Source organism: Nocardia sp. CDC159, assembly GCF_023740735.1.
GTDB classification, from domain to species: Bacteria; Actinomycetota; Actinomycetes; order Mycobacteriales; family Mycobacteriaceae; genus Nocardia; species Nocardia pulmonis.
In genome coordinates, this window is the sequence record NZ_JAMRXH010000006.1 from 229609 (window position 1) to 287279 (window position 57671).

General features: G+C 70.8%; 40 protein-coding genes and 1 pseudogene (2 of these 41 only partly in view). 19 read left to right on the plus strand and 22 right to left on the minus strand.

Features of this window, described 5'->3' with window-relative positions:
* From NDR87_RS15935 to NDR87_RS15945, 3 genes are all read left to right on the plus strand, one after another.
* Nucleotides 1-11209 carry the 3' portion of a non-ribosomal peptide synthetase gene (locus NDR87_RS15935; RefSeq protein WP_251913671.1) on the plus strand. The gene continues 2420 nt to the left of window position 1, outside the view, so 11209 of the gene's 13629 nt are visible here — the last part of the coding sequence; its start codon lies off the left edge, out of view; it ends in the stop codon at nt 11207-11209.
* Nucleotides 11210-11285: 76 nt separating this feature from the next.
* Nucleotides 11286-12275 (plus strand): ATP-binding cassette domain-containing protein, encoded by a 990-nt coding sequence (locus tag NDR87_RS15940; protein ID WP_251913670.1) that lies wholly within the window; start codon nt 11286-11288, stop codon nt 12273-12275.
* Between the two features lie 80 nt (nt 12276-12355).
* Nucleotides 12356-13144 (plus strand): ABC transporter permease, encoded by a 789-nt coding sequence (locus NDR87_RS15945; protein ID WP_251913880.1) that lies wholly within the window; start codon nt 12356-12358, stop codon nt 13142-13144.
* An 82-nt stretch (nt 13145-13226) separates the two neighbouring features.
* On the opposite strand, the gene NDR87_RS15950 is transcribed toward NDR87_RS15945, so the two are convergent.
* Nucleotides 13227-13565, minus strand: a complete 339-nt coding sequence (locus tag NDR87_RS15950) for an RNA polymerase-binding protein RbpA (RefSeq protein WP_251913669.1) — start codon at nt 13563-13565, stop codon at nt 13227-13229.
* Between the two features lie 175 nt (nt 13566-13740).
* On the opposite strand from NDR87_RS15950, the gene NDR87_RS15955 reads away from it, so the two are divergent.
* Nucleotides 13741-14067 (plus strand): hypothetical protein, encoded by a 327-nt coding sequence (locus tag NDR87_RS15955; protein ID WP_062512128.1) that lies wholly within the window; start codon nt 13741-13743, stop codon nt 14065-14067.
* Nucleotides 14068-14268: 201 nt separating this feature from the next.
* On the plus strand, nt 14269-15354 hold the full coding sequence (locus NDR87_RS15960; RefSeq protein WP_251913668.1) for a VCBS repeat-containing protein: 1086 nt from the start codon (nt 14269-14271) through the stop codon (nt 15352-15354).
* Between the two features lie 90 nt (nt 15355-15444).
* On the opposite strand, the gene NDR87_RS15965 is transcribed toward NDR87_RS15960, so the two are convergent.
* The gene (locus NDR87_RS15965) at nt 15445-16113 is read right to left on the minus strand and encodes a M23 family metallopeptidase (protein ID WP_251913667.1); all 669 of its coding nucleotides are present in this window, start codon (nt 16111-16113) and stop codon (nt 15445-15447) included.
* A 183-nt stretch (nt 16114-16296) separates the two neighbouring features.
* Between NDR87_RS15965 and NDR87_RS15970 the strand changes: the two genes are divergently transcribed.
* Nucleotides 16297-16620: a metalloregulator ArsR/SmtB family transcription factor gene (locus NDR87_RS15970; protein ID WP_251913666.1), complete on the plus strand. Its 324-nt coding sequence runs from the start codon at nt 16297-16299 to the stop codon at nt 16618-16620.
* 33 nt (nt 16621-16653) lie between these two features.
* On the opposite strand, the gene NDR87_RS15975 is transcribed toward NDR87_RS15970, so the two are convergent.
* Nucleotides 16654-17640 carry a glycosyltransferase family 9 protein gene (locus tag NDR87_RS15975; protein WP_251913665.1) on the minus strand — a complete coding sequence of 329 codons (987 nt, stop codon included), beginning with the start codon at nt 17638-17640 and terminating at the stop codon, nt 16654-16656.
* 264 nt (nt 17641-17904) lie between these two features.
* On the opposite strand from NDR87_RS15975, the gene NDR87_RS15980 reads away from it, so the two are divergent.
* On the plus strand, nt 17905-18198 hold the full coding sequence (locus tag NDR87_RS15980) for a hypothetical protein (RefSeq protein ID WP_251913664.1): 294 nt from the start codon (nt 17905-17907) through the stop codon (nt 18196-18198).
* A gap of 114 nt (nt 18199-18312) precedes the next feature.
* Nucleotides 18313-19122: a hypothetical protein gene (locus tag NDR87_RS15985; protein WP_251913659.1), complete on the plus strand. Its 810-nt coding sequence runs from the start codon at nt 18313-18315 to the stop codon at nt 19120-19122.
* On the opposite strand, the gene NDR87_RS15990 is transcribed toward NDR87_RS15985, so the two are convergent.
* Nucleotides 19123-19569, minus strand: coding sequence for a hypothetical protein (locus NDR87_RS15990; protein WP_251913658.1), 447 nt, complete (start codon nt 19567-19569; stop codon nt 19123-19125).
* 68 nt (nt 19570-19637) lie between these two features.
* Nucleotides 19638-20087 carry a YdeI/OmpD-associated family protein gene (locus NDR87_RS15995; protein WP_251913656.1) on the minus strand — a complete coding sequence of 150 codons (450 nt, stop codon included), beginning with the start codon at nt 20085-20087 and terminating at the stop codon, nt 19638-19640.
* 91 nt (nt 20088-20178) lie between these two features.
* Here NDR87_RS15995 and NDR87_RS16000 point away from each other — a divergent pair, with 91 nt between their 5' ends.
* On the plus strand, nt 20179-21042 hold the full coding sequence (locus tag NDR87_RS16000) for an LLM class flavin-dependent oxidoreductase (protein ID WP_251913655.1): 864 nt from the start codon (nt 20179-20181) through the stop codon (nt 21040-21042).
* Nucleotides 21043-21122: 80 nt separating this feature from the next.
* Entirely contained in the window at nt 21123-22433 is a 1311-nt protein-coding gene (locus NDR87_RS16005) for an acyltransferase family protein (protein ID WP_251913653.1), read from the plus strand.
* On the opposite strand, the gene NDR87_RS16010 is transcribed toward NDR87_RS16005, so the two are convergent.
* On the minus strand, nt 22375-22704 hold the full coding sequence (locus tag NDR87_RS16010) for a plasmid stabilization protein (protein ID WP_251913651.1): 330 nt from the start codon (nt 22702-22704) through the stop codon (nt 22375-22377). The two genes, NDR87_RS16005 and NDR87_RS16010, sit on opposite strands and share 59 nt — an antisense overlap.
* A gap of 75 nt (nt 22705-22779) precedes the next feature.
* On the minus strand, nt 22780-23067 hold the full coding sequence (locus NDR87_RS16015; protein WP_251913649.1) for a hypothetical protein: 288 nt from the start codon (nt 23065-23067) through the stop codon (nt 22780-22782).
* A 203-nt stretch (nt 23068-23270) separates the two neighbouring features.
* On the opposite strand from NDR87_RS16015, the gene NDR87_RS16020 reads away from it, so the two are divergent.
* Nucleotides 23271-28736 (plus strand): carboxyl transferase domain-containing protein, encoded by a 5466-nt coding sequence (locus NDR87_RS16020; RefSeq protein ID WP_251913647.1) that lies wholly within the window; start codon nt 23271-23273, stop codon nt 28734-28736.
* A gap of 35 nt (nt 28737-28771) precedes the next feature.
* Here the strand turns inward: NDR87_RS16020 and NDR87_RS16025 are convergent, their stop codons facing one another.
* Complete coding sequence (locus tag NDR87_RS16025) at nt 28772-29608, minus strand: SAM-dependent methyltransferase (protein ID WP_251941158.1); 837 nt, start codon at nt 29606-29608, stop codon at nt 28772-28774.
* Nucleotides 29609-29735: 127 nt separating this feature from the next.
* Nucleotides 29736-30626 carry a cutinase family protein gene (locus tag NDR87_RS16030; RefSeq protein WP_251913645.1) on the minus strand — a complete coding sequence of 297 codons (891 nt, stop codon included), beginning with the start codon at nt 30624-30626 and terminating at the stop codon, nt 29736-29738.
* 1214 nt (nt 30627-31840) lie between these two features.
* Here NDR87_RS16030 and NDR87_RS37885 point away from each other — a divergent pair.
* Nucleotides 31841-32059 (plus strand): annotated as a pseudogene (locus NDR87_RS37885) (barstar family protein); the annotation flags it as partial.
* Nucleotides 32060-32120: 61 nt separating this feature from the next.
* Here NDR87_RS37885 and NDR87_RS16040 read toward each other — a convergent pair.
* The 4 genes from NDR87_RS16040 to NDR87_RS16055 form a co-directional block, all read right to left on the minus strand.
* The gene (locus NDR87_RS16040) at nt 32121-33011 is read right to left on the minus strand and encodes a PHB depolymerase family esterase (protein ID WP_251913644.1); all 891 of its coding nucleotides are present in this window, start codon (nt 33009-33011) and stop codon (nt 32121-32123) included.
* A 171-nt stretch (nt 33012-33182) separates the two neighbouring features.
* A complete protein-coding gene (locus NDR87_RS16045) occupies nt 33183-33842 on the minus strand; it encodes a response regulator transcription factor (RefSeq protein ID WP_251913643.1) in 660 nt (219 codons plus the stop codon).
* Complete coding sequence (locus NDR87_RS16050) at nt 33820-35016, minus strand: sensor histidine kinase (RefSeq protein WP_251913642.1); 1197 nt, start codon at nt 35014-35016, stop codon at nt 33820-33822. The genes NDR87_RS16045 and NDR87_RS16050 overlap by 23 nt, the downstream gene beginning before the upstream one ends.
* Nucleotides 35017-35150: 134 nt before the next feature.
* A complete protein-coding gene (locus tag NDR87_RS16055) occupies nt 35151-35444 on the minus strand; it encodes an STAS domain-containing protein (protein ID WP_251913641.1) in 294 nt (97 codons plus the stop codon).
* Between the two features lie 241 nt (nt 35445-35685).
* Between NDR87_RS16055 and NDR87_RS16060 the strand changes: the two genes are divergently transcribed.
* Complete coding sequence (locus NDR87_RS16060) at nt 35686-39831, plus strand: SpoIIE family protein phosphatase (protein WP_251913640.1); 4146 nt, start codon at nt 35686-35688, stop codon at nt 39829-39831.
* Here the strand turns inward: NDR87_RS16060 and NDR87_RS16065 are convergent.
* Nucleotides 39723-40148: a hypothetical protein gene (locus NDR87_RS16065; RefSeq protein ID WP_251913639.1), complete on the minus strand. Its 426-nt coding sequence runs from the start codon at nt 40146-40148 to the stop codon at nt 39723-39725. The genes NDR87_RS16060 and NDR87_RS16065 overlap by 109 nt on opposite strands.
* 261 nt (nt 40149-40409) lie before the next feature.
* On the opposite strand from NDR87_RS16065, the gene NDR87_RS16070 reads away from it, so the two are divergent.
* Genes NDR87_RS16070 through NDR87_RS37890 form a run of 4 tightly spaced genes read left to right on the plus strand, consistent with a single transcriptional unit; the run spans nt 40410 to nt 44222 of the window.
* Entirely contained in the window at nt 40410-41522 is a 1113-nt protein-coding gene (locus tag NDR87_RS16070; RefSeq protein WP_251913637.1) for a polyprenyl synthetase family protein, read from the plus strand.
* Between the two features lie 24 nt (nt 41523-41546).
* Nucleotides 41547-43082 (plus strand): phytoene desaturase family protein, encoded by a 1536-nt coding sequence (gene crtI, locus NDR87_RS16075; protein WP_251913634.1) that lies wholly within the window; start codon nt 41547-41549, stop codon nt 43080-43082.
* Nucleotides 43069-44028 (plus strand): phytoene/squalene synthase family protein, encoded by a 960-nt coding sequence (locus NDR87_RS16080; RefSeq protein WP_251913632.1) that lies wholly within the window; start codon nt 43069-43071, stop codon nt 44026-44028. The genes crtI and NDR87_RS16080 overlap by 14 nt, the downstream gene beginning before the upstream one ends.
* On the plus strand, nt 44025-44222 hold the full coding sequence (locus NDR87_RS37890; RefSeq protein WP_372494192.1) for a hypothetical protein: 198 nt from the start codon (nt 44025-44027) through the stop codon (nt 44220-44222). The genes NDR87_RS16080 and NDR87_RS37890 overlap by 4 nt, the downstream gene beginning before the upstream one ends.
* Before the next feature lie 273 nt (nt 44223-44495).
* On the opposite strand, the gene NDR87_RS16090 is transcribed toward NDR87_RS37890, so the two are convergent.
* Nucleotides 44496-44924 carry an ATP-binding protein gene (locus NDR87_RS16090; RefSeq protein WP_251913630.1) on the minus strand — a complete coding sequence of 143 codons (429 nt, stop codon included), beginning with the start codon at nt 44922-44924 and terminating at the stop codon, nt 44496-44498.
* Between the two features lie 35 nt (nt 44925-44959).
* Complete coding sequence (locus NDR87_RS16095) at nt 44960-45322, minus strand: STAS domain-containing protein (RefSeq protein WP_251913628.1); 363 nt, start codon at nt 45320-45322, stop codon at nt 44960-44962.
* Nucleotides 45323-45552: 230 nt separating this feature from the next.
* Between NDR87_RS16095 and NDR87_RS16100 the strand changes: the two genes are divergently transcribed.
* Both NDR87_RS16100 and NDR87_RS16105 read left to right on the plus strand, forming a co-directional pair.
* On the plus strand, nt 45553-47085 hold the full coding sequence (locus tag NDR87_RS16100) for an MFS transporter (RefSeq protein WP_251913626.1): 1533 nt from the start codon (nt 45553-45555) through the stop codon (nt 47083-47085).
* Nucleotides 47086-47205: 120 nt separating this feature from the next.
* Nucleotides 47206-47439: a hypothetical protein gene (locus tag NDR87_RS16105; RefSeq protein WP_251913625.1), complete on the plus strand. Its 234-nt coding sequence runs from the start codon at nt 47206-47208 to the stop codon at nt 47437-47439.
* A gap of 21 nt (nt 47440-47460) precedes the next feature.
* Here the strand turns inward: NDR87_RS16105 and NDR87_RS16110 are convergent, their stop codons facing one another.
* The 6 genes from NDR87_RS16110 to NDR87_RS16135 all read right to left on the minus strand — a co-directional run.
* On the minus strand, nt 47461-48168 hold the full coding sequence (locus tag NDR87_RS16110) for a GNAT family N-acetyltransferase (protein WP_251913623.1): 708 nt from the start codon (nt 48166-48168) through the stop codon (nt 47461-47463).
* Between the two features lie 83 nt (nt 48169-48251).
* Complete coding sequence (locus NDR87_RS16115) at nt 48252-52088, minus strand: AAA family ATPase (protein WP_251913621.1); 3837 nt, start codon at nt 52086-52088, stop codon at nt 48252-48254.
* Nucleotides 52085-52441 (minus strand): hypothetical protein, encoded by a 357-nt coding sequence (locus NDR87_RS16120; RefSeq protein WP_251913619.1) that lies wholly within the window; start codon nt 52439-52441, stop codon nt 52085-52087. The genes NDR87_RS16115 and NDR87_RS16120 overlap by 4 nt, the downstream gene beginning before the upstream one ends.
* The gene (locus NDR87_RS16125) at nt 52431-52712 is read right to left on the minus strand and encodes a hypothetical protein (RefSeq protein WP_251913618.1); all 282 of its coding nucleotides are present in this window, start codon (nt 52710-52712) and stop codon (nt 52431-52433) included. Before NDR87_RS16125 ends, NDR87_RS16120 begins: the two co-directional genes overlap by 11 nt.
* 32 nt (nt 52713-52744) lie before the next feature.
* Nucleotides 52745-53194: a hypothetical protein gene (locus tag NDR87_RS16130; protein ID WP_251913614.1), complete on the minus strand. Its 450-nt coding sequence runs from the start codon at nt 53192-53194 to the stop codon at nt 52745-52747.
* Nucleotides 53195-53320: 126 nt separating this feature from the next.
* Nucleotides 53321-57671, minus strand: partial view of a hypothetical protein gene (locus NDR87_RS16135; RefSeq protein WP_251913611.1) — the 3' portion only. Its footprint extends 707 nt past the window's final position; only the last 4351 of its 5058 coding nucleotides appear in the window; its start codon lies beyond the right edge, outside the window — the gene reads right to left on this strand; it ends in the stop codon at nt 53321-53323.

Below are 57671 nucleotides of genomic sequence, written 5' to 3' on the forward strand. Positions count from 1 at the left end.
GCGCCCGGTGCCGCCGGGTGTGGTGGGCGAGTTGTACCTGGCGGGTGTGCAATTGGCGCGCGGCTACCTCGGCCGCCCGGGGTTGACCGCGGACCGCTTCGTCGCCAACCCCTTCGGCGTCCTGTCCGGGAGTGCGATGGGGTGCGGTGACGGTGGCACCGGCTCGCGCCTGTACCGCACCGGCGACCTGGTGCGCTGGCGAGTGGGGGTCGGCGCGGACGGGGTGCTGGAGTATCTGGGCCGCAGCGATTTCCAGGTCAAGATTCGCGGCTTGCGGATCGAACTCGGGGAGATCGAGGCGGCGCTGGTGGCCGACGCGCGGGTGGCACGGGCGGTCTGTGTCGCGCATACCGCGCCCGGCGGCGATGAATTGGTGGCCTATGTGGTGGCCGCGCCGGGGGCACGGCTGGACACCACCGAACTGACCGGAGACCTGCGGCGGCGGCTGCCCGGATACATGGTGCCCGCACATCTGCGCGTGCTCGACGAACTACCGCTCAATCCGAACGGCAAGGTGGATCGGAAGGCGCTGCCCGCACCGGAACTCGGCCCGCGGCGGGTGGCGCGGGCGGCGGCGGGACCGCGCACGGAGGTGGAGCGGCGGCTGGCGGCGGTCTTCGCCGAGGTGCTCGGCGTGGACGATATCGACGTCACCGACAGCTTCTTCGATCTCGGCGGCAATTCGCTGTCGGCGGCGCGCGCGGTCGCCCGGATCAATGCCGCGCTGAGCGCGGGGCTGACCATTCGCGACCTGTTCGAATCCGCGACCATCGCGGCGCTGGCGGCCCGCCTGGACAGCCACAATCCCGACACCTCCTCGCCGCGGCTGGTGGCCGGGCCGCGGCCGGAACAGATTCCGCTGTCGCTGGCCCAGCAGCGGCTGTGGATCCTCAACCGCTTCGCCGAACACGCCTCGGCCTACAACATGCCGCTGGCGGTGGAGCTGACCGGGCCGCTGGATCCGGAGGCGTTGCGCGCCGGGCTGATCGACGTGCTGGAGCGGCACGAGAGCCTGCGCACCACCTTCCCGGACTCCCCGGTCGGACCGGTGCAGGTGGTGCATCCGCCCGCCGAGATCCCGCTCACGCTCGACCCGATCGACGCCACCGACGCCGACGCGCTGGCGCTGGCCACCGAATACGCCGGGTACGGCTTCGATCTGCGCAGTCAGGCCCCGATCCGGGTGGCGCTGTACGCCACCGGGCCGCAGCGCTACATCTTCCTCGTCGTGCTGCATCACATCTGCGGCGACGGCTGGTCGGTCGCGCCGCTGGCGCGCGATCTGATGACCGCGGTGGCGGCGCGCGCGGGCGGGCACGCCCCGCAGTGGACTCCGCTGCCGGTGCAGTACGCCGACTTCGCGCTGTGGCAGCGCGAACTGCTCGGCGACGAAACCGATCCGGCGAGCGCGCTGTCGCGTCAGCTCGCCTACTGGCGGGCCGCACTGGCCGATCTGCCCGATCAGCTCGACCTGCCGCTGGATCGGCCGCGGCCGCTGCAGCGCACCGGCGAGGGCGCGCGGGTGCGGTTCACCATTCCCGCCAGCACCCGCCGCGCGGTGGCGGCGCTGGCCGCCGACCGGGGCGTGTCCACGTTCATGGTGCTGCACGCGGCGCTGGCGACCCTGCTTGCGCGCCTGTGCAATACGACCGATATCGCGATCGGCACCCCGATCGCGGGCCGCTCCGATCCCGCGCTCGACGATCTGGTCGGCATGTTCGTCAATACGCTGGTGCTGCGCACCCGGGTCGATCCGGCCGCCGGATTCGACCGGATGCTCGATCGGGTCCGCGAGACCGATCTGGACGCGTTCGCCAATTCCGATGTGCCGTTCGAGCGGCTCGTCGAGGTCGTCAACCCGGCCCGCGACGCCGGTCGGCATCCGCTGTTCCAGGTGATGCTGTCCTATGAGAGCGCCCCGGATCTGCGCATCGATCTGCCGGAGGTCTCGGCGCGGGTGCTGCCGATGGAGGTCGGCGTCATCAAATTCGATCTGCAGCTGACCGTGCACGACACCGCGGCCGCGGAGGCCGCCAGCGCCGAGGACGGCCCGCTCACCGCCGAATTCGGCTACGCCACCGACGTTTTCGACACCGCCTCGGTGGAGGCGATCGCGCGCCGGTTCGTGCAGCTGCTCACCGCGGCCGTGGCCGCGCCGAGCGTGCCGGTCGGCGACCTGAGCATTCTCGACGCCCGCGAGACCGGCAGGCTGGTCCCGATCACCGGCGCGCCCGGTGAACCGCAGCTGACCCTGGCCCGGCTGCTCAGCGAGACCGCCGAGCGGCTGCCCGACGCGATCGCGGTGCGGCATCTGGGCCGCGACACCAGCTATCGCGAACTCGACGAGCGCTCGAATCGGCTGGCCCGCGTGCTGATCGAACACGGCGCCGGTCCGGAGGTGGTGGTGGCGATCGCGCTGCCGCGCGGGCTGGAATCGATCCTGGCGGTATGGGCGGTGGCCAAGACCGGTGCGGCCTATGTGCCGGTCGATCCGGACTATCCGGCCGAGCGGATCGCGCACATGCTGTCGGACTCCGGTGCGATGCTCGGTCTGACCAATGCGAAATGCCATGCGGCCATGCCGGATTGGCCGGTGCGCCGTGGGCGGCACCGCAAGCAGTACGTGGACTGGCTGCTGATGGGGTCGGCGCAGCTGGCCTCGGAGCTGTCGCGGTACTCGACGAATCCGGTCACCGACACCGAACGGCACTATCCGCTGCGTATCTCCCATCCGGCGTATCTGATCTACACCTCCGGCTCGACCGGCGCCCCCAAGGCGGTGGTGGTCACCCACGCCGGGCTGGCCTCGCTGGCGCACGAGCAGATGCATCTGTTCGGTGTCACCGATTCGGCTCGCACCCTGCACTTCTCGTCACCGTCGTTCGACGCCTCGGTGCTCGAGCTGCTGCTCGGCTTCGCCGCGGGCGCGACCATCGTGGTCGCCCCCGCGGGCATGTACGGCGGCGCGGAACTGGCCGCGCTGCTGCGCGAGGAGCGGGTCACCCACGCCTTCATCACCCCGGCCGCGCTGGCCACCGTGCCGCCCGAGGGACTGGACGAGCTGGAGGCGGTCATCGTCGGCGGCGACGCCTGCCCCGAGGAACTGGTGCAGACCTGGACCGCCGGACATCGCATGCACAACATGTACGGCCCGTCCGAGGCGACGGTCGCCGCGACCGCGACCGGGCCGATGGTCGCGGGCCGCCCGGTGCCGATCGGCCTGCCGGTGCGCGGGATGCGGCTGTTCGTGCTCGACGCGCGACTGCATCCGGTGCCGCCGGGTGTGCCGGGTGAGTTGTATCTGTCCGGACCGGGTCTGGCGCGCGGGTATCTGGGGCGCAGCGGCCTGACCGCGGTGCGCTTTCCGGCCAATCCGCACGGCCGCCGCGGCGAGCGCATGTACCGCACCGGCGATCTCGTGGTCGCCGACGCCACCGGACAGCTGCGCTTCCTCGGCCGCGCCGACGATCAGGTGAAGATTCGCGGTTTCCGCATCGAACTGCGCGAGATCGACCATGTGCTGCGCGCGCATCCGGACGTGCGGTTCGCGCTGACGGTCGTGCACAACGGCGAGCACGGCAGCACCCGGCTGGCCTCCTACGTCACCACCGACGGCGACCTCGATCCGGGCGAGCTGCTGGCCACCGCGCGCAAGCAGCTGCCCGGCTATATGGTGCCCGCGGCGATCACCGTGCTGGACCAGGTGCCGGTCAGCCCGTCCGGCAAACTGGACCGGAAGGCGTTGCCGGAACCGCAGTTCGGCGTGACCGGGCCCTCGCGCGCGCCGGAGACCGAGCTGGAGCGGCAGGTGGCACGGGTCTTCGAGACCGTGCTCGGCCATCCGGTGCCCGGCGCGGAGGACAGCTTCTTCGATATCGGCGGCAATTCGCTGCTGGCCACCCGGCTGACCGCGGCGCTGCACGACGAATGCGGCGTGGACCTGCCGGTGCGGGTGATCTTCGAGGCGCCCACGGTCGCGGGGGTGGCCGCGCGGCTGGCCGACGCGCCGCGCGCGCCCCGGCTGACGCTGGGCCGGCACGAGCCGCGCCCGGCGCGGGTGCCGCTGTCGCTGCCGCAGCAGCGAATGTGGTTCCTCAACCGGTATTCGCCCGAATCCAGCGCCTACAACATCGCCTTCGTGCTCGGCATCGAGGGCGAGCTCGACGTGACCGCGCTGCGCGCGGCGCTGACCGATGTGATCGATCGGCACGAGGTGCTGCGCACGGTGTTCCCGGAGGACACCGACGGCGGTGACGCGTATCAGCACGTGCTCGACATCGAGGCGTGTGTGCCCGCGCTCGAGCCGGTGCCGGTCGACGACGCGAAGGCCGACCGGCTGCTCGCCGAATTCGCCCGCCGCGGTTTCGATCTGACCGTGGAGCCGCCGCTGCGCATGCTGTTGCTGCGCGACGAATCCGGTGGTCACCGGCTGGGTATCGTGCTGCACCACATCGCCGCCGACGGCTGGTCGCTGGGCCCGCTGACCCACGATCTGGCCGTGGCCTACGCCGCCCGGCGCGGCGGGGTGGCCCCCGCCTGGGCGCCGCTGCCGGTGCAGTACGCCGATTACGCGCTGTGGCAACGCGATTGCCTCGGCGACGCCACCGATCCGGCCAGCCCGGCCGCGACCCAGCTGGCGTTCTGGCGCGAGACGCTGGCCGAGCTGCCGCAGCGGATGTCGCTGCCCTACGACCGGCCGCGCCCGGCGGAGCCGACGCAGCGGGCGGACACGGTCACCGTCGAGGTGTCCGAGCAACTCGCGCACCGGCTGGAGGAACTGGCCCGCGCCCAGAACGTGAGCCGGTTCATGGTGTTGCGCTCGGCGCTGGCGGTGCTGCTGCGCATCGTGACCGGCGGGCGCGATGTGGTGATCGGTACCCCGATCGCCGGGCGCACCGACACCCGCCTCGACGAGCTGGTCGGCATGTTCGTCAATACGCTGGTGCTGCGCTCGCTGGTCGATCCCGACCGCAGCTTCGCCGAACAGCTGCAGGTCGATCGCGACGGCGAACTGGCAGCGATGGCGCACGCCGATCTGCCGTTCGACCGGATCACCGAGGAATTCGGCCGCGGCGGGGCGAATCCGCTGGTGCAGGTGGCGCTGACGGTGCAGGACGCGCCGACCCCGGTGCTGGAGCTGCCCGGGCTGCGGCTGCGCGCCGACGAACTCGATATCGCCGCCGCCAAGTTCGATCTCGAACTGCGCGTGCCCCAGGCCGGGGGCAGCCTCGAATTCGTCTACGCCGCCGAACTGTTCGATCACGACACCGTCCGCACCCTGGCCGACCGGCTGCACAGGGTGCTCGACACCGTGGCCGCCGATCCGCAGGTGCGGGTGCGCGACATCGATGCCCGCACCGACCACGAACGCAGCCTGCTGGCCCCCGCCTACGGGCCGGTGCCCACGCCGCAGTGCAGTCTGGCGAACTACTTCGCCGTGGCCGCGCACCTGCACGCCGAGCGCACCGCGATCCGCGCCGGTGACATCGAACTGAGCTACGGCGAGGTCGACGCCTATTCGAATCGCCTGGCGCGGGCGCTGATCCGGCGCGGGCTGGGTCCGGGCGACCGGGTGGCGATGGGCCTGACGCGCTCGGTCGAATCGGTCGTGGCGATGCTGGCCATCTCCAAGGCGGGCGCGGCGTTCGTGCCCACCGATCCCAACTATCCGACCGATCGGCTGCGGCATATGCTCACCGATTCGGGCTGCCGCACCGGCGTGACGTTGTCGGCGCATGTGGTAGCGCTGCGCGAGGCGGCGGTCGGTGGCCGCGCGACCGAGTGGCTGCTGCTCGACGATCCGGAGCTGATGGCCGAGATCGAGGACCTCGACGACAGCACCGTCACCGATGCCGACCGGGTCGCCACCATGTGGACCGCGGATCTGGCGTATGTCATCTACACCTCCGGTTCCACCGGAAAACCCAAGGGCGTGGCCGTGACCCACGGCGGCCTGTCCAATTTCGCCGACGAGATCCGCGACCGCATGCGGGTCGATCGCGAGGCGCGCACCCTGCACTTCGCCACGCCGAGCTTCGACGCGGCCATCTTCGATCTGCTGCTGGCCGTCGGCGCGGGTGCCACCATGGTCATCTGTCCGACCGATGTGTACGGCGGCGACGAACTGGCCGCGCTGATGGATCGCGAACGGGTCAGCCACACTTTCATGACTCCCGCCGCGCTGGCCACCATCGACCACGACCGCTGGCCGCTGCCGCATCTGCGCGCGCTGGCGGTCGGCGGCGAGGCGCTGGGCGCGGAGCTGGTGGCGCGGTGGGCCCCGAACCGGTTGCTGCTCAACGTCTACGGGCCGACCGAGACGACCGTGGTGATCACGCTGTCGGCTCCGCTGGTGGCCGGTGAGCCGATCACCATCGGCACCCCGGCGCGCGGCGCGCGGGCGCTGGTGCTCGACGAGCGGCTGCGGGCGGTGCCGGTCGGCGTGCCCGGCGAGCTGTATCTGGGTGGTCAGGCGCTGGCGCGCGGCTATCTGGATCGATCCGGGCTCACCGCAACGCGTTTCGTGGCCGATCCGTACGGTCCGGAGGGCACCCGGATGTACCGCACGGGCGATGTGGTGCGGTGGAATGCCCGCGGTGAGCTCGTGTATCTGGGCCGCAGCGACCATCAGGTGAAGGTGCGCGGCTTCCGAATCGAACTGGGCGAGATCAGCGAGGTGCTGTCCACCCATCCCGCGATCCGCTTCGCGCACACCGAGGTTCGCGAGATCGCCGGGGCGCGACGGCTGGTGTCGTATGTGCTGCCCGCCGATCCGCGCGCCGGTGTCGACGCCGAGCAGCTGCGCGCCCACGTCGCCCAGCAGCTGCCCGCGCATATGGTGCCCGCGAGTATCACGGCGCTGGAGTCCATTCCGCTGACCCCGGTCGGCAAGCTCGACCGCGCCGCCCTGCCGCAGCCGCGGCTGATGGCGACCGCGGCGCGTGAACCGGAGTCCGAGGCCGAGCGGCTGGTGGCGACGGTGATGGCCGAACTGGTCGGCGCGGACGGTGTCGGCGCCGACGACAGCTTCTTCGATGTCGGCGGAAACTCGCTGCTGGCGACGCAATTGGTGGCCCGGCTGGCCGCGGCCACCGGGGTGCGGCTCGAGGTGCGCACGGTCTTCGCCGCGCCGACGGTCGCCGAGCTGGCCACCCTGCTGGAGGCGGGCGGCGGCACGGACCCCACCCCGCAGCTGCGCCGCCGCCCGCGCCCGCCGCGGATTCCGCTGTCGGCGGCGCAGCGGCGGCTGTGGTTCCTGGCCCGGTTCAACGAGAGCGCGGGCGCACAGGTGGCCGGGGTCTACAACGTGCCCGTCGCGCTGCGGCTGCGCGGGGAGCTCGATGTCGAGGCGCTGCGGGCGGCACTGCACGCGGTGCAGCGGCGGCACGAGACACTGCGCACGATCTTCGGTGAGCTAGAGGGCGAACCGTTCCAGCGGGTGCTCGATCCGGCCGAGGCGGCCGTGGAACTGCCGGTGCTCGAGGTGGCGGAGTCCGAGGTCGCGGCCCGGGTGACCGCCCTGGCGGCAACGGGATTCGAGCTGGCGGCCGAGGTCCCGGTGCGGGCGCGGCTGCTGCGGCTGGCCGCCGACGAGCACGTGCTGGTACTGGTCGTGCACCACATCGCGATGGACGGCTGGTCGCTCGAGCCGCTGGCCGCCGATGTGGCCGCGGCCTACACCGCCCATCGCGCGGGCGCGGCCACCCCGTGGGGCGAACTGCCCGTGCAGTACGCCGATTACACGCTGTGGCAGCGGGAGACACTGGGCAGTGAGGACGATCCGGATTCGGTCGCCAGCCGCCAGCTCGAGTACTGGCGTGGCGCCTTGGCGGGCATTCCGGAGCTGCTGGCAGTCCCGGCCGATCGGCCGCGCCCGCCCGCGCCGAGCTATCGCGGCGGCACGGTCGACTGCACGATCGATGCGCGGACGCACCGGGAGTTGCAGGCGATCGCGCAGCAGCACGGCGTGACCATGTTCATGGTGCTGCACGCCGCGCTGGCCACGCTGCTGCACCGGCTCACCGCCGTCGACGACATCACCGTCGGCACCCCGATCGCCGGGCGCGGGCATCCCGCGCTGGATCCGATGGTCGGCATGTTCGTCAACACGCTGGTGCTGCGCACCCGCATCGAGGGCGGGGTGTCGTTCGCCGAACTGCTGGCGGCGGTGCGCGAGGTCGATCTGGAGGCGTTCGCGCATGCGGACGTGCCGTTCGAGCGGCTGGTCGAGGTGCTCAATCCGGCGCGCTCGCAGGCGCATCACCCGATGTTCCAGGTGATGCTGTCGGTGCGCAATCAGCCGGTGCGGGTGCTCGAGCTGCCGGAGTTGCGCATCGAGGCCGCCGACGCCGATCCCGGCATCGCGAAATTCGATCTGCAGTTCACCGTCACCGAATCCTGGAGTGCGCGCCGCGAACCCGACGGCATCACGGTGTCGGTGAACTTCGCCCGCGACCTGTTCGACGAGGCGACCGCCGCCGGTCTGGGCGCTCGGCTGGTGCGGTTGCTCACCGCGGCCGCCGCGAATCCGGCCCTGCCCGTGGGCGATCTGGAGCTGCTCGACGGCGCGGAGTGGTCGAGCCTGGCCCCGGTGCGCGGTGCGGAGCCCGACCGGCCGCTGACGCTGCCGGAGGTGTTCGAGGCGGCGGCGCGGGTCAATCCGCAGGCGGTGGCGCTGCGCTGCGCTGGAACCCAGATCACCTACGATGCGCTCGACCGGTGGACCAACCGGCTGGCGCGCGTGCTGATCGCACTCGGTGTCGGCCCGGAAACCCTGGTGGCGCTGGGGATTCCGCGCTCGGCCGAATCGGTGGCGGTGACGCTGGCGGTGGCCAAGGCCGGTGCTGCGTTCGTGCCGATCGATCCGACCTATCCCGAACACCGCATCGCGCACATGCTCACCGATTCCGGTGCGGCGCTGGGCATCACGCTCTCGGCGCATCGCGAGCGGATGCCCGACGGCGCGAGCTGGACGGTGCTGGACGCGCCGTCGTTCCGCCGGCGCGTGCTGCGCACCTCCGATGCGCCGATCACCGCGGCGGAGCGGCCGATGGCGCTGCGGATGGACAATCCGGCCTACGTCATCTACACCTCGGGCTCCACCGGTGTGCCCAAGGGCGTGGTGGTCACCCACGGCGGATTGTCCAACTTCGCCGCGGAGACCGCGCAGCGCTTCGACGTGCGTCCGGGCTGCCGGGTATTGCATTTCGCCACACCGAGTTTCGATGCGGCGATGCTGGATCTGCTGATGGCCCTCGGCGGCGCGGCTACGCTGGTGATCGCCCCGGCGGGGGTGTACGGCGGGGCCGAGCTGGCGCGGGTGTTCATCGACGAGCAGATCACCCACGCCTTCATCACCACCGCCGCGCTGGGCACCGTCGACCCGACCGGGGTGACCGCGCTGCGGCATGTGCTGGTGGGCGGCGAGGCGCTGCCGCCGGAGCTGGTGAACCGGTGGGGGACCGACCGCAATCTGTACAACGTGTACGGGCCGACCGAGACCACCATCGTCACCGTCGTCTCCGAGCCCATGTCGCCCGGTATGCCGGTCACCATCGGCGGGCCGATCCGCGGTGTGGCGGCGATGGTGCTGGACGCGCGGCTGCATCCGGCTCCGGCCGGGGTGACCGGCGAGCTGTATCTGGCCGGTCCCGCGCTGGCCCGCGGCTATCTGCATCGGCCGGGGCTGACCGCGGGGCGGTTCGTGGCCAATCCGTACGGCAAACCGGGCGAACGCATGTACCGCACGGGCGATCTGGTGCGCTGGGTCGAACGCGCGGACCGGCGCGATCTGGAGTACGTGGGCCGCACCGATCATCAGGTGAAGATCCGCGGCTTCCGCATCGAACTGGGCGAGATCGACGCCGCGCTGGCGCACCATCCCGCGGTCGAGTTCGCGACCACCATGGGCTATCGCACCCCGGCCGGGTCGACGGCGCTGGTGGCGTATGTGAAGCCGCGGCGCGGCCACGAGCCGACGGTGGCCGAGCTGACCGCGCACGTGGCCGAGCTGGTGCCCAATTACATGGTGCCGCAGGCGATCACGCTGCTGAACGCGGTGCCGCTAACCCCGGTCGGCAAGCTCGACCGCAAGGCCCTGCCGGAACCGGTGTTCGGGGCCGGTTCCGGATATCGGGCCCCGTCCACCCCGGTGGAGGCGGCGCTGTGCGCGGCCTTCGCCGAGGTGCTCGGCGTGGCGTCGGTCGGCGCCGACGACGGCTTCTTCGAACTGGGGGGCAATTCGCTGCTGGCGACCAAGGTGGTGGCCCAGTTGCGCTCGGCCGGAATCGAATTGCCGGTGCAGCTGATGTTCGGCGACTCCAGCCCCGCGGCCATCGCGCGGCGGCTGGCCGCCACCGCCGGGGACGCGCTGGCGGCGGCGCTGGAGCCGCTGCTGGCCATTCGCTCCGCGCCGGGATCGTCGGCGCCGCCGCTGTTCTGCGTGCATCCGGCGATCGGGTTGTCCTGGTGCTATTCCGGTCTGCTGGCGCATCTGCCCGCCGACCGGCCGGTGTACGGGTTGCAGGCCCCGCACGTATCCGGCGGCGACGAGCATGCCTCGATCGCGGCGGCGGCGAAAGACTATGTGGCGCACATCAAGTCGGTGCAACCACACGGCCCCTACCATCTGCTGGGCTGGTCGCTGGGCGGTTTGATCGCCCAGGAGATCGCGGTGCGGCTGCAGGAGGCCGGGGAGCAGGTGGCGCTATTGGCCCTGATGGACAGCTATCAGCTGTCCGACGAGTGGCTCGAGCACGCCATTCCCGGAATCGCCGATATCATCGGCGAATTCGGCAGTGACCTGCTCGGCGGCGATCATGCCGTCGATCCGCGCCTGACCCTGCAGGACGCGGCGGAACTGCTGCGCAACCGACCCGGGCCGTTCGCGGCGCTGACCGTGGAGCATCTGCAGCGGCTCTACACCGGTTACGCCAACGGCGCGGTGCTCGCGCACGGCTTCCGCCCCCGTGTCTTCGACGGTGATCTGCTGTTCTTCACCGCCGCCGACGACGAGATCAACCGGGCCGACCCCACCCGGTGCGCGCAGGCCTGGGAGCCGTATGTGACCGGCGCGATCCACGATCAGAAGGTGCGGTGCCGCCATTCCGGTATGACCACGCCGGAGGCGCTCGCGGTGATCGGTCCCGTATTGCGAGATCACCTGGGCGGCAGCGGTTCTTGTGCCGACGACGCGAAGGAGACCAAGTGAGCGAGCGCAGCGAGCGAACTCATGGGCACAGCGTGTGCAAACACATGCCGGAGCCGAGCGCCAGCGAGGTGGAGGCATGAGTTTGGCGGTGGAGGTCGCGGGCCTGGTGAAGAACTACGGCCGGGTGCGGGTCCTCGACGGAATCGATATGGAGATCCCGCAGGGCACCGTGATGGGGCTGCTCGGGCCCAACGGGGCCGGTAAGACCACGACCGTGCGCATCGTCACCACGCTGCTCAAGCCGACCGAGGGGCGGGTGCGGGTGGCGGGGGTCGACGTGCTGCGCGATCCGGCCCGCGCCCGCACCCGAATCGGACTGTCGGGCCAGTACGCGGCGGTGGACGCGAACCTGTCCGGCTTCGAGAACCTGCGCATGGTCGCCCGGCTCTACGGGATGAACCACAAGCAGGCCGCGGCGCGGGCCAGCGAACTGCTCGCGGCGCTGGGCCTGGACCATGCCGCCGATCGGCGCGCGGGCACCTATTCCGGCGGCATGGCCCGGCGGCTGGATCTGGCGGGCGCGCTGGTCGCCCGGCCGCAGGTGGTGGTGCTCGACGAACCGACCACCGGCCTGGATCCGCGTGGGCGCCTGGACATGTGGCGGGTGATCGGCGAACTGGTCGACGACGGCACCACGGTGCTGCTCACCACGCAGTATCTGGAGGAGGCCGACCTGCTGGCCGACCGGATCACGGTCATCGACCGCGGCCGGGTGATCGCGCGCGGCTCGGCCGACGAGCTCAAGACCGCGATCGGCGGCGACCGGCTCACCGTCACCCTGGCCGCCGGACAGGATCCGAAGACCGCGATGTCGGTGCTGGCCCAGGTCGGCATCGGCGAGCCCGCGCACGAGGCCGGGACCGAGGAGGTCTCGATCGTGGTCGGCGACGGCTCGCGGACCATGGTCGAGGCGCTGCGCCGTCTCGACGACGCCGGGGTGCACGTGGTCGACGCGGGCGTGCACCGGCCCAGCCTCGACGAGGTGTTCCTGGCGCTGACCGGCACCTCGACCACGGCGAGTGAGGAATCCGAAACCGACGACGTTGCAGAGGAGATCATGTCGTGAGTACCGCGGAGCTGGCGGTCGAGCCGGATGTCGGCGGCGCGGAAGGCGGTTCGGTGCGGGTGGGCCGAATTTCCGCGCCGGTGCGCGTCTTTCGCGACAGCGCGATCGTGGCGTACCGAAATCTGCTGACGATCCTGCGGGTGCCGACGCTGCTGGTGACCGCGACCATCCAGCCGCTGATGTTCGTCTTCGTCTTCGCCTACATCTTCGCGGAATCGCTGGGCGGCAGCCAGTATCGGGAATTCCTGCTGGCGGGCATCTTCACCCAGACCGTCGCGTTCAACGCCGCCTTCACCACGGTCGGGCTCGCCAACGATCTGTCCAAGGGCATCATCGACCGGATGCGCACGCTGCCCATGTCGCGGCTGGCGGTGCTGATGGGGCGGACGCTGTCGGATCTGGTGGTCAACGTGCTGTCGCTGGCGGTGATGGTGGGCTGCGGCTATGTCGTGGGCTGGCGGATCAACGGCCCGATCGCCGATGCCGCGCTGGCGTTCGCGGTGATCCTGCTGTTCGCGTTCGCGATGTCGTGGGTCGGGGCGCTGACCGGACTGCTGTCGCCCACGGTCGAGGTGGCCCAGAGCGCGGGGCTGATCTGGATGTTCCCGCTGACGTTCATCTCCTCGGCATTCATCTCCGCCGGATCGCTGCCGGGTCCGCTGCGCACGATCGCGGAATGGAACCCGATCACTGCGGTCTCGGCGGCCGGGCGCAAGTTGTTCGTCAACGATGCCCCGCCGACCTTCGCCGCGCCGCAGGGGTGGGCCGCCGAGCACTGCGTGGAATACGCGGTGCTGTGCTCGGTCGGGATTCTGGCGGTCGCGGTGCCGTTGGCGCTGGCGCAGTACCGCAAGGTCGCCAGCCACTGAGCTGTTCCGAACGCGTGGCTGGATACGCGAAAGGCCGCATTCACTCTGCGGGGAATGCGGCCTTTCGTCGTGTTCGTACCGGCTAGGCCCGTCCGCGACGGGTCTTGAGCAGCTCCAGCCGCTCCTGCAGCAGCTCCTCGAGCTCGTCCTTGGAGCGGCGCTCGAGCAGCATGTCCCAGTGGGTGCGCGGCGGCTTGACCTTCTTGGGCTCCTGGGTGGTGCCCTCGATCAGAATGCCCTCCTGCCCGTTGCGGCACAGCCAGGTCGGGGGGATCTCGGCGTCGTCGGCGAAGGGAACATCGAATTCCTCGCCGTTCTCGGTCCGGTACCGCGCCACCCGACGCGGCGCCAGGTCGTGGTCGCGGTCGGTCTCGTAGCTCACCGCTCCGAGCCGGCTGCCTCGGAGTACGCGATCTGCCATGGTGTGCGGTCCTCTCTAGCCTGTCGGCAACGCTCTACATGTCTTGCAACGCGGAAAGCCGTATAACAGTTCCCGGCGAGGGTCAACCCCATCATTTTACTCGGTGCTTGCAGGTGGGGAAAATTTCGGCGCGCCCACGCTCGTTCGGGCCCCGTTGCCGTTAAGGTGTCGGCTCATGCCGCGTCGTGTGCTGTCGTCCTGTTCGTGGTGTGGACGAGAGATCGCCGAATCCGAGATCGGGCGGCGTCGCCGCTATTGTCGGCAGTCCTGCCGGCAGCGCGCCTACGAGCATCGGAAGGGCTTGGAGGGCACTGGAATTCCCGAGGACGCGGTGGTGCTGTCGGCGCAGGAGGCCGCGGATCTGGCCGATCGGTGGTTCGCGGCGCGGTGTGCGGCCGAGGATGTGGCGACCGCGGTGGCCGAGGGCGCGGACGCGGCGGAGCTGGCGGCGCTGACCGAGACGCTGGTGATGCTGACCAAGGACGCCGAGCGGTTGCGCTGAACCGGGCACTGTGCCCAGTGTCGCGCCGGTTCGCCCGCCAATTCGACGAATTCGGCGGAACCCGGCGTGACCTGCTGTTCTCGTCGCCGAAAATTCCTGTCACCACATCGAGTGGCTCGGCTCGACACAGGAATTCTCATGCACGTTCGCCGCATATCCCTTCGCCTTGTTCTCACGCTCTGTGCACCGGTCCTCGCGGCTGTGCTCGCCGCACCGGCACTGGCGGCCGGGCGGATCGACTTCGCGCCCGCGGTCGCCTCGCCCTCGGGTGGCAACTTCCCCTCGTGGGGTCCGGGTCCCGCGCCGATCGGCATGGTCGGGGCCGATTTCAACGGTGATCGGGTCACCGATGTGGTGGCCGCGGATTTCGGTGGGGACGGGGCGGTGCTGATGGTCGGCAAGGGAGACGGGACGTTCCGGCCGGGGACGCGGGTCGGATCGGTGGGCAACGGGTTCGGGGCGGTCGCGGCGGGGGATCTGAACGGGGACGGGAAACAGGATGTGGTGCTGCAGGGTTGGGTGAAGGTCGCGATATTCCTGGGCAATGGTGACGGGACATTCCGCGCCGGGCAGACCCACGTCAGCGTGGAGGGTGCGCAACAGCAGGTCGCGGTGGTGGATGTGAACGGCGACGGTCGGGCCGATGTACTGAGCATGGTCCCGACCGGGGTGAAGACCTGGTTCGGCAATGGCGACGGCACGCTGCGGGCGGGCCCGTCCGCGCATATCGCCGGGACGTCCGCGGCCTACACCACCGGCAGGTTCAACGGCGACAACATTCCGGACCTGGCCGTCAACAACGATGTGCTGCAGCAGGTGGAGGTGTTCTTCGGCAACGGCGACGGCGGCTTCACCCGCCAGGGGGCCAGCACCAGCGGCCTGATCACCGAGGATGTACGGGCGGCCGATTTCGACCGGGACGGCATCGATGACGTCATCACCGCGGATTCGTTCTCCTTCAGTACCACCGTCCTGCTCTCCGACGGCAAGGGCGATTTCAAGAAGACCAATCGGGTCAACCTGTCCGGCGCCGGCCCCACCAGCATCGCCGTCGCCGATTTCGACGGCGACGGCAATCAGGACGCCGCCATGTCGGCGGTCCTGACCTCCACCATGGTGGTCCTGCAGGGCAGGGGCGACGGCACGGTCACCAAGGTCGGCAACTTCCCCGTGACCTCCCAGCCGCAGACCCCGGTCCTCGCCGATTTCGACCGCGACGGCAAGGTCGACATCGCCGTCTCGGGCAGCGCCAACGAGGTCTCGTTCCTGAAGAACCGCTCGTCCTAGCTGTTTCCTTTCCGGCGGCGAGCCCCCACAGCGCCGCGGCATGAGGTCCGTGATTGGCGAACCCCCTCATCCGGTCCGCGACCATCGGCCTCAGTGCGGCGCGGTCCCCGGATCCACCCCGCGCGCGAGCAGCCAGGGCATGGGATCGATCTTGGTACCGCCCTCGTCGGTCCAGACCTCGTAGTGCAGATGCGGACCGGTGGAGTAGCCGCGATTGCCGACGGTGGCGATGACCTCGCCCGCGCGGACCTGCTGGCCGACCGTCACCAGAATGTCGTTGACGTGGCCGTATACCCCGATGGTGCCGTCGTCCTGGCGCACTCGCACCCACAGCCCGAAACCGGATGCGGGCCCGGCCTCGACGACCACGCCGTCGGTGACCGCCGCGATCGGGGCGCCCAGTGCGTCGCCGAAGTCGATGCCGCCGTGCAGTTCGCCCCAGCGCGTGCCGAAGCCGGAGGTGAGCACGCCCGCGACGGGACGCACGGTGCGGCGAATTTCCCGGGCGGCCTTGGCCATCGGCCAGGGCTCCGCGGCCGGTGGTGCGGGCGGCGGCACGGGTGCGACGGCGGGTGCGGCCAGCGCGGCGGGCGCGGGCCCGAGCGTGTGGGCGGCGGCGGCCAGGCCCGGGGCCGAGCCGGTGCCGTGCCGGTCGGCGGCGCCGAGCGTGCCGATCGAGGCACCGACGACCGCGGTGATCGCCACGGCCTTGGCCGCGCGCCGGGCCCGCCGCGAAGATAACGAAACGGTCACGGGCATGGATGGCAACCTACGACAATCTCGCAGGCCGCTCGTAATCCTGTCGTAACCGTCACACGGTTGTCCGGGGGCGCGAAAATGTCCGGTTGGCCGAACTACATGCGGGTAATTCCGCATTCACCGGGAAAATCGGCGACCGGGCCGACCTTGACCGTCCGGTCAGCGAACAGCCACACTATTTAAGTGGCCACTAATGGAGTCCGCGCGCTGGAGGCGCTCGCCGACCCCACCCGCCGCGCGATCTTCGAGACCCTGCCGCCCGCGCCGCGCTCGGTGGGGGAGCTGGCCGCGACGATCGGGGTGAGCAGCTCGGCGGTATCGCAGCATCTGCGGGTGTTGCGCGAGGCGCGCTTGGTGATGGTGCGCCCGGCTGGTAATCGGCGGCTGTATTCCCTGGATCCGCGTGGCCTCGCCGACGCCCGCGACTATCTCGAACAGTTCTGGCCCTCGGCCCTGGCCGCCTACGCGGCCGCCCTCTCGCGCGCCGAGCGCGCCGACCAGCCCTAGTCCCGGCCGAAATCCGTTTCCGGAGAACGCCGTTCAGCCCACGCGCCGAAAGGCGGACCGGCGCCGATCCACCGCCGCGCCCGGCCAAATCCGCTTGGTGAGCTGCTTGTCCACCGCCTGGATGACCTCGTCGACGCCGATCTCGAGCAGACCCGGATCGGTCGCCGCGCCGTCGTGGTCGCCGGTGCGTCCGGCCCACAGCACGATATGGCGGTTGAGCAGATGTGGCGGCGGTCCGCCGCGGCTGGGCGGGGTGGGCCCGAACAGCAGGACCGTGCGGGTGCCGAAGGCGGTGGCCAGGTGGGCTACGCCGGTGTCGCCGCACACCACCAGCGCGGCCTCGGCGACGGTCGCGGCCACCTCGAGCAGGCTCTGCCGCCCGGCCAGTACCTGCTGGGCGGGCAGCCCGGCCCGCGCGGCGATCGACAGCGCGATATCGCGTTCGAATTCGTCGCCGGTGAGCACCACCTCGCGGCCCTGCACCAGCAGATGCCGCACCACCGCGGCGAATCGCTCCGGCGGCCAGCGCCGCGCGGGCGAACCCGCGCCCACGTGCACGGCCACGCAGTCGCGGTGGCTGGTCGGGGCCACCGGCGGCACCAGGCCGAGATTGCGCCGATCCGCGGCGATGCCGTCGGATTCGAGCAGATGACACCAGCGGTCCACGTCGTGCATATCGTGCTGCCAGTCCGGACCGTCCAGGTCCGGGAACGCCGGATTGCGATAGGTGAGAATCCGCGCCGGATTCGTCTTGGCGAGCTCCACGATCCCCTCGGCCCCGCCGCTGTGCAGATTCACCGCCAGTTCGGGCGCCTCGCCGTCCCAACGCATACTCTCCGGATCCGCGGTCGGCACCATCTCGTCCACCGATGCGATCAGATCCACGATCGGCTCGAGCCTCAACGGCGCGGCGAGCGCGATGTGATCGCGTGGCCTGGCCCGACGCAGCGCGCGTAATGCCGGGACCGCGGTGAGTAGATCACCCAGTCCGCGTGCGCGCAGCACGAGTACAACCGCCACCCTCTTCTCCTAGCCTCCACCAAGCGACCCAAAAATCCCGACCCACTCGGCCCAGTGCGACGGCACGGACGAAGAGAGCCACCAGAGAGGACTACCCGGCCCATGCGATCGCGAAACTTCCTCGAACCCCGCGATATCGGCCGCGCGACCGGATGCGACCCGCTAGCCTGCACGCACGACCCGGCACGCGACCGATGTGTGACGCCGGCGCGGCCGCGAGTAGCCTGTCGACGGTCGGGACGTCGAAATGAACTGGAGGATCCCATGATTCGTACCGCTGGGTTCGCCGCCGCCACCCTGGTGGCGGGCGCGTTCACCGTGCTGGGCGCCGGAGCCGCCCACGCCGCGGAGGGCACCGTGAGCATCAACGGCAAGCTCTACGAGAACCCGACGGGCTGCATCGACACCGGCAACTCGTTCCAGACCACGGTCGGTAACACCACGGAGAAGGTCGTTCTCGTGCACCAGGGCCGCAACTGCACCGGCCCGGTGATCGGCCGGGTCGACCCGGCGGGCCTGGCGCTGGTCCCGAACGGCAGCCTGGAGATCGTCGAATAGCCACCCGGCGCAGCCGCTTCCGCGCCCCGGTCTTCGGTGAAGGCCGGGGCGCGGTGCGCATCGCCCCGCGCGGTCGCCTGTCGGGAATCGAAACCGAGGGGGATGCTGGTAGGTATGGCCCCGAAAACTGGTTCCAGGCAGGCGTATTCGCTCGCCGCGCTGGCGGTGTTGCTGGTCGTGGTCGTCGTGGTGGTGTGGTTGTGGGTGCGCGGAGACGACCGGACGCGGGTGAACTCGGCCGTCTCGCCGCCCGATTCGGCCCCGGCGGCCGCGGAACCGGGGCCGCTCTCCGCCGCGGCGCCCGCTGTGCCGCCGTCGGATACCTTCCCCTATCCACCGTTGTGGCCGTTCGTCGACGAGGCGGCGGCCTCGGCGTGGGAGGTGGCCTACGGGGAGGGTGGGTTGCAGCCCTGGCATCTGGATCCCGGGCAGACCGCGCTCTATTTCGCCTCGTACTACCTGGGTTACGCGAATATCGACAAGGTGGTGTCGTCGTCGGTGCGTGGTGCGGAGGCTTGGGTGGGGGTCGGTTTCGAGCGTCCCGGTGGCGGGCTGGCAACCGCCGCGGTGGTCCATCTGGTCCGGTTCGGGCCGCCGCCGGATGCCCCGTGGGAGGTGGTCGGCACCCAGGACACCACGCTGTCGGTCACCGCGCCGGCCTACGGTGCGCGGGTCACCTCGCCGCTGACCGTCGGCGGGCTCGTCACCGGAGTCGACGAAAGTCTGCGGGTGCAGGTGCGGGCGATTCCCGCGCCGGAGCCGCTCGGGGTGTCGGAGCCGATTCCCGCGGGGGGCACGGATTCTCCGTGGAGCACGACCGTCGCGCTGCGCGACGGCTGTGTCGGTGCGCTGACGGTCGCGGTGGCCACCGGCGGTCATGTCGCCGAGGTCGAGCGGTTCGCGGTGACCGGCGTTCGCTGCTGATCAGCCCAGGCTGCTGCCCGGGCGAACGATCATGAGCACCACGACCACGGCCCAGAGCAGGTTGTACGCGCCCGCGAGCATGGACAGGGTGCGCAGGCGGCGGCCGTCGTCGGGTTGGGCGAGGGCCTGGCGCTGCATCGGATGGATCATGCTGGCCAGCAGGGCGGCGGCGATGAAGGTGAGGGCCATGGCCACGGTGATCCAGACCTCGCCCAGCCGCTGCTGCACCCCGGCCAGCACGATGCCCACGACCGGCACGATCAGGCCGAGCAGGGCATAGGTGCCGGTGATGCGGTGTAGCGCCACGGCTACCGCGCGGCTGCGCGGCGGGGCGTCCGCGTCGCCGACCACGGGCGCGTAGCGGGAGAACAGGCTGGTCGCGACCGCCGATCCGCCGATGAAGACGATGCCCGCCAGAATGTGCACCGACAGCAGGAAATGTTGCACCGAAACTCCCTTCAGAACGGCTGAAGCATAGCCCTAGGCTTCAGCTCGTTTGAAGGTTGTGGTCGATGTCACCGATTCTCGGTGCCGCGCAACGACTCGATGGTCTTGGCGATCCGGCGGGCCCGGGTCTCGGGCCGCTTGGCGTCGGTGATCGCGGCGACCTGTTCGCGGCGGCGGGTGAACGAGAGCCCGTCGAAGGCGGTGCGCAGCCCGGCGTCGTCGAGGGCGGCGGCCAGATCCGCGGGCACCTCGACCTGCCGTTCGGCGGTGTCCCGCTCGACGGTCACCGTGACCGTGTCCCCGGGCTGTTTGCCCAGGGTGGTGCGGATGGATTTCAGCATGCCCAGGCACGGCCCGCCGCCCATCGCGGCGATCGATCCGGTGTAGTCGATCCCGTCGAAGCTCGCCCGCACCGGAATGCGCCCGCCGCCACCGAGATCCGCGATCACCCGCTCCGGCACCCGGACGTAGGCCCCACCGCCCGGCGCGGCCTCGATGCTGGCCTCGAATCGCGGCATGGATGACCTCCTCGTCTCGCTTCCGGGCCGCGCGCCCGGACCGTGCGAGGATAGCCAGAAAATAACCGACCTGTGGAGAGGATCGGGTGCCATGGCGCTGCGCTATGCGATCAATGTGCCGAACTTCGGCGATTTCGCCGACCCCCGCACCTTCGCCGAACTGGCCGCCCGTGCCGAGGCCGCGGGCTGGGACGGCCTGCTGGTCTGGGACCACCTGGTCTACGACAAGACCACCCCCCGCGAGATCGGCGATCCGTGGGTGCTGCTGACGGCCGCGGCCCTGGCGACCGAACGGATCCGGCTGGGCACGGCCGTCACCCCGGTCGCGCGGCGGCGGCCGCAGCAACTGGCCCGCGAGGTCGCCACCCTCGATCGGCTCAGCGGCGGGCGCATGGTGCTCGGCGTCGGGCTCGGCGGTCCCATCCCCGACGAGTACGGCAGTTTCGGCGAGCCCACCGATCCCCGCGAACTGGCCGGGCGGTTGGACGAGGGCCTCGCGGCGCTGGATCTGCTGTGGTCCGGCGAAACCGTCAGCTACCGAGGCGAATACGTCACCCTCGACGAGGTGCGTTTCCTGCCGCCGCCGGTGCAGCGGCCACGGGTGCCGATCTGGGTGGGTGGGCAGTGGCCGAACAAGGCGCCGATGCGCCGGGCGGCCCGCTACGACGGGGTGATCCCGATCCTGTCCGACGTGCCGGGCACCCCGCCGCGCCCGGAGGATGTCCGGGCGCTGCGCGAATTCATCGGTGGACAGCGGGATCCGGCGCTGTCGGGACATCCGTTCGATGTGGTCTGCGGCGGTGCGACGCCGCCCGAGCCGGGCGCGGCGCGCAGGCTGCTCGATGCCCTGGCCGAGGCGGGGATGACGTGGTGGCAGGAGCGTATGCCCGCGGGGGACCGGCTCGAGCGGGCCGACCCGATGCTGCGCCGCGTCGATGCCGGACCGCCGCGCTGAGCGAAACTCGCCGCCCTTTCGAGATCGCCTGCGCGCCAAGCGTTCACCCCGAATTCAGTCCCACCCGCTAAGCCTGCACTGTGACCGTTGCGGCCGACGGGAGGCCACCGCGAAACTGGTGTATCGACATCGCCCGGATGTTCGCCATCGCGGTGGTGGTCGTCGTGCACTGGATCTCGGTGCGAATCACCGTGGCCGACGGCACGATTCGCGGCGATCCGGCCCTGCACGGCAAGCCGGTGTGGGCATTGAGCTGGGTGCTGCAGGTGATGCCGCTGTTCTTCGTCGCGGGCGGGCTGGCCAACACCGGCATCGTGGATCGTTGGCGGGCGCAGGGGGCGGGGATCGGGGCGTATCTGGGGCCGCGGGTGCGCCGCCTGGTCATGCCGGTGGTTCCGCTGGTCGTGGTGCTCGCGGCGGTGGTGTGGCTGGTGCGGCTGCGTTCGGAGGCGATGGCGAGGGCGGCCGGGTACGCGCTGGCGAGTCCGCTGTGGTTCCTGGCGGTGTATCTGGTGGCGGTGGGGGTGGCGCCGTGGGCGGTCCGCACGCACGACCGGTCGGCGTGGGCGCTGCCCGCACTACTGCTGGCAGGCGCTGCGGCGGTGGATGTTTCGAAGTTCGCCGGGCTCGATGTCGCGCAGGTGAACCTGTTGCTGGTTTGGTTGTTCTGCCATCAGCTCGGCGTGCTGTACGCCCGCGGGACGCTGCGGCGAATACCCGTGCGCCGGATGGTCGCGGTCATGGTCGGCGGCGTGGCCGCCCTCGCGGTGATGGTGTTCGCCGGTCCGTATCCGAAGGCCATGTACGGGCTGGCCGATGCCCCGGTCTCCAACCTGTATCCGCCCACGGCCGCCATGGCGATCCTCGCCGTCCTGCAGGTGGTGGTGCTCGACCTCCTCGATCGGCGGGTGGCGGGCCGCAGGCCGCCGCCGCGGGCGCGGCGCGTGATCGCCTATGCGGTAACGCATCTGATGACGATCTATCTCTGGCACGTCCCCGTGCTCGCCCTCGTCTCCTGCGCGGCGCTGCTCGCCCCCGCGGCACTGCTGCCGGGCGATCCGCAGCTGTGGTGGAGCCAGCGCCCGCTGTGGATTCTGGGCTGCGGCATGATCCTGTTCGGCGTGGTCCGGGTGCTGGCGCACTGGGATGTGTACTGCGCCGGATACGCCGCCCGAACCACGCCCGTGGCCACCGCGGCGGGGGCCGTGCTCGCGGCGGGCGGTATCTATCTCATCTGGTGGGAGCGGCTGGCGCCGACCGCGACAGCGGTTCTCGCGGTCCTCGCCGTGCTGGCGTCGGCCGCGCTGTTGTCCACCGCCCGCCACGCCGAACTCAGCCGCGGCCCAGGGCCTTCTCCAATTGGCTCTTCGTCATCGACGAACGGCCCTTGATATTGCGCCTCTTGGCCTCGTTGTAGAGCTGGTCGCGGGTCGGACCCTTCGGGCTCTTGCGGCCGGAGCGCTGACCGCCGCGCTGCTGGGGCGATTTGTCCTTGACCGAGGAGCGACTGGCGGTCTTGGTCTGGCCGGACTGCGCCCGGTTCTTGTTGACCGTGCGGGCCGCGATCTCCTTCGCCCGTCCGGTGCTCGCACCGCGTTCCTTCGCCGAATCCTTGATGTGCTCGTACTGGCGTTCCTGTTTGTCGGTCCATTCCTTGGGCATGGCATTCACCTCCTGCCGCACGGATACCCCGCAGTCTCGGCGCAAACCCGGGGTTTGCCGGAGCGGGGCGCGCCCTCAATGGCTGAGCGCGGTGTCGAGATCGCGCGCCGCGTGGCGGGCGATGCTGCGGGCCTGCTGGGCAGCGGCCTCGGGATGCGCGGTGCGCTGGTCGAGCACGGTGTGGATGCGGTGCAGGGCGGTGGCGGCCGCGCCGGTCGCGCGGCGCAGTTCGGCGATGTGGTCGAGCAGGTCCGCGATCTCGCGCGTGGTGAGGGTGAGGGTAGGGTGCTCCTCGCCCGAGAGGATCGCCTCGCCCGCGATCTCGGCGCAGCGCGCGTGCAGTTCGTCGAGAATCCCGTCCACCCCGATAGCCTCCGTCCGCCCAAGAGCCTTGCAGGTCAACGCGTCCGCTGCCCTGGTTACCCCTGAGGTATTGCCCACCATACGTGCCGGTAACACCGGCTCGCTGTGCACATACAACCCAAGAGGGTGCACACTACGCGGAGCCGGAAGTCGCGACCCTCGCCCGAGCCGGGCCCGAGCTGTGAACTGGAAGGAGCTGGTGAGTGTTCAGCCGCATCGCCATCGTGAACCGGGGTGAGGCCGCCATGCGCCTCATTCACGCCGTCCGAGATCTGGCAGCGGAGACCGGGGTACCCATCGAAACGGTTGCCCTGCACACCGATGTCGATCGCAACGCGACCTTCGTGCGCGAGGCCGACATCGCCTACGACCTCGGCCCGGCCGCCGCGCGCCCCTATCTCGACCTCAAGGCACTCGAGCGCGCCCTGATCACCACCAAGGCCGATTCCGCCTGGGTGGGCTGGGGTTTCGTCGCCGAGGATCCGGCCTTCGCGGAGCTGTGCGAGCAGATCGGCGTCACCTTCATCGGCCCGAGCCCCGAGGCCATGCGCAAACTCGGCGACAAGATCGGCGCCAAGCTGATCGCCGAGGAGGTCGGCGTGCCGGTGGCGCCGTGGAGCCGCGGCGCGGTCGAGTCCGTGGAGGCGGCGGTGGCCGCCGCCTCCGAGATCGGCTACCCGTTGATGCTCAAGGCGACCGCCGGTGGCGGCGGCCGCGGCATTCGCAAGATCAACAACGAGGCCGAACTCGTCGACGCCTACGAACGCACCCGGCAGGAGGCCGCGCGCGCGTTCGGCAGCGGTGTCGTGTTCCTGGAACGGTTGGTCACCGGCGCCCGCCACGTCGAGGTCCAGGTGATCGCCGACGGCCAGGGCACCGCGTGGGCGCTGGGCGTGCGCGACTGCTCGGTGCAGCGGCGCAACCAGAAGATCATCGAGGAGTCGGCCTCGCCGGTGCTCAGCGCCGAGCAGTCCGCCGAGCTCAAGGCCTCGGCCGAGCGGCTGGCGGTGGCGGTCGGCTACCGCGGCGCGGCCACCGTGGAATTCCTGTACCACCCCGGCGAGCGGTTGTTCGCCTTCCTCGAGGTCAACACCCGCCTGCAGGTCGAGCACCCGATCACCGAGTACACCACCGGATTCGATCTGGTCCGCGCGCAGCTGCACGTCGCCTCCGGCGGCAAGCTGGAGGGTGAGCCGCCGCGCGAGCGCGGCCACGCCATCGAGGCCCGGCTCAATGCCGAGGATCCCGACCGCGACTTCGCCCCCGCCCCCGGCCGCATCGCGCGGCTGGATCTGCCTGCGGGACCGGGCATTCGGGTCGATACCGGCGTCAGCGAGGGCGACGTCATTCCCGCCGATTTCGATTCCATGATCGCCAAGATCATCGCCTACGGCCGCAACCGCGACGAGGCGCTGGGCCGGTTGCGCCGGGCGATGGTGCAGACCCGGGTGGTCATCGAGGGCGGCGCGACCAACAAGAGCTTCGTCCTCGATCTGCTCAATCAGCCCGAGGTGATCGATGCCAGCGCCGACACCGGCTGGATCGACCGCGTCCGCGACGAGGGCCGGTTGGTCTCGCACCGCCACTCCGCCATCGCGCTGGCCGCCGCCGCGATCGACGCGTACGAGGAGGAGGAGCGCGCCGAGCGGCAGCGGCTGCTGTCCACCGCGTCCGGCGGGCGGCCGCAGGTGCAGCATCAGAGCGGCCGACCGCTCGACCTGAAGCTGCGCGGTGCTGGCTACCGCGTGCGCGTGGCCCGCATCGGCGCTCACCGTTTCCGGATCGGCATCGAGGCCGGTGGCGAAATCCGCACGGCCGACGTGGATTTGGAGCGCTTCGACAGCCACGCCGGGCAGATCGTGGTCAACGGCACCCGTTACCGCCTGATCACCGGCACGCACGGGCCGATCCACCTGGTCGATGTCGAGGGCGTGACCCATCGGATCAGCCGCGACGAGGGCGGCGTCGTCCGCGCACCCGCGCCCGCGCTGGTGGTGGCCATGCCGCTGGAGGTCGGCGCCGAGGTCGAGGCGGGCGCGCCGGTGCTCGTGCTCGAGAGCATGAAGATGGAAACGGTGCTGCGCGCGCCGTTCCGGGCCCGGCTCAAGGAATGTTCGGTGTCGGTCGGCACCCAGGTCGAGACCGGTGCGCCGATGCTGCGGCTGGAACCACTGGCCGAGGAGGAGGAGACCGCCGAGACCGCCGCGACCGGCGCGGTCGAGTTGGACCTGCCCGGCGAATCCGCGCCCGCCCGGCCGTTCGAGCGGCTGGCCCGCGGCCTGCAGGATCTGCGCAGCCTGCTGCTGGGCTTCGATGTCGATCCGCACGACGAGCGCCGGGTGGTCGAGGACTACCTCGCCGCGCGCCGCGCCGCGCTGGCCGACAACCACCGGCCGCTGGCCGAGGAGATCGAACTGCTGCAGGTGTTCGCCGATCTCGCCGAGCTGAGCCACAACCGCTCCTGGGACGAGGACGGCGCCCACGGCCACGTGCACAGCGCCCGCGAGTACTTCCACGCCTATCTGCAGAGCCTCGACGTCGAGCGGGCCGGGCTGCCGCAGTCCTATCGGGACAAGCTCGCCAAGGCGCTCGGGCACTACGGCGTCACCGAACTGGACCGCACCCCCGATCTCGAGGCCGCGGTGTTCCGGATCTTCCTGGCCCAGCAGCGGCCCGCCGACACCGTCACGGTCGTCACCACCCTGCTGCGCGAGTGGCTGCGCGAGCCGGTGCCCGACCGCGCGCTGCGCGAGCCGACCGGCCTGGCGCTGGAGCGGCTGGTGGCCGCGACGCAGGTGCGCTTCCCGGTGATCGCCGATCTGGCCCGCGGGCTGGTGTTCGCCTGGTTCGGTCAGCCGCTGCTGCGCCGCAACCGGGCCCGGGTGTACACCAATGTCCGAAAGCACCTGAGCTACCTGGACGCTCACCCCGAGGCCACCGATCGCGCCGAGCGCATCTCCGATATGGTGCGCAGCACCGAGCCGCTGGTGCGGCTGCTCGCGCAGCGCCTGGTGCGCGGCAGCCGGGACAACTCGGTCATGCTCGAGGTGCTGACCCGCCGCTACTACGGCAACAAGGGCCTCACCGGCGTGCGCACCCAGGAGGTGGGCGGCTGCACCTTCGTGATCGCCGAGCGCCGGGGCCTGACCCTGGTGTCGGCCGCGGTCAGCTTCGACGCCCTCGACACCGTGCTGCGCGGGCTGAAGGAGTTGGCCACCGGCGCGGTCTCCATCGAGGCCGATATCTACCTCGGTTGGGAGCATCAGCCCGAGGACTTCGACGCGATGGCCGCCGCGCTGCAGGAGGCGCTCAGCGCGCAACCGCTGCCGAACCAGGTGCACCGGGTGACCACCACCGTCGCGGGCAGCGGCGGCGCGGTCATGCACCACCACTTCACCTTCCGCCCGTCGGCCACCGGCATGGCCGAGGAGCGGCTGATCCGCGGCCTGCATCCGTACATCGCCGAGCGGATGCAGATGAAGCGGCTGCGCAAGTTCGATCTGACCCGGCTGCCGTCCTCGGACAACGACGAGGTGTACCTGTTCCGGTGCGTGGCCAAGGAGAATCCGGCCGACGAGCGGCTGGTCGCCTTCGCCCAGGTGCGTGACCTGGCGGCGCTGCGTGAGCACGACGGCCGCCTGCTGGCGCTGCCGACCGCCGAGGCCACCATTGCCACCTGTCTGGACTCCATCCGCCGGGCGCAGTCGCGGCGGCCCTCGGCCAAGCGGTTCAACACCAACCGCATCGTCATGTACATCTGGCCGCCGATCGATATCACCCCGGCCGAGTTCGAGACCGTCGTCGAGCGCGTGGAACCGACGACCGTGGGCGCCGGGCTGGAGGAGATCCTGATCATCGCGCGCCAGCGCGACGAGAAGTCCGGGGAACTGGTGAAGGTCGCCGTGCGGATCTCCTTCGACCCCACCGGCGGCACCGAGGTGACCGTCGGCGAGCGGACCGACGACGCGGTCGAACCGCTGGACGAGTACCGGCAGAAGGTGCTGCGCGCCAGCAGCCGCAACACCGTCTACCCGTACGAATTGACCAGTCTGCTCGGCGAGTTCACCGAATACGACCTCGACGCGCGGCACACGCTGGTGCCGGTCGATCGGCCCAAGGGCCGCAATACCGCCGCGATGGTCGCGGGCGTGGTCACCACCCCGACCGAGCGGCATCCCGAGGGCGTCTCCCGGGTGGTGCTGCTCGGCGATCCGACGAAATCGCTCGGCGCACTGTCGGAACCGGAGTGCCGCCGGGTGATCGCGGCCCTGGATCTGGCCGAGCGGATGCGGGTGCCACTGGAGTGGTACGCGCTGTCCTCGGGCGCGCGGATCTCGATGAAGTCCGGCACCGAGAACATGGACTGGGTGGCGGCCGCGCTCAAGCGGATCGTCGAGTTCACCCAGGACGGCGGCGAGATCAATATCGTGGTCTCCGGCATAAACGTCGGCGCGCAGCCGTACTGGAACGCCGAGGCCACCATGCTGATGCACACCAAGGGCATTCTGGTGATGACGCCGGATTCGGCGATGGTGCTCACCGGTAAGCAGGCGCTGGACTTCTCCGGCGGTGTGTCGGCCGAGGACAACTTCGGCATCGGCGGCTACGACCGCGTGATGGGCCCCAACGGCCAGGGTCAGTACTGGGCGCCGAATCTGACCGCCGCGCGGGCGATTCTGATGTCGCACTACGACCACACCTACATCGCACCCGGTGAACAGTCGCCGCGGCGGGCGCAGACCAGCGACCCGGCCGACCGCGACGTCTCGGATTTCCCGCATGTGATCGAGGGCAGCGATTTCACCACCGTCGGCGAGATCTTCTCCGCGGCGAAGAATCCGGATCGCAAGAAGCCCTTCGACATTCGCACGGTGATGCGGGCGGTGGCCGATCAGGACCATCCGGTGCTCGAGCGCTGGGCCGGGATGGCCGACGCCGAGACCGCGGTGGTGCAGGACGCGCATCTGGGCGGAATTCCGGTGTGCCTGCTGGGCATCGAATCCCGCGGTGTGTCGCGGCGCGGCTTCGTTCCCACCGACGGCCCGGACACCTACACCGCGGGCACGCTGTTCCCGCAGTCGTCGAAGAAGGCGGCGCGGGCCATCAACGCGGCCAGCGGAAATCGTCCGCTGGTGGTGCTGGCCAACCTGTCGGGCTTCGACGGCTCCCCGGAGTCGATGCGCAAGCTGCAGCTCGAGTACGGCGCGGAGATCGGGCGCGCGATCGTGAATTTCCAAGGGCCCATTGTGTTCTGCGTGATCTCGCGGTACCACGGTGGCGCGTTCGTGGTGTTCTCCAAGGCGCTCAACCCGAATATGACCGTGCTCGCGCTGGAGGGCTCGTTCGCCTCGGTGCTCGGCGGCGCCCCGGCCGCGGCAGTGGTGTTCGCGGGCGAGGTCGACACCCGCACCGCGACCGATCCGCGCGTGCGCGAGCTGGAGGCGCGCGCGGCCAACGCCTCGGCCACCGACCGTGCCGCCCTGACCGCCGAGCTCGACGAGGTTCGATCGTCGGTGCGCACCGAGAAACTCGGTGAGGTGGCCGCGGAATTCGATCGGGTGCACAACATTCAGCGCGCGGTCGAGGTCGGCTCGGTCGATGCGATCATCCGCCCCGCCGAACTGCGGCCGCGGCTGATCGAGGCGATCGAGGCGCGCCTGGGCGGCTGATATTCGCGCCCCCTGAGCCCCGTCGCGAACGGGGCTCAGGGTTTGCGCAGGATTCCGCCGTATTCGTAGACATTGTGGCGGCGGGTGGCGGCCCCGACATAGGGGAGCAGTGGCTCGGGCACCGGCGCGAGCGGTGGCTGATCCGGATCGGGCCGCCAGTCGACCAGATTCACCAGGCCCGGTTCGACCGGTTCCAGACCGTCGAACAGCGCGTCCACCTCCGCGGGGGTGCGGCTCTGCCAGGGCACGCCGGAGTCGTCGATACTCGCCGCGAAGATCGCGCCGACGTCCGGATCGTCGCTGACGACCTGGGAGAAGGCGAGATGGCTGCCCGGCACCGCGACCGTATCGATGATGTGCCGCACCGTATGCCGCGTCCCCTGCCCGACCTCGTCGTCATCCTTGAGGTGATGGCCGACCGACAGGAACAGCACCGCGATCGGTTCGGCGAAGTCGATCAGCCGCCGCACCTGCGGCTCGGCCAGAATCGCCTCGGGCAGGCGCATATCGGCCTGAACGACCGCGGTGCCCGGATTTCCGGTGAGCAGGGCGCGCCCGTGCGCGAGCACGATGGGATCGATATCGACGTAGGCCACCCGCGCGTCCGGATCGAACCGCTGCGCGACCTGATGCACATTGTTCTCGGTCGGCAGCCCGCATCCCATGTCGAGAAACTGCCGGATCCCGGCCTCCTCGACCAGATAGCGAATCGCTCGATACAGGAATTGCCGATTCTGCCGGGCGATGTCCACACATTCGGGAAACCGCCCCAGCACATAGAAGACGATGTCGCGATCGACCGGATAGACATCGCGACCACCCAGCATCCAGCCGTAGGCGCGTGCCGACGCGGGCCGATCGAACGGACTCACCGTCTCGCCAGTGTCACCCGCGCTCACCGCGATGCCCTTCCACCCGTGCCCCCGGCGGCACGCTGGTGTCACGAATATATTCCGCGCCACCGAGGTTCGGAACGAGACCGGAAAACCTTTCGCGCGCTCACCGAGGTTCGGCGGCCAGATCGCCGATCCAGTTGTGCAGCCAGGTGGTGGCGGTGGTGCCGTTGGGGTCGACGACGTAGTGCGGATAGGACTGGTGGGCGCCGGATTCGAGGAATTCCTGGACCTGGCGCTGCCACTGTTCGCTGGCGGGGTTGTCCGGCGGGGCGTTGAGGATGGCCGTGGTGCCGGGGATCAGGGCCTCGGACAGGATGGACTGCAGGGTTTGGGCGTAATTGCCGAATTGCAGGGGGTCGGGAGCGGAGAGCTGGGTGGCGAATCCGGCGAAGCGGCCCGCCAGGTCGTCGGTGGGGACGGCGCAGTAGAGATCGCCTGCGGCGCAGAACGTCCGGACCTTCGGACCGAGCCAGCCGAAGCCGCCGATGCGGACGCCGCCCGCGCCGATGCCGGGGACGGGCGGGCCCACCAGCGGGTCGGTGGGGGAGCGGCGTGGATCGGAGAGCAGGCCGACCGCGACGACCCGGTCCGGCGCGACCACGCCGAGTCCGGTGCCGATCTCCGCGGCCAGATCGCCCGCCGCGTCCGCGCCCTGGCTGTAGCCGATCAGGGCGAACCGCGTGCGATCGCAACGGGCCGCGGTGGCGGCGACGAGGTCGCGGGCCTTGCTGACGGCCTCGCGCTTGGACAGGCCGTACACCTCGCCCTCCCACGGCAGCGCGGTGGCGGCGTAGCTGACGTAATCGGTGCGGACGGAGCGCGGCAGGCCGCGGGTCACCAGGGAGAGCATGCCCTGGCGCGGTTCGTCGCGCGAGGTCTCCCAGGTGCCGGGCACGGCGACGACGTTCAGTTCCGGACAGTCCGCGGGCGCGGCCTGCGCGCGCGGCGCGTCGGCGGTGGCCGCCACCCCGGCCGCCACCGCCACGGCCGCCATGACGGCCGAAATTCCTGTTCGCAGTGAGTGCGCGGTTCGTGACGACACGCTGAGCCCTTTCGCCGGACGGTTGACAGGTAGCGGTTGTTCCACGCGCCGAGCCAGGCCCGACATCCGGTGAACGTTCTGTCCGAAAATACCAAGAAACCGTCTGGTCGGGAGCTCATCCGCGCAGATTTCTGCGACCGTCGGCCCACCGGGTCCGCGGTCAACCCGCATACCCGCCGGGCCTGATCCCATGGTTGACGTTGATGGCTTGATGCGCAGCGGGTTTGGCCGAAAACACCACTGTCGTCGGATTTCAACCGGTGGCCCATTCCCTACTCTCATGAGCGAGGTACCGGCCGCTGGGGTCGCGGAGGGGACGGCCCCGGACGCGGTCAACCGCTCGCCGATCTTCACTACCTCCGCAGTTGACCCCGTTCGGCCGCTACGCGCTCGGTTTCGTCGGAAACACAACCGTGTCCGGATGTCTCGCTCCGGTGCGCCCCGTAACTTCGCGGATAGGCCGGACGGGCGTTCGGCGGAGTCATGTGGGTCGATCCGAGGGACATACGGGAGGGATCGTCATGGGGAATCGGGGGCTGGTCGGGGTGGAGGCGTGCCGAGTGAACGAGCGCGCGCGGCGCAGGGGAACGGACGGCCGGTGGCGCTACGCGCTGTACCTCGAGGACCGCGACGTCACCGCCTTCCACGCGGCCGAGGTGACCGGTTTCTTCGAGGCCGAGTCGGCGACGACGACGGAGAGCCGGTTCACCTTCCGGCTGGTCGATGCCGCCCCGAGCGATCCGATGTACTGGTCGTATCTGCAGTCGAGGCGATTGCCCTGGGTGATCGGCAATGCCGAACTGCTGATGCTGCGCAACGGGCGGGTCTATCTGGGGTCGTATTTCGTGGCCGATGTGGTCGTGGACCACGCGCCCGTACGCCGCCTCGGCGCGGCGGGCGAGCTCGCGTGCTTCGATCTGGACCTGTCGGGATGGATGCTGCGCAAGCCGCTGCCGTCCTCGCGGGCGCTGTGGGATCTGCGCCGTGAGGGCGGCCCGGTGGGTCCGAAGCTGTGGACGCAGCTGTCGGCCGAGGGGCGGCAGGCCTGGCTCGAGGTGTCGCGGCACGCCGACTTCGTGCAGCGCAGCGTCGATTCGCCGCCGGGTTCGACCTTCGTGCTCGACACCACCGATGTGGTCGACGAACCGGGTTTCCACTGTGCGATGGGTGAGGCGATCAACGGGCCCGGCGGATACTTCGGCAACTGCCTGGACGCGCTGGCGGACTGCCTGCACGGCGGTTTCGGCGCGACGCCGCCGTTCACCCTGGTCTGGTTGGGGCGCAAGGCCGTCGAGGCGAAGGTCGGGACTTCGTTCCTGGAAACGATCCTGGGCCTGTTCGCGGCGCGCTCGATCAAGGTCGTCGATGGCGACGAGGACGACTGACGCCGCGGGGGCGCGCCGAGGCGCCCGCGGCGGCGAGCCGCGGGCGCTCGGTGGTCACGGCTCAGGGCCGGGGATTGTTCTGGAACATGGTCCACATGCGGTTGCGGATATCGGCCCCGAGCGCCCCGCCGGGTATGCCGTGACCCGCGTCGTACACCCGCCAGACCACCTTCGTGCCCGCGTTGCAGGTGTTGACCTCGGCGGCGACCACGCCGTCGGGGCGCGGTTCGCTCACCGGCGGGCTGGTGCAGCCGTTGCGGATCTGCCAATTCAGCCGATGGGTGACCATGAGGGCCAGATTGACGATCGGATCCTTCTGCCCGGCGAACAACCCGAAGGAGATCGGGCGGGAAATGGCACAGTCGTAGGGGTTCACGCTGTGCGCCGGGCCCGCGTACACCGCGGCGGAGGCGATGAGATCCGCTGCGCTGCAGGCCATCCGGGTGGTCATCTGGCCGCCGTTGGAGTGGCCCGAGACGTGGATGCGACGGGAGTCGACACACCACTTGCCGCTGATATCGTCGATCACGGCGCGCAGGAACTGCTCGTCCTGATTCTGCCCGGGCAGGTAGTGCCAGGACCAGGTGCCGTTGTCGTTGGCCAGCCCGCCGCGCGGATAGGCGACAATGAATTTCTTGGCATCGGCGAAACCGCTCCAGCCGCTCTGGGATTCGTGCACCCCGGGCCCGCTGCCCCCGCCGTGCAGGGCCAGCAGCAGCGGTGCGGGGTTGGGCAGCCCGGCCGGGACGCGCAGCAGATACACCCGGTCGCCGATCGTGCGCTGGATGGTGCCCGAGGTGGGGGTCTGCGCGCACGCGGCCGAGGGTTGTTCCGGCGGTGGCTGATCGGTCTGCGGCTCGGCCCAGGCCGAGGGCCCGGTCAGGCCGAGCAGCAACAGCAGGGACGCGACGACCAGGGCGGCGCGCCCGCGAATATGGTGTGTGCGGATCATGATTCGACTCCTTCGCCCGCCGGAGGGCGCCACGGCTACGCTGGCGTTGTCCGGCAATCCCGAAGGCTAGGGATTCGCGGCCGCCGCGAAATCTGCCGACAGGGGTGTTTTCGGCGTAACCTGCCGAGTAGCAAGGCATTCAAGGTCAACCGGGGGCATAGCCGCGGTGGGTCAGCGGTGCCCGGGCGTCACCAGACCGGTTTCATAGGCCACGACCACGGCCTGGGCGCGGCTGCACAGGCCGAGTTTGTGCATGGCGCGGTGCAGATGGGTCTTGACGGTGCCGTCGCTGACCGAGAGCCGGTCGGCGATCTCGGCATTGGAGATGCCGGTGCCGACCAGTCGCAGCACCTCGATCTCACGGGCGGTGAGCAGCCGCAGGTCCGGGTGCGCGTCGTCGCGCAGGCGGGTGCGCTCGGCGAACTGTTCGATCAACCGGCGGGTGACGGCCGGTGCGATGAGCACGTCGCCGGTGGCCACGGCGTGGATGGCGGCCAGAACCTGTTCGGGGGAGGCGTCTTTGAGCAGGAAGCCGGACGCGCCGATGCGCAACGCGGTGTAGACGTACTCGTCGAGGTCGTGCGTGGTCAGAATGAGTACCCGCGGTGGGGCCGGGTCGGCGAGGATCCGCTCGGTGGCGGTGAGTCCGTCCATGCCGGGCATGCGGATATCCATCAGCACCACATCCGGCCGATGCGCCGCCGTCATGGCCACGGCCTCGTCACCGTTGGCCGCCTCGCCTGCCACGCGCAACTGGGAGCTGGTTCCGATCAGGGCCGCCAGTCCGCCGCGGACCAACGGCTGATCGTCAACTACCAGAACCGAGATCATCCGGCGTCTCCTCGACCGCGGTCTCGGCGGACACCGGTAATCGCAACGTCACTTCGAACCCCCTGCACGCGTGGGCATTTGCGCTGAGCGTACCCCCGTACAGCCGAGCTCGCTCTCGCATGCCGATCAAGCCGTGCCCCATATTAGGGGGGCCTTCGCGGGGCGGCCCACGGCCGTCGTCGACGATGGTGACCACGACTTCGGCGGCCCGGTAGTCCAGCGTCACCCGGGCCCGGGCATCACCGGCATGTTTGAGCACATTGGTGAGCGCCTCCTGAACCACGCGATAGATGCACAGCTCCGCCCCCGCGTTCAGCCGCCGCCGCGCGCCGGTGATGGCCAGTGTGACCGGAACCCCGGCGTCGGTCACGCTTTTCACGAGATCGTCGAGCCGGTCGACATCGAGCCCGACATCGACCAGCTGGCCCGCGCCCGGCGCCTCGGAGTCCAGCCGCAGCAGCGTCAGCAGCCTCCGCATGTCGGCCATCGCCTTGCCGCTGGCATCGCCGATGGCCCGGACCGCGGTGAAGGCGGTGTTCGGATCGGAGTGAAAGACGTAGCGGGCCAGGCCCGCCTGGATCGAGATGGCCGCCATGTGATGGGCCACCACGTCGTGCAGTTCGCGCGCGAGCCGCACGCGCTCGTCGACGACGGCGCGGCGGGCGCGCTCGAGGCGATCGCGCTCGAGCTGTTCGGTGAGCTCGGCCAGTTGCGCGTTGCGGGTGGCCAGCACTCGCTTGTGATTGCCCAGCATCCATGCGGTCAGGCTGAATTGGGGCGCGAGCACCGCGAGCAGCCAGAGGGCGATCTCGCCGGAAACTATTCCGCTGAAGGCCTGGGTGAGGGTGTGCAGGACCGCCGCCGGGATCGAGCGGTCGGGTGGGCGGCAGCTCGCGACGGTGTACAGCGCCAGCAGCGTTCCCGTAGGGTTCAACGCCTCCCAGTAACCCGCTGCCGAGAACGCCACCGTGCCCGCGCTGCAGGTGAGGAAGACGGCGATCGGGGCCCGATGGCGCAGTATGACAGGCAGATTGGACAGCATGATCAACGCGGCACCGAGCAGGTCGAGCTGCTTCGGCCCGGTCGCGTAGTTGCTGTGCGTGGCCAGTAGGACGGCCGCGGTGATCACGATCGGCCCGCCGATGTCGCGGATCTGTGGCAGTACTGCCATCATCCGTTGTCTCGACTCGGCCCCGAACCACATTTCACTCACCTTATGGCGGCCACCCGACGCCGTCATCTCCCGGGAGTGCACGCCCGGCTACGGCCGTGGTTGACCACGAGGGTGCTCACCGGATCGGTACGCGGTCAGCGGAATTCGACGTCGGTCAGGGCCGTGAGCCCGCCCACGGTGAGGGTCTTGCGCAGCATGGCCGACGCCAGCACCCGCAGGCGGCGGGCCTGCGGTAGCAGTACGGCCAGACCGGAGGAGTCCAGGTAGTCGACACCGGTGAGGTCCACGACGAGTTGTTCGTCCGGCAGCAGCGCGGCCTCCAGTGCGGCGCGCAGCCGGTCGGCGTTGCTCATATCGATCTCGCCGGTGATCGCCAGCACCGCGGCCTGGTCCCGGTGCTGCACCGTGATCTCGAGCGGAGTGGTCATGGCGGAATCCTCACTGGCGAAAGTCGTCGGCCCCGGATCGGGGATGTGGCGCACGGGAATTCATACCACTGGAACTGTGGATTTGCCGAGGGTTTCCGGGAGCAGGCAACGCGACCGCTTCTCCGGCTGTCCCCGAGCACTACTCTAGCGTGGGCCGGATACGACCCCGGGTGTGAATCCCGGTGCGGTGGGTACTGGCTATGGGCCGACACCAGAGCGCGACGCAACCGACAGGACGCATATGACCGATACCCCGGCGGCGGCCTGCTTTCCCGGATCGGGCGAGATGGCGCGCCGGCTGCGGGCCCACCCCTGGGCCGAGACGACGGTGGGTCCGCCCGCGACCTGGCCCGATGCCCTGCGCTCGGCGGTACGGATCGCGCTGCCGTCGCGGTTTCCGATGCTCGTGTGGTGGGGGCGGGAGCTGCGGCTGGTCTACAACGACGCCTACGCCCCGCTGCTGGGCGGTAAGCATCCGGCGCTGTGGCAGCCGGGTGCGCGGGTGTGGGGTGAGATCTGGCATATCGTCGGCCCGATGCTGGAATCGGTGCTGGCCACCGGCGAGGCCACCTGGTCGGAGGATCTGCTGTTGCCGATGGATCGGCACGGGTACCGGGAGGAGACGTACTGGACCTACTCCTACAGCCCGCTGCACGATGCCGACGGCGCGGTTCGCGGCGTGTTCACCGCGGTGTCGGAGACCACCGAACGCGTGATCGGACAGCGCCGGCTGGCGGTGCTGCAGGATCTGGGCGCACAGGCAGGTAAGGCCCACGATGTGGCCGAGGCGGCCGGACTCGTCGCGCAGGTGCTCACCCGATCCGTCCCGGATGTGCCGTTCGCGGCGATTCATGTCCGGCCGTCGGTCGCCGCGCCGCTGGAGCTGCTGGCCTGCGCGCCGACGGACGCGGGCGGCAAGTGGTGCGACGCGCGGCGCTGGCCGGTGGCGGAGGTGGTGCGGACCGGGCGCGGGCTGGCGGTCGGTGACCTGACCGCCGAATTCGGGGTGCTGCCCGACGGCGGCTGGCAGATCGCGCCGACCGAGGCGATGGTGCTCCCACTGGCCGCGGACGCCGGCGCCGAATCGATCGGGGCGATCGTCCTGGGCGCGCGGGCGGGCCGGGCGCTGGACTCGGCGTATCGGTCGTTTCTCGAGTTGGTCGCCCGCCAGAGCGCCGGGCTGATCAATGCCGCGATCGCCTATCGGGCCCAGCAGCGCCGGGCCGAGGAACTGGCCGAGCTGGACCGGGCCAAGACCGCGTTCTTCGCCAATATCAGCCATGAGTTCCGCACCCCGCTGACGCTGATCATGGGTCCGATCGAGGAGCTGCGCGCACACTGGGATGTCGACGATCGCGTGCGGACCGAGCTGGACCTGATCCACCGCAACGGACTTCGGCTGGCCAAGCTGGTGAACACGCTGCTCGACTTCTCCCGCATCGAGGCCGGGCGCATGCAGGCCCGCTACGAACCGGTCGAGTTGTCCGCGCTCACCGCCGATCTCGCCAGCGTATTCCGCTCCGCGATCGAACGCGCGGGCCTGGAATTGGCGGTGACCTGTCCACCGCTGTCGCGCCCGGTGTACGTGGACCGGGCGATGTGGGAGAAGGTGATGCTCAATCTGCTGTCCAACGCGGTGAAGTTCACCTTCGAGGGCCGCATCGGCGTCGCGGTGCGCGAGGAGGCCGACGGACCGGTCGTCACCGTGTCCGACACCGGGATCGGCGTGCCCGCCACCGAGATCCCGCGGCTGTTCGAGCGGTTCCACCGAATCACCAGCGCACGGGCCCGGTCCAACGAGGGCAGCGGGATCGGCCTGGCGCTGGTGCGCGAACTGGTGCGGCTGCACGGTGGGTCCATAACCGCGCGGTCGGTCGAGGGGGCCGGTACCGCGTTCGAGATCCGGCTGCGTTTCGGGTCCGGACATCTACCGGCGGAGAACATCGTGGCCCCCGGCATCGTCGCCGAATCGCCCGCGGGTGCGGAGCCGTATCTGCAGGAAGCGTTGCGGTGGCTGCCCGAACAGCCGGAATCGGCTGGGCGGCTGGGCGATTCGCTCGACCCCGGCGCGACCGTGCGCAAGCCCCGGGTGCTGATCGCCGACGACAACGCCGATATGCGCGAGTACCTCACCCGCCTGCTCGCCCCGCAGTACGAGGTGCAGGCGGTCACCGACGGTGCGCAGGCGCTGGCGGCGGCTACCGAGCAGCCGCCGGATCTTATCGTCAGCGATGTCATGATGCCTCGCCTCGACGGTTTGGCGCTGATCGCGAGGTTGCGCGCGGCCAAGCGCACCGCGCAGATCCCGATTCTGCTACTGTCCGCCCGAGCCGGGCAGGAGGCGGCCATCGAGGGCCTGCACGCCGGGGCCGACGACTATCTGGTCAAACCGTTCTCCGCCGCCGAACTGCTCGCCCGCGCCCGTGCCGCGATGGCGATGTCGCGGCTGCGCACCCGCCACGCCGCCTGGCGCAGCGCCATCATCGATGCGCTGGAGGCGGGCTTCTTCGTCTGTGACCGGCACGGCACGGTGCTCGAGATCAACGCCGCGTTCACGACCATCCTCGGCTACGACGACGCCGGGCTGCCCTATCCGCCCGAACAACCGTGGTGGCCCGATCGCAACACCGATCCCGAGGCCTATCGGCAAGTTCGCGAAGCGTTTTCGCGGTTGCTGACCGACGGCCGCGGGACGGCGACGATTCCGGTCGTGCATCGCGACGGCCACCAGGTGTGGGTGACCCTCGCCTTCGCCGGGATCGAGGACCCCGACAGCGGGGATCGCCTGATCGTGGGCACCTTTCGCGATGTCACCGCCGAGCACTACGCCATTCGGCGCGAAACCGCCCTGTCCGCACTGGGCTGGCGGCTGGCCCGGGTCACCGGACTCGACGACGCGATCGAGGGCGCGGTCGACGAACTGCGCACGCTGTGGCGGGCCCGGCGCGTATTGGCGATCACCTTCGCCCCGGGCGGCGAACCGGCCGTGGTGTCCGCACAGCGCCCCGGCGCCGTGCCCGGCGACGGCGTGGATCGCGGCCACCGCCGCTGGCGGGAGCTGCCGCCATCGCTGCGGGAGGCGGCCGACTACGTCCGCGAACAGCCACTGCTGCTGCCGGTGATCACTCACACCGGTGACAGCGGCATCGCCATCGATCATCCGGCCGGGCGGCTGGTGATATTGATCGCGCTGGACGGGCGCCCGTTCTCCGAACCGGATCGCACGCTGCTGTCGGTGCTCGGCGGCCATCTGGCCCAGGGGCTGCGGCGCGCCCATCAGATCGATCAGCAGCGCGAGACCGCGCTGGCCCTGCAGCACGCCATCCTCGGACCCGACCGGCTGCCACCGGGTTTCGCGGTGCGCTACGAACCGGCCACGCCGCCGCTCGAGGTCGGCGGCGACTGGTACGACGTGGTGAACCTGCCCGGTGGCAGCATCGGATTCGTCGTCGGCGACTGTGTCGGACGGGGTCTGGCCGCGGCCACCGTCATGGGCCAGATGCGCAGCGCCTGCCAGGCCATGCTGCTGCACACCGCCGATCCGGCCGTCACCCTCGCGGCCCTGGATCGGGTGGCGGCCGAACTGCCCGGCGCGCGGTGCACCAGCGTGTTCTGCGCCGTCCTGGATCCGGCCAGCGGGGAGCTGTGCTACAGCAGCGCCGGACATCCGCCCGCGCTGCTCGCCCACGACGACGGGGTGGTGTCCACCCTCGACGGTGGCCACCACCCCGTACTCGGCATCGTCGACGGGACGCGGCGCGGGAATGCCCGCACCCGCCTGGGCGACACCACCGCCCTGCTGCTCTACACCGACGGCCTCGTCGAGCGCCGCGGCCAGAGCCTGGATGCCGGAATCGCCGCCGCGGCCGGCACACTCGCCCGCCATCGTGCCCTGCCGGTTCGCGCGCTGGCGGATTCGATCATGGCGGGCATGGCGCCCGCCGAGGGGTTCACCGACGACGTCGCCCTGCTGGTCTACCGGCCGGTGGAACCACTGCGACTCGAATTTCCCGCCGTCCCCGACCAACTCGGCACCAGCCGCGGATCGCTGCGACGCTGGCTGACCGAGCACGGCATCGCCGACGACACCATCCAGGACGTGCTCGTGTCGGTGGGTGAGGCGTGCAGCAATGCCATCGAACACGCCTATGGTGCCGGGTCGCGGACCCCGTCGGGGGCGCCGGTGGTGACCGTGTCCGCGCGCATTCACGGGCACACGCTGTCGATCACGATCGCCGACCACGGCCGCTGGCGCCCGCCGCCGCCGGACAACAGCCGCTATCGCGGCCGCGGCATGATCATGATGAAGGCGCTGATGGACGAGGTGCGGATCCGGCCCACCCCAACCGGGACCGTGGTCGACATGCGAACCGATCTCACGAGTTGAGCTCGGCAGTAGGTGTTCTCGTAGTCCTCGACCACCTGAAAGGTCCAGCGCCCCGGTAATACGTTGCGCCCCACCAGCTCCGCGTCGAGCCGATCGGCCAGCTCGGAATGTCCGGCCGCGCGCAACGACCGCGCCGCCCGTTCGACGGCGAAGTCGGCGGTTCCGGTCGAGCGGTGGAAGGCGTACAGGTGGCCGCGGGCGACCTCGACGATCTCCAATGCTTCGGTCAGCTTGCCGACGGCCTCGACCGTGGCCGGGTCGTAGCGGTCGGCGGCGGGGGCGGAGTCGTCGAGGCGGGCGTCTGATCGCTGGGTCATATCCGGCACTTACCCCACCGAATCCAAATGATGCATCGTTTTTGCATCGATTGTTGGGTAGTCTCTTGGTGCGGCCCTACGAGCCCCTGATGGAGGTCATCGACATGCGCGAGGCATTCGAGATGCTGTTCCGAGTGGTCCACGATCCGCTGGTGCAGCTGTACTACCTGCTGGACAACGCCCTACCGCGGTGATGTACGCACCGTCGAGGCGACCGGTCGACCCCGGTCGCCTCGACCCTTTCCAGGGAGAGGCACTGAGATGACGACGGAACAGCTGCCCGTCCGCCCGGCTGTCGCGACCTCGACCGCGACCGAACCGCCGCACGTCTGGTACGCCCGGACGCGGTCCGCCGTGGCGGCGTCGGTGCGCGAGTTCGTGGTGGAGCGGTGTGGCGAACATCTCGCCGCGCCCGAGACGGCGGTGCTGGGCCGGGTGATCGTCGAATTCGCCGGTGGCGGAAAGTATCTGCGGTCGGCGTTTCAGCTGGCGGGCTGGCTGACCGTGCGTCCGGAGAGCCCGGCCGCGATCCGCGCGGCCGGCAGTGCGGAGCTGCTGCACTGCTTCGCGCTGCTGCAGGACGATGTGATGGACCGATCGCCGCTGCGCCGGGGGCTGCCCGCGGCGCATATCGCCTTCGCCGACTGGCATGCGCGACAGGGTCTCTCGGGCTCATCGGAGCGCTTCGGCGAAGCCGCGGCGATCCTGGCCGCGGATCTGTGCCTGGTGTGGGCCGAACAGCTGCTGCGCGAGAGCGGGGTGGACCGGCTCGCGCTGGCCCGCGGGATGCGGCGCTACGACGTGCTGCGCAGCGAGCTGGCCGTGGGCCAGTTCCGGGATCTGGTCAACGAGTCCCGGCGCGAGCCCGCGCTGTCGGATGTGCTCGCGGTGGCGCGGGCGAAATCGGGCAACTACACCGTGCGCAGGCCGCTGGAACTGGGCGCCGAACTGGCGGGCGCGGGGCCGGATGTGCTGGCGGCGCTGGGCCGGTACGGGACGGCGGTGGGGGAGGCGTTCCAGATGCGTGACGACCTGCTCGGCGTCTTCGGTGACCCGGACGCCACCGGCAAACCCGTCGGCGACGATATCCGAGCCCGCAAGGCGACCGCGGTGCTCGTGCTGGCGCACCAGCACGCCGACGATCCGGCGCGCCGCGAATTGCGGCGGCTGGACGCGCGGGCGGAGCTGGACGCGGCGCAGGTGGCCCGCTACGTGCGGATCATCGAGGACACCGGTACCCGGCCCCGCGTGGAGCAATTGATCCGCCAGCGGGTGAGCGCGGGCATCGACGCGCTCGCCGGGGCCGACCTGGCACCCCAGGCCCACGCCATTCTGGTCCACCTCGCTCGCTCGTGTGCCGACCGGGTGCACTGATCACTTTCTGTCAGGAGGCATTTCATGCGCACCGTGCGCGGCAGCACCGATCGAATCGTCGTCATCGGAGCGGGACTGGCCGGACTCTCGGCCGCCCTGCATCTGGCCGGGCGCGGCCGGGAGGTGGTTGTCCTGGAACGCGATTCGACCCCGGGCGGCCGCGCCGGGCGGCTCGACCTGGACGGATACCTGCTCGATACCGGCCCGACCGTGCTGACCATGCCCGACATACTCGAGCAGACCTTCGCCGCCGTGGGCGACAGCGTCGAGCGCAGACTGGAGTTGCTGCCGCTGCGTCCGGTGTACGACGCGCGCTTTGCCGACGGGTCGCGACTGGCGGTGCACAGCGAATTCGACGCGATGTACGAGGAGGTGCGCCGGTTCGCGGGCGCGGCCGAGGCGGACCGCTATGCGCGCCTGCGGGATTGGCTGGGCCGGTTGTATCGGGCGCAGTACGAGCGGTTCATCGCGGCCAATTTCGACTCCCCGCTGTCGGTGCTCGGTCCGGCGCTGGCGCGGGTGGTGGCCCTGGGCGGATTCCGGTCGGTGGACGCCCGGATCGGCCGGTTCCTGCACGACGAACGGTTGCGGCGGGTGTTCAGCTTCCAATCGCTGTACGCCGGAGTGGCGCCGCGGCGGGCGCTCGCGGTCTACGCGGTCATCGCCTATATGGATACCGTTGCGGGGGTGTTCTTTCCGCGCGGCGGGGTGCGGGCGCTGCCCGACGCGCTGGCGGCGGCGGCCACCGACGCCGGGGTCGACCTGCGTTTCGGCGCGACCGTGACGGGGCTGGAACGACGGGGTTCACGGATCACCGCCGTGCTGACCGCGGCGGGCGAACGATTCGCCTGCGATGCGGTCGTCTCGACCGCCGAACCGCATGTCACCTATGGCTGGCTCGGGGCGAGCCCACGGCGGGCGGTGCCGCTGCGGGCCGCGCCGTCGGCGGCGATCATCCACGTCGGCGTCCCCGCGGGCGCCGAGATCGGCCATCACACCATCAGTTTCGGCGCGGCCTGGCGGCGGACCTTCGACGAACTGATCACCGAGGGTCGCACGATGAGCGATCCCTCGCTGCTGATCACCCGACCGACCGCGACGGACCCGGCCCTGGCACCGCCGGGGCGGGATCTGATCTCGGTGCTGGCGCCGGTCCCGAATCTCGCGCCGCGGCCCGGCGCCGCCCCGATGAACTGGGATGCGGAGGGGAATCGGTATCTGCGCCAGGTGCTTTCGACCGCTGCCGAGCGCGTGCTGCCCGGCCTGGCCGATTCGGCGCAGCTGCTCGCCACCCTGACACCCGCCGACTGGGCCCGCGCGGATATGACGGCGGGCACGCCGTTCAGCTACGCCCACACCCTGGCGCAGACCGGCCCGTTCCGGCCGGGCAACTTTCCGCGCTTTCTCGACAACGCGGTGCTCGCCGGATCGGGCACGGTGCCCGGCGTCGGGGTGCCGACCGCGCTGATCTCCGGACAGCTGGCCGCCGATCGCATCACCGGCGCGGCCCGGCGCGGGCCCGCTGTCATTCCGGTGGGGGCGGGCCGTGACGCGGCGTGAACTCGATGCCGCGGGCATCACCGATCCGCCACTGCGGCAGGCGTATTCGCGGTGCCGGGAGCTCAATGCCGCTCACGGCCGCACCTATTTCCTGGCCACCCGCCTGCTGCCGCCGGATCGACGCCCCGCTGTGCACGCCCTGTACGGATTCGCCCGCTACGTCGACGATCTGGTGGATCTGCCGGAAACCGAGGCGACGCCCGAGACCGTCCGCGCCCGGATCGCCACGGCCGAAGGGCAGCTCGCCGACGGGTTGGCCCGCGGCGACAGCGATGTTCCGGTGGTGGCCGCCGCGGTCCACACCGCCCGCCGCTACGGCATCGATCCCGCCCTGTTCTCGGCATTCCTGGCCTCGATGCGCATGGACCTGGAGATCCGCGACTACCCGACCCGCACCGAACTGCGGCGCTACACCTACGGTTCGGCGCAGGTGATCGGGCTGCAGCTGCTGCCGGTCCTGGGCACGGTGACCGATCCGGCCGAGGCCGCCCCGTACGCGGCGGCGCTGGGCGATGCCTTCCAGCTCACCAACTTCCTGCGCGATATCGCCGAGGACCTCGATCGCGGCCGGATCTATCTGCCCGCCGACGAACTCGCGGTGTTCGGCGTCGACCGCGAACGCCTCACACACTGCCGGGCCCACGGCCGCGCCGATGCGGCCGTGCGCGCGGCGATCGCCGACCAGATCGCCAGGACCCGGGCCGTCTACGCCACCGCGGCGGCGGGCGTCGAGCTGCTGTCGCCGTGGTCGCGGCCCTGTGTCGCAACGGCATTCACGCTGTACTCGGGGATTCTGGATCGCATCGCGGCCATGGACCACGACGTCTTCGCCGCCCGCGCCACCGTCGGCGCGGGGCGCAAGCTGCGTGTCGCGGTGCCGGCGCTTGCCCGCGCCTGGTGGATTCGCCGCCACGTGCCGTCGGCGACCGGTCAGCTGACCGGATGAGCGGCGACCCCGCCGGTCGCGGCAGCGCGGTATCGGCGGCGGCGAGCATCCGCCGGGCGCGCGGGAAGTCCTTCGACTGGTCCGCCAGCAGCCGCGGCGCCGGGCGCAGCGAGTCCGCGGGCACGCCGCGGGCGCGGAGGATGTCGGCGGTCCAGCCGATGAAGCCGGTGAACAGCGCGTCGTCGTCGACATAGAGGGCGGTGGCGAGGAATTCGACGATGTGGGCATGTCCTCGGCCGTGCGTTCGCGCTGCCACTCGGTGTAGCGGGCCAAGTCGATGCCGTCGAGCCGGTGCGACCGCGGCGGCAGCAGTTCGCGCATCAGCGTCGCGGTGATGGTGGCCTGCTCGGCGTACAGCCGCGCCGCCGACAGCGCGATCCGGCCCAACGCCCGACGGGCCGCGCGCAGGCGGTCGTCGATCCTGTGGCCGGTCAGCGCCTCGTCTACCCGGCGGTCCTCCTCGCCGATCAGCGGGTGGCCGGGCCGGGCGGCGGCGCGGCCGGGAGCAGGGTGGTGAATTCGACGGTGGTGCCGTCGGCGCCGGGGGTGACGCGGGTGTCGGGGACCAGGGTGCGCATGAGCGCCAGGCCGCGGCCGCGGTCGCTGCCGGGATCCTCCGACGGGGCCAGCCAGGTGCCGGTATCGGTGACGGTGATGCGCACGCGGTCCTCGGCCACCGCGTGCAGTCGAATCGCTCGCCCGTCGCCGTGATGGCCGTGTTCGATCGAGTTCGAGCAGGCCTCGCTGACGGCCAGCAGCAGATCGTAGGCCTGGTGCGGATCGGTGATCACCCGCGCCAGCCAGGGGCGCAGCAGGGCGCGCACGCGGCCGAGTTCCTCGGAGACGGCCCGGAATTCGATATGCAGTGGATCCGCTGACTGCCTCGAATCATCCATCACTGTGCAGACCCGTCCCTGTGTCGCCGTCGGATTTACCTGTGGTCGCTGCCGTCCGGTCCGCCAAGTGCGTCCTCGATGGTGTCGAAGATCGGGATCACCTCCGACAGCCCGGTCACCTCCAGCGGCCGCCGCGCCGCGTGGGCGGCCACCACACGGACCTCGTCCGCGATGCGGGTGGCATGCAGCAGCACATTCAAACCGGACGAATCGAAGAATTCGACCCGGGACAGGTCGACGATCAGCCGCCCGGACCGCTGCGCGACCGCATCGTCCACGGCCTTCTGCAGACGCGGGGCCGTATGGATGTCGACCTCGCCGGTAGCGGCCACCACCATGGCCGCGCCGACGCGGTTTACATCGATTCGGAACCCTCGCCACTGGTCTTCGTAACGCACCTCGTACCCTCTCTCGCAATGCCGGTGGTAGCGCGTGTCGAGAACCGGGGCGGGGCTGTGTCATCAACCGCCGCAGAGCCTCCGAGTCTAACGCGCCGGTAGGGCGCACCGGCCGCGAGGGACTGTGCCGCGGGTCACGGCTGCGGGCGGGGCGAACACCACGCGGCGCACCGGCGAATTCCTCGTGCGCCGTCGCGGACCGAAATCGTTTCGGCCAGTAGCCTGTTGCGGTGAGGCGCAGGGGCGATGGAGCGCGCGAGACGGCGCGGCCGGGCATCGCATTGGCGGCGGCGACGGCCGTGCTGTTCGTGACCTTTCTCGACACCACGGTGGTCAGCGTCGCGCTCGGGGAGATCCGGCGCGACCTGGCTGCCGATGTGACGTCGCTGCAATGGGTGGTCAATGCCTACGTCCTGGTGTTCGCCGGGCTGATGTTGACCGGTGGCTCACTCGGTGATCGCTGGGGTCGCAAGCGGGTGATGATCGTCGGCTTGGTGATCTTCTGCGCCGGATCGGTGGTCGGGGCGCTGGCGGGCAGCGTGGCGATGCTCATCGCCGGTCGCGCGATCATGGGACTGGGTGCGGCGGCCTCGGAACCGGGCACGCTGTCGGTGTTGCGGCACATCTTCCCCGACGATCGGATGCGCGCGCGGGCGATCGGGGTGTGGGCGGCGGTCTCGGGCCTGGCGTTGGCGGCCGGGCCGGTGCTGGGCGCGGTGCTGGTGCAGGCGTATGGGTGGCGCTCGATCTTCTGGCTCAATCTGGCGATCGGCGCGGCCGCGCTGGTGGCCGCGCTGTGGTCGATTCCGGAGAGTGCCGACCCGCGCGTCGGGCCGCACGATTGGGCTGGATCACTGCTCGGCGCAATATTTCTCGGGTCATGGGTCTATGCCGCGACGCTCGGCGGCGACCGAGGTTTCACCGCGCCCGCGGTGATCGCGCTGTTCACGCTCGGCGCTGTCGCGCTCGCCGGATTCGTCGCCGTCGAATCCCGGGCCCGCGCGCCCATGCTCGACTTCCGCTATCTGCGCCTGCCCGCGGTGCGCGGTGCGCTGATGGTCGCCTTCGCCGTCTACTTCGGCGTCTTCTCGATCTTCTTCTTCACCGCCCTGTATCTGCAAGTGGTGCAGTCGTATTCGAACGCGCACACGGCGGCGGTCTTCACGCCGATGGCGGTCGCGATCGTCGCCGGATCGCTGACGGCGGGGTTCTGGGTGGCGGGTCGTGCCGCCCGCCCACCCATGTTCCTCGGCTGCGCGCTCGGCGCGGCGGGCATCCTGCTGACCCGGCACGTGCTCGCCGGTCCCCTGCACGATGTGCCGCTGGCGGCCGCGATGGCGTTGGCGGGCTTCGGATTCGGCACCGCCGTGGTGCCGTTGACCTCGGCCGTCCTGTCCGGGGTACCGGCCGAACATTCGGGTATGGCCGCCGCGGCCACCAATACGATGCGTCAGGTCGGTTCGGCGGTCGGCGTCGCCGTGCTCGGCGCCCTGGTGAACCTGTACCTCACCGCCGACCTGAAGGCGCTGATGAGCGGATTCGGCCTGCCCACCGCCCTGCAGCCCGGCGCCATCGACGTCGTCGAACGCGGCCGCGTCCCCCCGGGCGCCGATATGACCCCGTACCTGCCCTACCTGTCCAAGCTGTCCGACGTGATCAACGCCGGAAAGGCCGCGTTCCACCACGGCCTCGATGTGGCACTGCTGGTTTCGGCGATCCTGATCCTGGCCGCGGCGGTGGTCAGCGCCTTCGACCGGAGTTGACCCGCTACCACGGTGGTTTCGTCCGGACCACCACTCGCGGCGGATGTTCGCCCTCCTCGATCCCCGTATCGTCGGCAACCACCGATATCGCAAGGGATTTCGAGGAGGGCATCGAGCGGTATGACTGCGATGATGCTGTACGACACCTTCGGCGCCCTGTTCGCGCAGGTCGGAGTGCCGGAGGAGGAGCCGCCGTCCTCGGAGCGATGGCTGCGACTCATCCGGTATCTGACCTGGCTCGTCCTCCTCGTGCCGCTGGTGGCGGCCATCGCGGGCGCGGGGGTGGGGCTCGTGCTGCTGGTCCGGCGGTTCTCCCGGGGCGGTCGCCCGGATTCGGACAAGCCGGCGAACTGATTGCGCCGTGGTGGTTTTCGGTTAGGGGGCCTGCACGATCGTCAGCATCGACCGCTGGCGGAGGGTGAAGCCCAGCCGCTCGTACAGGCCGATGGCCGTGGTGTTGGTGGCGGTGGCGTGCAGGAAGGGAATCTCGCCGCGCGCGCGAATGCCCGCCCCGACCGCCCGCACCAGACGCGAGGCGAAGCCGCGGCCGCGGAATTCGGCGTCGGTGCAGACGGCGCTGATCTCGGTCCAGCCGGGCGGATGCATGCGCTCGCCCGCCATGGCCACCAGCCTGCCGTCCACCCGCAGGCCCAGATAGCGGCCCATCTCGATGGTGCGCGGGGCGAACGGGCCCGGTTCGGTGCGCGCGATCAACGCCAGGATCTCGGGAACGTCGGCGGCGGTGAGCCTTTCGAGGTCCGGGTCGTGGGCCACCCGCAGGCCGCTGCCGTCCATCTGCACCGAGCCGAACCGATCCAGCACCGTCCACCCCGGCGGCGGCACATGGTCGGGGCCGCGCAGCGCGGTCGCGCCGCCCGGGCCGAGCAGGGTGGCCAGATCGGCCCAGTCCCGCTCCTCCAGGACCGGCGGATGCCCGACGAAGCGGGCGACCTCCGGATCGTAGCGGCCGATCCGCCCCACCCAGCGCGCGAACCGACGGTGCTCACCCTGCAGCGACGCACGTACCGGATCGTCGAGCGGGTGCGGCGCGGTATCGATTTCGATGGTCGACTCGGTACTCACGCACACCTCCACAACAGCGTCCAACCGCAACACGTTAGCGAGGCATACGATCGCTGGCACCGATTGGGATCACCGCAATCGCATCAGGGGCAGAGCTGGACCCGGGGCACGGACCCGACCACCTCGTGCCAGGTGTCCTCGTCGATGCGCGGTGTCGACACATCGCACAACCGGGTCGCGACCGCGTCGGGGTCGATGTACCACAGCGCGAATGCCTTGTCGCCCACGCCGAACAGCCGGTCGTGGTCGCGCGGGTCGAAGTGCACGAACCAGGTCCAGCCGATGGGGGCGGCGATCGGGGCGCCGAGGGCGGTGAGGTGGGCCGGGTCGGTGACGTCCCAGACCCGGGCGGTCTGGTCGTCGCCGCCGGAGGCCAGCCGGTGGCCGGAGGCGTCGAGATCGAGCGTGCGGATCGCGGCGTGATGGGCGCGCACGGCGCCGATCTCGCGAGGCCGGGCCGGATCGGCGAGGTCGTAGCTGCGGATCATGCCGGTGTCGTCGGCGCTGAACAGGTAGCGGCTCGCGGGGCCGAACAGCAGTTGGCGCACGGTCGCGCCGTGGGTGTCGAGCGCGACCGGCGCCGCGGGACGGGTGAGATCGGTGGTATCCCACACCAGGATTCGCGCGCCGTCGGCCGCGGCGACCCGGGACCGGTCGGGTGCGAGGGCGGCATGGCGTAGGTCCCCGTCGGAACCGGGCAGCGGGTCACCGAGCGGGTGGATGTCGGCCGGATCGGAGCTGTCCCAGAGCTGCAGCGCGCGGTGGTCGACGCCGCTCAGCAGGCGATCGCCATGGGCGTCGAAGGCGACCGGGCCCGTCAGCGCGACACCGCCCGGCGGCTCGACAGGGGTGGGATGGGTCGGATCGGCCAGATTCCACAGCCGCGCGCCGATCCCGTCGTCGGTGGCGAGCAGGCCGTGATCGGGGCGCAACGTGACCTGGACCCCCTGTCGGCTGGGCGGCGCGGCGGGGATTTCGCCGAGCGGGCGGCTGCGCTGTGGATCGCCGATGTCCCACAACCGAACCCGTCCGTCGTGCACACCGTCGACGAGCAGGGAACCGGATCGGTCGAAGGCGGCGGAGCTGAGCGCGCCGCCGAACAGGACGGGGAACTGGGCCAGCGGTGGTTGCCAGACCCGCAGTCTGCCGTCCGAGCCCGCGGTGACCATTTCCCGCTCGGAGACGACGACCAGCGATCGGATCGAATCGCTGCTGTCGTGGACCTCCCAGCCGGTCGGTCCGACCAGATCGGTGCGGCGGGTGTCCCGGACCCGGATGGTGCCGTCGGCGTCGGCGACGAACAGCAGCTGGCCGTCGAGGCCGAAGGCCAGGGCCGCGACCGGTACTCGGCGCACGTCCACGCGGTCGACCGGTCGCGGATCGGCCGTGTCGTGCACGTCCCAGAACTGCACCAGACCGTCGGCCGTCCCGGCCGCGAGCCTGCCGCCGGGGCCGTAGGCCAGCGCCTGCAGGGCGCCGGGAATCCGCAGCGACGCGAGCCGGTTCGGATGGCCGGGATCGCCCACCGCCCACAGGCGCACGCTGCCGTCGTCGCTGCCGCTGGCCAGCACCGGTGCATCCGGAGCGAGCGCCAGCGCCCGCACCGCGCCGGAACCGGTCGCCACGGGCGTGCCGAGCGGGCGGATCGCCTGCGGCGCGGCGGTATCGAGAAACGACAGCGTGCCGTCGGCCCCGGCCGCGACCACCGTGCGGCCGTCGGGGAGATACAGCATGCCGGTGACGGGCGTGCCGATGTCGAACGAGCCGAGCGGGCGGGAGTTTTCACCGTCGCTGACATCCCACAGCCGCACCACGCCGTCGCCGCCCGCACTCGCCAGCACGCTGCCGTCGGGCCGGAAGGTGACCGCTTCGACACTGCCGCAGCGGCATTCGAGACCCGATCCGAGGGGCGTGAGCGGGTTGCGCCCGGACAGATTCCACAACCGCACCACACCGTCGGCGCCCGCGGAGGCCAGTCGACTGCCGCCGGTGCTGGCCGTCACCGCGAGGACGGGGCCGGAATGCAGTGCGGGCGAGACGAGTTCGCGCGGCAGCAGCTGGGTCGCCAGCAGGCGGGCCTGGGCATTGGGATCGTGCGGCGCGAGCCGGTAGGCGGCCAGGGCCAGCTGCGTGGACAGGGCGGGGTTGTCCTGTTCCAGCCGTTGGGATTCGGCGATGGTGGCGTCGACCCAGGCGTCCTCGCGCACGTGTGCGGCGGTGATGCGCTGGGCGATGATGACGATCGACAGGAGGACGACCAGGGCGGTGATCGCGGCGCCCACCGACAGGACCGCCCGGCGCACGCGCAGATGTTTGCGCTGATGCGCCAGGGCGGCGGCGACGAATTGGCGGGCGAGCCGGTTCGATGATTCGGTGCGCCGCAGCACCTCCGCGGCGTCCTCGAGGCGAGTCCTGCTGTACAGCAAGGCGGTCGGCTTGTTCTGACCGGCCCATTCGCGGGCGTCGGCCTCGATGCGCTGGCGGGCGAGGGCGCATTCCTTCTCCTCGGAGAGCCATTCGGCCATCCGGGGCCAGGCGGTGAGCACCATGTCGTGGACCAGTTCGAGTTCCCCGTGGTGCTGGCGGATCGCCCGTTCGGTGAGCAGCCGGGCGATGACGGCGCGCAGGGCCTCGGGATCCTCGGCCTCCTCGAGCAGTACCGCGGTGGGCACCCGATTGCGGACCACGGCCGTGGGTCCGGAGATCGTCAACGCCACCAGCAGGTGCCGGGTCAACTCCTGTTCGCGCGGATCGAGCAGCGCCCAGATACGCTCGCAGCCCTTGGCGAAAGCGCCTGCCACACCACCGGTCTCGCGGTAGGCCTCGACGGTGAGGGTGCGGCCGCTGCGATGCTGCCAGATCTTGGCCAGGGTGTAGGACAGCGTTCCCAGCCGGACGGTATTGCTCGCCTCCAGCGCGGCCATATCGCGCAGCAGCAGCTCGACGAGGCTGTCCTCGACGCGCAGCCCGACGGTGGCGGCGGGGCCGACGATGGCCTCGCGCATCTGCTGTTCGGTCATCGGTTCCAGCACCATCGATCGGTCGCGCAGTGCGTCGAGCAGCAGCGGGTAGTGGCCGAGTTCGGTGAGGTGGGCGGCGTCGACGGCCATGACGACGGTCGTGGGCGGGTCCGCGTCGGGAGCCGCGACGGCGGCCAGTTCGGTCAGGAATCGCCTGCGCGCGGACTCGTTCGTGCACTGGGTGAACAGCTGCTCGCCGTGGTCGATCAGCAGCAGGCCGCGGCGGACCGGTGCGGCGGTGAGGGCCGAGCGCAGGGCGGTCACCGGATCGTCGCCGGGTGTCATGGTGATCGGCACCCGCGGTCCCGGTGTCGCCCGCAGCCCCGCGGCGAGCAGGGACGACTTGCCGACCCCGGCGTCGCCCAGCAGCAGCGCCAGGCGCGTGGAGCCACCCGCCTCCACCTCCGAAATCAGTTCGAACAGCTGTTGTCTGGCCTGTTCGCGACCGAAGAACAGGTCCCGGTCCACCGCCCGGTAGGCCGACAGGCCGCGGTACGGCGGGCGGTTGAGGTCGACCGGGGCGGGCTCGGTCTTGGCCGCCTTCCATTCCGCGTGCCAGCGCCGCAGGTCCAGCAGGGCCGGGTCGATGCGGCGATCGCCCCGGGCCCGGGCCTCCTCGATGAGGACCTCGAGCACCGGGCGGATCGATTCGAAGGTGGCCGGGGTGCGGTTGCCGCGTCGCCAGTCGCTGATCCGCTGGGCGGTGATGCGCCCGGCTCCGGCGCCGATGCGCAGGTTGGCGGCTCGGATGACCGACTTCACCGGGGGTGAACCGGCCACGGTGAACAGTTCGTCGAAGCGGGCGGCGAAGCCCTCGCGGCCGCGGACGCCGCGATGCTCGGCCGCGCCCCGGCCGTCGTCCGCGTCGCCGCGCGGAGGTCGTGTGGTGCGAGTGTTCACCGAGCTCGTCCTATCGCATCGGCGGCACACGAGGACCGCATGCCTTCCGTCGAACTGTGGAGCGCGTCGAGCGAATGTCGTACCGAGGGGGTGAGGCACAGTGCGGGTAATGCGGGGGCGATCGCCCGGTCGAGCCTGCGCAAGGCGTCGTGCAGCCGGTCCGTGGCGTCGCTGACCTCGGCCAATGCGTCGTGCACCGCGGCCGAGCCGATCGTATCAGCGATCGTGTCGAGGTCGGCCTCGATCCGCCGGGCCGCCGCGGCGGCCGCGGCGATGCGGCGTTGCGCCGCGGCGGCGCTCACCGTGCAGGACACGATGAGCGCCGCCGCCCGGCGCCGCAGGCTACGCGACATGGGACAGCGCGGTGAGAATCCCGTCCTGTACCGCGGGCAGGAAACCGAGGTTCAGCACCAGTGCCATGCCGACCGCGAGCCGGATCCGACGATGCCGGTTCCACCACCCGACCGGGCCCGTGCGCGGCCGATGGCAACGGGCGATGGTGTCGGCGTCGGCGGCGTTCTCCTCGTAGTAGCCGAAGCTGACCGGCGCGGAGGAGGTGTCGAGCAGGCCGCCGAGCGGGTCGACCGAACTGGCGCTGTTTCCGGTGAATCTCGTATCCAGCATGGCGAACTCCTCGCTGTCGTCGCGTTCGGGGATCAGGACAGGGCGGTGCTCCAGGGCCGCATCAGGGCGTCGAAGACGTCCTGGGTGAAGCGGCCGCGGCCCACCAGATCGCCGAGTACGGCGGCGGTGGCCGCGCCGTTGACCACGGTCATGGTGCCGATGGAGCCGAGCGAGGACAGCAGCCCGGCGAGATCGCCGCCGCCCGCCGCCCCGATCGTCGAGACCGCCTGTCCGGCAACCATTCCGGCGATCTGGATATTGCGGGTGCGGCCGAATTCCTTGGCGGTTTCGGCGGCGATCTGTTCCGGCTGCGGCTCGCCGGATTGCATGCCCAGCCCGCCCAGCAGCCCGGCCAGGCCGCCGCCGGGGCCACCGCTGCCCGAGGCCGCGTTCATCCGCGACTGCATCATCCGGCCCGCTTCGGCATTGAGCCGTTCCCGCTCCTCGGCGGTGAGCTGTCCGGCGCGTTCGACGATGTACATGACGTGCTGCCACTGCGGGCCGTAGAGGTACTCGAGGTGGAGTTCGGCATTGGGCTGGCCGAGACCGCCGTTGGCGTAGTGCGATTCGGGGTTTATGACTGCTCCTTCGTTCGATGGGTGGGATTTTCAGAAGGTGACCGGGACGAGCCGCGGCTGGCCGCCTCGGACCGGTCCGTCGGTCACTCTCGTGCCGACCAGCGGAATATCGGCGTGCGGTTGCACCGGTGCGGCGGCCCGCTGCGGCGAGGCCATCCGCTTCTGCAGCGAGGCGACGACCTGATCGAGCGGGGCGTCGTCACCGGGCAGATCGTCGAGGAACTGCGTTCCCGTCGGGGTCGATCCGCCGGTGACTCCGGCCCGCGGGGTGTCGTTGTCCAGCGCCGCCCGAATCGCGGAGATGACATACGAGCGGAACGGCGGGCTCAACAGGGCCAGCAATGCCAGAGCCGCCAGGGTCAGCACCGCCGCGGCGATGCCGAGATCGGCCAGCACCCAGGGAATTCCGACCGTCAACGCCACGGCACCGGTGACCGCCGCACCGACGCCCAGCCCCACGGTCAGCGCCAGCACCACCGTCGCGGCCAGGGCGGCGAGGCCGCCCAGCAGCGCCAGCGGCACCCCGATGGCCAGCAGCGGCAGCACGATCGCCGCCGCGACGGCCAGGCCGATGAGCACGCCCAGCACCAGCGCGGCGAGCTTGGCCACCTCGAACGCGGCGAGTACGGCCAGGGCCAGCGGAACCGCGATCGCGAGGCCGATGGCGGCGGTGATCCCGGCGCCGATGGCGAATGCGATTGCCACAGCGGCCAATCCGGCCAGGGCCAGAATCGGCAGGCCCAGCAGGATGAGCGGGATGGCGGCGAGCGTGGCCAGTCCGAGCAGTGCCAGCGGCACACCGACGGCAAGCGCGGGGACCGCGATCGCGAGGCCGATGGCGGCGGTGATCCCGGCGCCGATGGCGAATGCGATTGCCAGGGCGGGGATTCCGATCGTGGCCAGGGCCGCGAGTCCGGTCAGGGCCAGGATCGGTAGGCCCAGCAGGATGAGCGGGATGGCGGCGAGGGCGGCCAGTCCGAGCAGTGCCAGCGGGACGCCGATGGCCAGCGCCGGGAGGGCGAGGGCGGCGGCGACCGCGAGGCCGATACCGACACCGATTGCCAGCGCGGGGATTCCGATTGCGGCGAGCGCCACGATCGCGAGCACCGGGAGCGCGAGCAGCAGTAGCGGCAACCCGAGCAGGACCACGCCCAGGCTCAGCAGGCCCAGGAGAGCCAGTGGCAGCACTACCGGAGCGCTCAGCAGCGCGAGGGCGCCGACCGCGGCCAGGGCCGCCGCCGGGATACCCGCGAGCACGATGAGCGGCAGCACCGCCAGGGTCACCAGGCCCACCAGGGCCAGCGGCAGCACGATCGGTGCGACCAGTGCGGCCAGCACACCGAAGGCGGCGGCGGCCAGCACCGGCAGGGCCACGGCCGCGATCACGGCCAGGCCGATCGCGACGAAGGGCGCCGCGGCCAAGGCCAGCGCGCCGATTCCGGCCAGTGCCAGGACCGGGACGGCCAGCGCCAGCAGCAGCGGCAGCAGGGCCAGCGCCAGCAGGCCGAGCAACGCCAGCGGCACGAGCAGGCCGAGCAGCGGAACCGAAAGCGCCACCGTCACAGCGACTCCGATGCCGATGCCCACCGCACCCGCGACGATCGCGGCGATGGCGGCCAGTGCCAGTAGCGGCAGCGCGATGGCCGCCGCGACCGCGAGGCCGATCCCGATACCGATCACGGTGGCCAGTGCCAGCAGCGGCAGTGCGACGGCCGCCGCGATGGCCAGGCCGATCCCGATACCGATGGCCGTGGCCAGTGCCAGTAGTGGCAGTGCGACGGTCGCCGCGATGGCCAGGCCGATCCCGATACCGATGGCGAGAGTCGGAATGGCGACGGCCAGGATTCCGGCCAGCACCACCGCGGCCAGCGCGGGCAGTGCGGTGAAGTCCATCGCCAGGCTGAGCAGCCACAGGAACGCCGCCAGACCCTTGCCGACGACGACCAGTCCGATGGCCAAGGTCACCAGGATCGCCGGGATGCCGAAGAAGCCGAACGCCTCGACCGCCAAAGAGATTGCGGCAGCGGTCAATCCGGCGGCCATGAACGGCGACCAGATCGCCAGCAGCGCCAGCGCGATGATCGGGGAGATCGCCGTGGACACGACCGGCGCGAACGGCCCGAAGATGAGGAACGGGATGCTCAGCACCCCGGCCCACACGGCATACGGAATCCCCATGACGACCGTCGCGATCGACAGCACCAGACCCACGGCGGCGGACAGGACGCCCCCGGCCAGGACCACCACGGCCAGCGCGGCCAATCCGACGAAGTCCTCCGCGGCGATGAGAATGGCCGCCACGGCGAGCGCGACGATACCGACCGGGATCGCCACGAGCGCGAGCGGCGGGAACAGCAGCGAACCGAGCACCCAGGTGCCGACGATCATCAGAATGCTCAGCGCCAGCGGAATGCTGCTGCCCACGGTCAACACCGCGGCCAACCCGGCCAGCAGGGTGCCCGCCAGCACCGTGACGCCGACACCGCCGAGGGTCGCCACCAGCTGACCGAAGACCAGCAGCGGGATGGCCAGCAGCGCCAGCGGCGGATTGATCGCGATGAGCGCGAACGCGGTGAGCGTCATCATCACCCAGCTGAAGATGTTGACGACCAGACCGCCCACGAAGACGGCGGCGACGGCCGCGACGGCGGTCACGATCGCGGCGGCGGTGACCGCGATCAGGCCGCCGCCGGTGAACACGTAGTTCGCCGCGGCGAGTGCCATGATCCCGGCCGCGCTGGCGGCGGCGAACGCGACCAGCGGGATCCACGCGAACGGCAGCGTATAGGGCATGGCCAGCGCCAGCAGCGCGCCGAGCGCGAGCACGCCGAACGCCCAGCCCGCGGCCGCGGTCAGCAGGAAGCTGGTGCAGAAGGCAAGGACCAGACCGGAAATGCCGACGCCGGTGAACAGGAACAGCAGCCCCAGCGCGGCCGGTGCGACGACCAGCGCCAGGAAGAACAGCGGCGACAGCAGCGGCCCGAGGACCGGAATGGCGAAGGTCAGGAAGATGGTGGCGGCAAGTCCGGCCACCACGGCCACCGCGGTGGCGATGATGCCCGCGGCGGCGGTCAGCAGCACGGCCGCGGCCCCGAACCACCAGAACACGAACGCCGCGGCCAGATGCAGGGCGGTCGCGACCAGCGCCCAGGCCATCAGAATGGTGATGGCCGCGGTGCCGACCACCGAGATGCTGAGCAGACCCGCCAGCGACACCGCGCCGACCGCGACGCCGATGACGAGCGCGGCCGCGCCGAACAGGATCAGTGCTGCCAGGCCCAGCACGGCCAGGATCGGCAGCGCGATCAGACCCCACGGGGTGAGCAGCGAGGCCAGGGCGAGCGCACCCGCCAGCAGTGCGGAGATCACGAAAGTCGCCGCGAGCGTGCCGAATCCGGCGATGGCCGTGGCGATCATGCCAACCACCAGGATGCCGAAGGCGAGGGTGAAGATGAGCGGCACGGTGATCAGGCCGAAGAACGGCGCGAGGGCGGCGGCCAGCAGGCCGATGGCCATGGTGACGATGAACAGGGCCGCCGTCGTGACCAGCCCCAGCGCCGTCACGACCAGCGACACCGCGATACCGCCGACCACGGTCACGGCGAAGGCGGCGAGCCCGAACGCCAGAATGATCGGCGCGAGGATCTGGAAGGCGATGAACGCCAACGGGATTCCCACGATCAACACCGGAATCGCGACGATGGCCAGCACGACCAGCACCGGGATGGCGAGGATCGCAGCCACGGCCAGCACGGGCAGCGCGACGATCGCGAGCCCGCCGAGCACGACGGCCCCGATCACCAGCGCACCGATCACGATGGGCGCGGCCAGCAGCGCGACTATGCCGATGGCGCCGATCGCCAGGGCACCGGCGAACAGCAGCGGTACGATCACCAGCAGCCCGAGCGCGGGCACACCCAGCAATTGCAGCGCGGCATGGTGCGTGCCCACCAGACCGGTGTTGGTCAACATCGCGCGAATGTCGTTGAGCAGCGGCTTCAACGCGGTACCCGGATCGGAGATCAGGCTCAGCACCGGGCTCACATAGCTGAGCAGCGGGGCCAGCCCACCCAGCACGGGCGATACGTAGCCGAGCACGGTCGCGGCCAGGGCCTCGAAGCCGCCGCCCTGCTGGCCGCCGATCTGCCGCAGGGCCTCGGCCAAGTGCTGCAAGGGATCTCCGGCGCCGAGGGTGTCGCCGAGGATCGGCTGGAGCAGCTCGCGCAGGCCCTGCCGCGGGTCGTCCTCGTGCGGGAGGCCGAAGATCGTGCGCGCCTGGTTGAGTAGATCGGTGATGGGGTTGGCGTCGGTGTCGCGGCGGTACCCGGCCTGCTCGATCGCCTGGTCGACGAAGCCCAGCAGGTCGTTGACGGGCTGACGC

Excerpts from the sequence above, each read along its gene's own strand:
- NDR87_RS15940 (WP_251913670.1), top strand. The coding sequence starts at position 11,286 with ATGAGTTTGGCGGTGGAGGTCGCGGGCCTGGTGAAGAACTACGGCCGG.
- NDR87_RS15950 (WP_251913669.1), bottom strand. The coding sequence starts at position 13,565 with ATGGCAGATCGCGTACTCCGAGGCAGCCGGCTCGGAGCGGTGAGCTAC.
- NDR87_RS15955 (WP_062512128.1), top strand. The coding sequence starts at position 13,741 with ATGCCGCGTCGTGTGCTGTCGTCCTGTTCGTGGTGTGGACGAGAGATC.
- NDR87_RS15965 (WP_251913667.1), bottom strand. The coding sequence starts at position 16,113 with ATGCCCGTGACCGTTTCGTTATCTTCGCGGCGGGCCCGGCGCGCGGCC.
- NDR87_RS15980 (WP_251913664.1), top strand. The coding sequence starts at position 17,905 with ATGATTCGTACCGCTGGGTTCGCCGCCGCCACCCTGGTGGCGGGCGCG.
- NDR87_RS15985 (WP_251913659.1), top strand. The coding sequence starts at position 18,313 with ATGGCCCCGAAAACTGGTTCCAGGCAGGCGTATTCGCTCGCCGCGCTG.
- NDR87_RS15995 (WP_251913656.1), bottom strand. The coding sequence starts at position 20,087 with ATGCCGCGATTCGAGGCCAGCATCGAGGCCGCGCCGGGCGGTGGGGCC.
- NDR87_RS16000 (WP_251913655.1), top strand. The coding sequence starts at position 20,179 with ATGGCGCTGCGCTATGCGATCAATGTGCCGAACTTCGGCGATTTCGCC.
- NDR87_RS16010 (WP_251913651.1), bottom strand. The coding sequence starts at position 22,704 with ATGCCCAAGGAATGGACCGACAAACAGGAACGCCAGTACGAGCACATC.
- NDR87_RS16030 (WP_251913645.1), bottom strand. The coding sequence starts at position 30,626 with ATGGCGGCCGTGGCGGTGGCGGCCGGGGTGGCGGCCACCGCCGACGCG.
- NDR87_RS16040 (WP_251913644.1), bottom strand. The coding sequence starts at position 33,011 with ATGATCCGCACACACCATATTCGCGGGCGCGCCGCCCTGGTCGTCGCG.
- NDR87_RS16045 (WP_251913643.1), bottom strand. The coding sequence starts at position 33,842 with ATGATCTCGGTTCTGGTAGTTGACGATCAGCCGTTGGTCCGCGGCGGA.
- NDR87_RS16050 (WP_251913642.1), bottom strand. The coding sequence starts at position 35,016 with ATGATGGCAGTACTGCCACAGATCCGCGACATCGGCGGGCCGATCGTG.
- NDR87_RS16055 (WP_251913641.1), bottom strand. The coding sequence starts at position 35,444 with ATGACCACTCCGCTCGAGATCACGGTGCAGCACCGGGACCAGGCCGCG.
- NDR87_RS16060 (WP_251913640.1), top strand. The coding sequence starts at position 35,686 with ATGACCGATACCCCGGCGGCGGCCTGCTTTCCCGGATCGGGCGAGATG.
- NDR87_RS16065 (WP_251913639.1), bottom strand. The coding sequence starts at position 40,148 with ATGACCCAGCGATCAGACGCCCGCCTCGACGACTCCGCCCCCGCCGCC.
- NDR87_RS16070 (WP_251913637.1), top strand. The coding sequence starts at position 40,410 with ATGACGACGGAACAGCTGCCCGTCCGCCCGGCTGTCGCGACCTCGACC.
- crtI (WP_251913634.1), top strand. The coding sequence starts at position 41,547 with ATGCGCACCGTGCGCGGCAGCACCGATCGAATCGTCGTCATCGGAGCG.
- NDR87_RS37890 (WP_372494192.1), top strand. The coding sequence starts at position 44,025 with ATGAGCGGCGACCCCGCCGGTCGCGGCAGCGCGGTATCGGCGGCGGCG.
- NDR87_RS16090 (WP_251913630.1), bottom strand. The coding sequence starts at position 44,924 with ATGGATGATTCGAGGCAGTCAGCGGATCCACTGCATATCGAATTCCGG.
- NDR87_RS16105 (WP_251913625.1), top strand. The coding sequence starts at position 47,206 with ATGACTGCGATGATGCTGTACGACACCTTCGGCGCCCTGTTCGCGCAG.
- NDR87_RS16120 (WP_251913619.1), bottom strand. The coding sequence starts at position 52,441 with ATGTCGCGTAGCCTGCGGCGCCGGGCGGCGGCGCTCATCGTGTCCTGC.
- NDR87_RS16125 (WP_251913618.1), bottom strand. The coding sequence starts at position 52,712 with ATGCTGGATACGAGATTCACCGGAAACAGCGCCAGTTCGGTCGACCCG.
- NDR87_RS16130 (WP_251913614.1), bottom strand. The coding sequence starts at position 53,194 with ATGTACATCGTCGAACGCGCCGGACAGCTCACCGCCGAGGAGCGGGAA.